At 45.8% G+C, this 57,671-nt stretch carries 46 protein-coding genes and 1 riboswitch (2 of these 47 running past the window's edge); of the genes, 36 read left to right on the top strand and 10 right to left on the bottom strand.

All coding sequences use genetic code 11. The features are described 5' to 3' along the window. The 7 genes from DW159_RS07445 to DW159_RS07415 all read left to right on the top strand — a co-directional run. Positions 1-3,862: the 3' portion of an Ig-like domain-containing protein gene (locus tag DW159_RS07445; RefSeq protein WP_117549793.1), read on the top strand. The gene continues 1,319 nt to the left of window position 1, outside the view; 3,862 of the gene's 5,181 nt are visible here — the last part of the coding sequence; its start codon lies beyond the left edge, outside the window; it ends in the stop codon at positions 3,860-3,862. A gap of 16 nt (positions 3,863-3,878) precedes the next feature. Further along, positions 3,879-4,529, top strand: coding sequence for an HAD family hydrolase (locus tag DW159_RS07440; protein WP_117549792.1), 651 nt, complete (start codon positions 3,879-3,881; stop codon positions 4,527-4,529). 74 nt (positions 4,530-4,603) lie between these two features. Further along, positions 4,604-4,966: a TIGR04086 family membrane protein gene (locus DW159_RS07435; RefSeq protein ID WP_015534335.1), complete on the top strand. Its 363-nt coding sequence runs from the start codon at positions 4,604-4,606 to the stop codon at positions 4,964-4,966. A 72-nt stretch (positions 4,967-5,038) separates the two neighbouring features. Then, on the top strand, positions 5,039-5,188 hold the full coding sequence (gene scfA, locus DW159_RS07430) for a six-cysteine ranthipeptide SCIFF (RefSeq protein ID WP_015534334.1): 150 nt from the start codon (positions 5,039-5,041) through the stop codon (positions 5,186-5,188). 146 nt (positions 5,189-5,334) lie between these two features. Continuing rightward, on the top strand, positions 5,335-6,699 hold the full coding sequence (gene scfB / locus DW159_RS07425; protein ID WP_055146142.1) for a thioether cross-link-forming SCIFF peptide maturase: 1,365 nt from the start codon (positions 5,335-5,337) through the stop codon (positions 6,697-6,699). A 21-nt stretch (positions 6,700-6,720) separates the two neighbouring features. Beyond that, positions 6,721-8,913, top strand: a complete 2,193-nt coding sequence (gene secD / locus DW159_RS07420) for a protein translocase subunit SecD (protein ID WP_117549790.1) — start codon at positions 6,721-6,723, stop codon at positions 8,911-8,913. A gap of 102 nt (positions 8,914-9,015) precedes the next feature. After that, a complete protein-coding gene (locus DW159_RS07415; protein WP_242992639.1) occupies positions 9,016-9,708 on the top strand; it encodes an HAD family hydrolase in 693 nt (230 codons plus the stop codon). 166 nt (positions 9,709-9,874) lie between these two features. Here DW159_RS07415 and fucO read toward each other — a convergent pair whose 3' ends face one another. Beyond that, entirely contained in the window at positions 9,875-11,023 is a 1,149-nt protein-coding gene (gene fucO / locus DW159_RS07410) for a lactaldehyde reductase (RefSeq protein WP_015534330.1), read from the bottom strand. Positions 11,024-11,292: 269 nt separating this feature from the next. On the opposite strand from fucO, the gene recJ reads away from it, so the two are divergent. The 9 genes from recJ (at position 11,293) to DW159_RS07365 (ending at position 23,161) form a co-directional block, all read left to right on the top strand. Beyond that, complete coding sequence (gene recJ, locus DW159_RS07405; RefSeq protein WP_117549786.1) at positions 11,293-13,176, top strand: single-stranded-DNA-specific exonuclease RecJ; 1,884 nt, start codon at positions 11,293-11,295, stop codon at positions 13,174-13,176. Between the two features lie 63 nt (positions 13,177-13,239). After that, positions 13,240-13,764 (top strand): adenine phosphoribosyltransferase, encoded by a 525-nt coding sequence (locus tag DW159_RS07400; protein ID WP_117549784.1) that lies wholly within the window; start codon positions 13,240-13,242, stop codon positions 13,762-13,764. A 35-nt stretch (positions 13,765-13,799) separates the two neighbouring features. Beyond that, entirely contained in the window at positions 13,800-16,244 is a 2,445-nt protein-coding gene (locus tag DW159_RS07395; RefSeq protein WP_117549782.1) for a RelA/SpoT family protein, read from the top strand. Positions 16,245-16,261: 17 nt separating this feature from the next. After that, the gene (locus DW159_RS07390) at positions 16,262-16,903 is read left to right on the top strand and encodes an MBL fold metallo-hydrolase (protein ID WP_242992638.1); all 642 of its coding nucleotides are present in this window, start codon (positions 16,262-16,264) and stop codon (positions 16,901-16,903) included. A 21-nt stretch (positions 16,904-16,924) separates the two neighbouring features. Further along, entirely contained in the window at positions 16,925-18,430 is a 1,506-nt protein-coding gene (gene hemZ / locus DW159_RS07385) for a coproporphyrinogen dehydrogenase HemZ (RefSeq protein ID WP_117549778.1), read from the top strand. Further along, positions 18,421-19,035, top strand: coding sequence for an HD-GYP domain-containing protein (locus tag DW159_RS07380; protein WP_117549776.1), 615 nt, complete (start codon positions 18,421-18,423; stop codon positions 19,033-19,035). The genes hemZ and DW159_RS07380 overlap by 10 nt, the downstream gene beginning before the upstream one ends. A gap of 54 nt (positions 19,036-19,089) precedes the next feature. Next, on the top strand, positions 19,090-20,922 hold the full coding sequence (aspS, locus tag DW159_RS07375) for an aspartate--tRNA ligase (RefSeq protein ID WP_055146156.1): 1,833 nt from the start codon (positions 19,090-19,092) through the stop codon (positions 20,920-20,922). Positions 20,923-21,111: 189 nt separating this feature from the next. Beyond that, positions 21,112-21,561, top strand: coding sequence for a protease complex subunit PrcB family protein (locus tag DW159_RS07370; protein WP_238051193.1), 450 nt, complete (start codon positions 21,112-21,114; stop codon positions 21,559-21,561). A gap of 34 nt (positions 21,562-21,595) precedes the next feature. Next, complete coding sequence (locus tag DW159_RS07365) at positions 21,596-23,161, top strand: DUF3794 and LysM peptidoglycan-binding domain-containing protein (RefSeq protein WP_117549774.1); 1,566 nt, start codon at positions 21,596-21,598, stop codon at positions 23,159-23,161. Here DW159_RS07365 and DW159_RS13875 read toward each other — a convergent pair. Continuing rightward, complete coding sequence (locus tag DW159_RS13875) at positions 23,158-23,475, bottom strand: helix-turn-helix domain-containing protein (RefSeq protein ID WP_308936787.1); 318 nt, start codon at positions 23,473-23,475, stop codon at positions 23,158-23,160. The genes DW159_RS07365 and DW159_RS13875 overlap by 4 nt on opposite strands. 151 nt (positions 23,476-23,626) lie before the next feature. After that, on the bottom strand, positions 23,627-24,202 hold the full coding sequence (locus DW159_RS07355) for a biotin transporter BioY (RefSeq protein ID WP_117549772.1): 576 nt from the start codon (positions 24,200-24,202) through the stop codon (positions 23,627-23,629). 264 nt (positions 24,203-24,466) lie between these two features. Between DW159_RS07355 and DW159_RS07350 the strand changes: the two genes are divergently transcribed. From DW159_RS07350 to metK, 7 genes are all read left to right on the top strand, one after another. Continuing rightward, the gene (locus tag DW159_RS07350; RefSeq protein ID WP_117549770.1) at positions 24,467-25,291 is read left to right on the top strand and encodes a nitrilase-related carbon-nitrogen hydrolase; all 825 of its coding nucleotides are present in this window, start codon (positions 24,467-24,469) and stop codon (positions 25,289-25,291) included. 101 nt (positions 25,292-25,392) lie between these two features. After that, positions 25,393-25,809, top strand: coding sequence for an HIT family protein (locus tag DW159_RS07345; RefSeq protein ID WP_015534318.1), 417 nt, complete (start codon positions 25,393-25,395; stop codon positions 25,807-25,809). 124 nt (positions 25,810-25,933) lie between these two features. Further along, a complete protein-coding gene (locus tag DW159_RS07340) occupies positions 25,934-26,668 on the top strand; it encodes a TraX family protein (protein ID WP_117549768.1) in 735 nt (244 codons plus the stop codon). Further along, positions 26,665-26,898 carry a hypothetical protein gene (locus tag DW159_RS07335; RefSeq protein WP_055271960.1) on the top strand — a complete coding sequence of 78 codons (234 nt, stop codon included), beginning with the start codon at positions 26,665-26,667 and terminating at the stop codon, positions 26,896-26,898. Before DW159_RS07340 ends, DW159_RS07335 begins: the two co-directional genes overlap by 4 nt. Further along, positions 26,895-27,029, top strand: coding sequence for a hypothetical protein (locus DW159_RS14035; RefSeq protein ID WP_278315525.1), 135 nt, complete (start codon positions 26,895-26,897; stop codon positions 27,027-27,029). Before DW159_RS07335 ends, DW159_RS14035 begins: the two co-directional genes overlap by 4 nt. 116 nt (positions 27,030-27,145) lie before the next feature. Next, positions 27,146-28,120, top strand: coding sequence for a hypothetical protein (locus tag DW159_RS07330; RefSeq protein ID WP_117549766.1), 975 nt, complete (start codon positions 27,146-27,148; stop codon positions 28,118-28,120). A gap of 155 nt (positions 28,121-28,275) precedes the next feature. Beyond that, positions 28,276-28,405, top strand: a riboswitch (SAM riboswitch). Positions 28,406-28,475: 70 nt separating this feature from the next. Further along, a complete protein-coding gene (gene metK / locus DW159_RS07325) occupies positions 28,476-29,663 on the top strand; it encodes a methionine adenosyltransferase (protein ID WP_022217499.1) in 1,188 nt (395 codons plus the stop codon). Positions 29,664-29,756: 93 nt separating this feature from the next. On the opposite strand, the gene DW159_RS07320 is transcribed toward metK, so the two are convergent. The 6 genes from DW159_RS07320 to DW159_RS07295 form a co-directional block, all read right to left on the bottom strand. Further along, positions 29,757-31,184 carry a cohesin domain-containing protein gene (locus DW159_RS07320; RefSeq protein ID WP_055222439.1) on the bottom strand — a complete coding sequence of 476 codons (1,428 nt, stop codon included), beginning with the start codon at positions 31,182-31,184 and terminating at the stop codon, positions 29,757-29,759. A gap of 24 nt (positions 31,185-31,208) precedes the next feature. After that, complete coding sequence (locus DW159_RS07315; protein ID WP_242992637.1) at positions 31,209-33,329, bottom strand: cadherin-like beta sandwich domain-containing protein; 2,121 nt, start codon at positions 33,327-33,329, stop codon at positions 31,209-31,211. 207 nt (positions 33,330-33,536) lie between these two features. Then, positions 33,537-34,838: a UDP-N-acetylglucosamine 1-carboxyvinyltransferase gene (locus DW159_RS07310; RefSeq protein ID WP_117549764.1), complete on the bottom strand. Its 1,302-nt coding sequence runs from the start codon at positions 34,836-34,838 to the stop codon at positions 33,537-33,539. A 74-nt stretch (positions 34,839-34,912) separates the two neighbouring features. Further along, positions 34,913-35,326 (bottom strand): aspartate carbamoyltransferase regulatory subunit, encoded by a 414-nt coding sequence (locus DW159_RS07305; RefSeq protein ID WP_015534312.1) that lies wholly within the window; start codon positions 35,324-35,326, stop codon positions 34,913-34,915. Positions 35,327-35,337: 11 nt separating this feature from the next. Next, on the bottom strand, positions 35,338-36,267 hold the full coding sequence (gene pyrB / locus DW159_RS07300) for an aspartate carbamoyltransferase (RefSeq protein ID WP_004852491.1): 930 nt from the start codon (positions 36,265-36,267) through the stop codon (positions 35,338-35,340). A 37-nt stretch (positions 36,268-36,304) separates the two neighbouring features. Next, positions 36,305-37,237 carry an ornithine carbamoyltransferase gene (locus tag DW159_RS07295; RefSeq protein WP_117549762.1) on the bottom strand — a complete coding sequence of 311 codons (933 nt, stop codon included), beginning with the start codon at positions 37,235-37,237 and terminating at the stop codon, positions 36,305-36,307. Positions 37,238-37,579: 342 nt separating this feature from the next. Here DW159_RS07295 and DW159_RS07290 point away from each other — a divergent pair, with 342 nt between their 5' ends. The 8 genes from DW159_RS07290 (at position 37,580) to DW159_RS07255 (ending at position 49,081) form a co-directional block, all read left to right on the top strand. Beyond that, complete coding sequence (locus tag DW159_RS07290; RefSeq protein WP_117549759.1) at positions 37,580-37,921, top strand: DUF4234 domain-containing protein; 342 nt, start codon at positions 37,580-37,582, stop codon at positions 37,919-37,921. Positions 37,922-38,144: 223 nt separating this feature from the next. Beyond that, positions 38,145-38,900, top strand: coding sequence for a DUF4234 domain-containing protein (locus DW159_RS14030; protein ID WP_117549757.1), 756 nt, complete (start codon positions 38,145-38,147; stop codon positions 38,898-38,900). 26 nt (positions 38,901-38,926) lie between these two features. Further along, positions 38,927-39,316: a DUF2752 domain-containing protein gene (locus tag DW159_RS07280; protein WP_015534309.1), complete on the top strand. Its 390-nt coding sequence runs from the start codon at positions 38,927-38,929 to the stop codon at positions 39,314-39,316. A 190-nt stretch (positions 39,317-39,506) separates the two neighbouring features. Continuing rightward, positions 39,507-41,543 (top strand): methionine--tRNA ligase, encoded by a 2,037-nt coding sequence (gene metG / locus DW159_RS07275; protein ID WP_055222442.1) that lies wholly within the window; start codon positions 39,507-39,509, stop codon positions 41,541-41,543. 200 nt (positions 41,544-41,743) lie between these two features. Further along, complete coding sequence (locus tag DW159_RS07270; RefSeq protein WP_117549755.1) at positions 41,744-41,950, top strand: hypothetical protein; 207 nt, start codon at positions 41,744-41,746, stop codon at positions 41,948-41,950. A gap of 64 nt (positions 41,951-42,014) precedes the next feature. Then, positions 42,015-43,838, top strand: coding sequence for a glutamine--fructose-6-phosphate transaminase (isomerizing) (glmS, locus tag DW159_RS07265; protein ID WP_015534307.1), 1,824 nt, complete (start codon positions 42,015-42,017; stop codon positions 43,836-43,838). Between the two features lie 52 nt (positions 43,839-43,890). Then, entirely contained in the window at positions 43,891-44,949 is a 1,059-nt protein-coding gene (locus DW159_RS07260) for a DUF6382 domain-containing protein (protein ID WP_015534306.1), read from the top strand. 151 nt (positions 44,950-45,100) lie between these two features. Further along, the gene (locus tag DW159_RS07255; RefSeq protein ID WP_117549753.1) at positions 45,101-49,081 is read left to right on the top strand and encodes a hypothetical protein; all 3,981 of its coding nucleotides are present in this window, start codon (positions 45,101-45,103) and stop codon (positions 49,079-49,081) included. 111 nt (positions 49,082-49,192) lie between these two features. Here the strand turns inward: DW159_RS07255 and DW159_RS07250 are convergent, their stop codons facing one another. Further along, positions 49,193-49,939, bottom strand: coding sequence for a hypothetical protein (locus tag DW159_RS07250; protein ID WP_117549751.1), 747 nt, complete (start codon positions 49,937-49,939; stop codon positions 49,193-49,195). 161 nt (positions 49,940-50,100) lie between these two features. Here DW159_RS07250 and DW159_RS07245 point away from each other — a divergent pair, with 161 nt between their 5' ends. The 5 genes from DW159_RS07245 to DW159_RS07225 all read left to right on the top strand — a co-directional run. Next, positions 50,101-50,994, top strand: coding sequence for a hypothetical protein (locus DW159_RS07245; RefSeq protein ID WP_117549749.1), 894 nt, complete (start codon positions 50,101-50,103; stop codon positions 50,992-50,994). Positions 50,995-51,139: 145 nt separating this feature from the next. Next, positions 51,140-53,647 carry a PAS domain-containing protein gene (locus DW159_RS07240; protein WP_117549747.1) on the top strand — a complete coding sequence of 836 codons (2,508 nt, stop codon included), beginning with the start codon at positions 51,140-51,142 and terminating at the stop codon, positions 53,645-53,647. A gap of 14 nt (positions 53,648-53,661) precedes the next feature. Then, on the top strand, positions 53,662-54,654 hold the full coding sequence (locus DW159_RS07235; RefSeq protein ID WP_015534302.1) for a rod shape-determining protein: 993 nt from the start codon (positions 53,662-53,664) through the stop codon (positions 54,652-54,654). A 39-nt stretch (positions 54,655-54,693) separates the two neighbouring features. After that, positions 54,694-57,036 carry an SF1B family DNA helicase RecD2 gene (recD2, locus tag DW159_RS07230; protein ID WP_117549745.1) on the top strand — a complete coding sequence of 781 codons (2,343 nt, stop codon included), beginning with the start codon at positions 54,694-54,696 and terminating at the stop codon, positions 57,034-57,036. Beyond that, on the top strand, positions 57,033-57,671 hold the 5' portion of the coding sequence (locus DW159_RS07225) for a ComF family protein (protein WP_117549744.1). The gene runs 93 nt beyond the window's last position; the window shows 639 of its 732 coding nt (coding positions 1-639); it begins with the start codon at positions 57,033-57,035; the stop codon falls past the right edge of the window. Before recD2 ends, DW159_RS07225 begins: the two co-directional genes overlap by 4 nt.

The following is a 57,671-nucleotide window of genomic DNA, read 5'->3' as shown; positions in this document are numbered from 1 at the left end:
CAAGTTCACATACAGCAGCGATGTCCGTGTGAGCGGTGGAGATGTACAGGATTCAACAAAGTCAGACATATATCTGGCTGATGGAGAGCACACCATCACATTTGCGGCAAAGGACTTCGCCGGAATAGAGGGCAGGATCGAGACTGTTGTCAAGGTGGATAACACAGCACCTGTTGTAAAGGTTACGGACAACGCCGGAACAGACAGGACAAACAATGATCAGCAGTATACAGTCACAGACGCAAAGGAAGCTGTTCTTAATATAAAGTACAGCGATGCCACATCAGGTGTTGCATCGGCGGTCGCTTCACTCAAGAAGGCAGATGCAAATGGATCATATACATCGGTCAAGAACTGGTATTCAACATCTACAGGTGACAATGGCCTGCAGAGCGGAAAAGAGATAAGCATAGATGGTTCAGGAAGTTATGTCCTGACAGTTGTGGTAACTGACGAGGCTGGAAATAAGACAGAGACGAACACATATGTGTATGTCAATGTGGATGGCCTTTCAGGAGAGAAGTTATCTGTGAACGGTACAGATGCTGACAACGGCGCTATATTCTGGAGAAATGATGATACTCTGACTGTAGAGGGTGCAGTATCAGGCTTCCAGCTTGCAGCAGATGACGCAAAGCTGGTGATCACCAGAACATCATTTGCAGGAAAGAAGGATAAGGCAGTTGAGGTAAAGGGTACAGTTGCCGCTGCATATGACAAGAATACGGTCAACATATCCTACGAGCTTCCAGATGAGGGTGTGTACGAGATCTCACTCATGGCGAGAATACACGATCCGAACAATGCTGACACGAAGTTCAAAGAAGTACAGAGCATAAAGGTTTACTATGATAAGACTGCACCGGCAAATGTGAAGCTGGAGTGTGTCAACTCAAAGTACGACAAGGGATCAACATTCTATTACAGCTCAAAGAGCGATGTGAAGATCGAGATCACAGGTTCCGATAACGATGACAGCAATGGCAAGGTTACATATACAGTAGGCAGAAGCAGCGCAGCCGGATCACAGGACATTACAGGAAGCATTAATGTATCAGGAAATGATATAGAAAAGACACTGGATGCAAAGGCCCTTGGCATAACAGATGAAAATACAGAGTACACGATGACTGTTAAGCTGAAGGACAGAGCAGGAAACGAGAGCAAGGCCAGTCAGGAGATACACCTGATAGTTGATACCGTCAAGCCATCAGTGTCAATAGATGGAACTGCCGGCGGAAAGCTGATAAATTACTGGAATAACAGCAATGTGACCATAACAGCAAGGGGAACTGACAATTACTTCGTGGAGAAGTTCGTTGTGACAGGAACACGCGATGGCAGGAGCATAAGCAAGTATGAGCTGGATGCGGATTACACTGCAAATGCAGCAAAGTCCACAACATTCAGAGAGCCTGGACTTTATAATATCACGATCGTTGCTGTCGATGAGGTTGGCAATGAGTCGGGTAAGGCAACAACTTCATTTGTAATAGATAAGAAGAGCCCTGAGATATCAGTTGTGTCCGGTGGAAGCAGCAGATTCCTTAACAGGAGCAGAACTATTACATTTGGCATAGAAGACGATTATGGAATGGATACACAGAATGCGACGCTTAAGGTGCACTACAAGACCTACAGTGATTCAAACTGGTCAGAGACCACAGTTCCGTTCCAGACAGCAGATGGCAAGACCACTGCAGCATATAAGATGACAGCCAAGGGCGGCAAGGCAACTGTATATTATTTCACAGTTGAGGGAGCCGATAATTCCGGCAATGCACTGAAGCCGGCAGCAGACGAGGCGTTCGGTGTTCAGGAGGGCACAAGTGCTCTCAAGACAAAGAATTATTACGTCGACACCACAGAGCCACTTGTGTATGTGGACGATGATCCTGAGTACAGACTGGATAATAACAATTACTTCAAGACTTCAATATCATTCAGAGTTGGTGTGGAGGAACAGTTCAAGTCGCTTCAGAACACTATTATCACAGAGAATGATGGAAAAGTAGCAGTGGATGAGAATCCGCAATACTTCTATATAAAGAGTAACGGCGGAACATGGGGCAAGAAGTACACATATGATAAGGAAGGTGAGTATGATCTCACCATGACCGTTACCGACAAGTGTGGAAATGAAGGAACAACAGGAACCCATTTCTACATAGACAAGCACAAGCCTGAGATACAGCTTGGAAATGTCAACACTATAAACAACAGCGATGTGACAGTCCCTGTAACACTTACAGATAACATGAGAGGTGGAAAGTACACCATTCATGTAGTCAGAACAAATGAGGGTGGATCTGTTGTAGAGAACAGAGATATCAGAAAGAATGTTACCTGGGGAACAAAGGGCGATGGAGTCAGCACAGTCAGAGAGGTACTCAGCGGTGTGACATTTGACGCCCAGGGCGATTACACAGTCACCGTGTCCGCAGAGGATAAGGCGGGCAACAAGGCTGTGACCAGAACAGTGAAGTTCAGAATCGATAAGACTGCACCGGTTATATCGATTTCAGGAATGAACGACAGACAGACAACGGCGGTAAATGCAACCATCAGCATAGATGAGGCATTCTCATTTGCATATGAGAACAACAATCTTGCCGCAGATGCATTTAACGTGACAATAACCAGAAAGACGGACGGAACAGCGGCATCGAATATCGCTACGCTGGGAACAAGCAGCTTCTCAGGAAGCAATCCACATACCGCAACTTACAACTTTACAGAGGATGGCGAGTACACGATCACAGCAAATGCAAGAGATCTTGCAGGAAATGTGGCAGCCAGCCAGACCAAGACCTTCAAGGTTGACTCAAAGGCACCTGTTGTAAAGGTGAGCGCAGTGGATAAGGACAACAAGGAAGTAAAGAATTACGACCCAATAGGAAGTATGGATTCTTCCGCACCGAACTATGTTGATATGTCACTGAGCGTTCAGGAGTCATTCTTCTCGACAGATGATGTGAAGATAACCGTGAAGAAGGACAGCAAGGATGTGTCATCATCATACTTTACAAATTACAGCAATTCTTCAGAGCTCAGCACAGGAAGCCAGAGATTCTCTGAGGATGGTGTATACGAGGTGTCAATAACAGCGCAGGATGAACTGGGAAATAAGGCTGATGATTACAGCCTGGTATTCACAGTCGATAACACACCACCTGAGCTCAAGGCTACATCGACACTTGCCGGATTCATGAGCAAGAGCATTGCAAGCGATGACGGAACACTGCTTCTCAATGCATCAGATTTTGCTGATATACGAGACAAGGGCTACGAAGCACTGTGGGATGTAAGTGATACTTCAGACTTCTCGGTTGACGCCAAGATAGACGGAGTAAATCTTATCGATTTCTCAGATATGACAGACGGATATCACAAGATAACACTTACAGTAACTGACAAGGTTGGACACACGGCAACACAGGAATTTGATTATACGTATGATGGTACTGCACCACGAATCATCATAACAGGTGTTGAGGATGGAGAGACTCTCAGAGAGCCATTCAACATGACGATAGGTCTTGAGAATGAGGAAGACGAGATCACATCCATCGTTATAAATGGCAATACCATAGATCCTGCAAGCTATCAGGCAGATAACAAGTATGAGATGCAGGTAGACCAGTATGATACATACACGGTTGAGGTAACAGCCCAGGATAAGGCCGGTAATATAGCGACAACATATGACAGAGAGACCGGAGAGGTATTCACCTTCAAGCTCAGCGAAAAGATGTCACCGGTTGTGCTGATCATAATAATAATCGCAGCGATCCTGCTTCTTGCATTGCTTGCATTCATCATCATAGCTGGCAGAAGAAGAAAGAAAAACGCCGCTGTTTAATGTAGGAGAAAGTGCTATGTACAGGGCAGTTGTATTTGATATGGACGGCGTGTTGGTAGACACGGAGAAGATATACAGGAAGTGCTGGAAGGAAAACGGCATGAGCATAGGGATTCCTGAGGCACAGATGGAAAATGTATGTGACCGGGTGGCTGGAGGCAACAAGACCTCCAACGCCCGGGTATTTAAGGAAATAATGGGCGAAGATTTTGATTATCTTGCGTTCAGACAGAGAACAATGGATCTGTTCGATGAACATGTGGAAAAGTATGGAATAGACATAAAGCCACATGTCGAGGACACGCTGAGATTCTTAAAAGAACACGGCGTGAAGATGGCACTTGCAACCTCCACTGCGAGGACGAGTGCGCAGCAGAGACTTGATAGCGTTGGAATAGCCGGATACTTCGATGAAAAGGTATGCGGAGACGAGATCACCCACGGAAAGCCGGAGCCTGATATATATCTGAAGGCCTGCGGGAAGCTGGGCGTAAACCCAGACGAAGCGGTGGCCGTTGAGGACTCTGTGAATGGTATCATATCTGCCAGCCGGGCAGGGCTATGTACGGTCATGGTGGTGGATCTGATAAACCCAAATGATATCACGCGCGAGCGTGCATACAAAACCTTTTATGATATAGAAGATATATGCAGCCTGTTTAAGTAAACAGGCTGTATTTTTATTAATAAAATGAGGAGGAACATCATAATAATGTAAAGAGTAAAGAATATGGTGGTAGTATGTCTGCAAGTCAGAAATTTATGGGAGTTGTAAAGGGACTGATCCTGTCCTATCTGCTCACGATAATCATGCTGTTTATAACGGCGGTGGTCGTATACAAAGTGGGGATAAGCGATAAGGTGCTCGGTATACTGGTTGTTGTGATATACATAGTGGCCACATTTGCCGGGGGCTTTGTTACGGGCAGAAAAGTCAGGGAGAAGCGTTTCCTGTGGGGGATGGTGTATGGCCTGACTTACATATCGGTCGCATTGACCGTGTCGGTGCTGTTTACAGGTTCAGGCGACAGAGAGGGAATAGCAGTTATAACCAAGTGTATTATGTGCGTTGCAGGCGGGATGCTGGGGGCTATGCTCAGTTAAAAAAAACTTTTACTTTATATATCTTTGTGTTATAATCCCGATATATGACATAAAAAGAGAGGTGTATCCAGAATGAAGAGAATTAAAACACTCACAAACAGGACTATGAAGAATACAATGGTCAAGGGTGGATGTGGCGAGTGCCAGACATCATGCCAGTCAGCTTGTAAGACATCATGCACAGTTGGTAATCAGAGCTGTGAGAATGTTAACAACAAGTAATTTGTAACAGGTTTGTATTTGATCAGCTAAAGGGGACCGTCGTTTATGATGACAGTCCTCTTTAGTGCGTGTATAAGGGTGCCGTGTGTGGCGCCTTGAATTAGAATTTCACGGATAGATCCGATGGAATATATTGAAGGAGAATTATGGTTCATCAGTACAAGAACAATGGTTATAATATAGTGCTTGATGTCTGTAGTGGTTCTGTACATGTCGTAGACGATCTTGTCTATGATATTATTTCTTTATATGAGGAGAATGATAAAGAGCAGATTATAAAGGCACTGTCACAGTATGACAGCGCAGATGTTTCCGAGGCTTATGACGAGGTAGCCCAACTGGTAGAGGACGGAACATTATTTACAGATGACGTATACAAAGATTATATTATAGATTTCAAGAAGAGAAAGACAGTTGTCAAGGCGTTGTGTCTGCATATCGCCCATGACTGTAACCTTGCCTGCAGATACTGCTTTGCCGGTGAGGGAGAATATAAGGGAGACAGGGCGCTTATGTCACTTGAGGTGGCAAAGAAATCCCTGGATTTTCTGGTTGCGAATTCCGGTTTAAGAAGAAATCTCGAGGTGGATTTCTTCGGCGGTGAGCCGCTTATGAACTGGGATGTAGTCAGGAAGACCGTGGAATACGGAAGAAGCCTTGAGGAGAAGTATGACAAGAAGTTCAGATTCACACTTACTACCAACGGAGTGCTTCTGAATGACGAGATCATGGAATTTGCCAACAGAGAGATGGCGAACGTGGTGCTCAGCATAGATGGAAGGAAGGAAGTCCACGACTACATGAGACCTACCAGGAATGGCAAGGGAAGTTATGATGTCATACTATCCAAGTTCCAGGAATTTGCCAAGAAGAGAGCAGGCAAGAGCTACTACGTAAGAGGTACTTACACTCATAACAATCTTGATTTCTCACAGGACGTGCTTCATATGGCGGATCTGGGATTTGACCAGATATCCGTTGAGCCTGTTGTATCACTTCCGGACGAGCCATATGCTATAAAGGAAGAGGATATACCGGTACTGCTTGAGCAGTACGATATCCTGGCTAAGGAGATGATCAAGAGACATAAGGAGGGAAGAGGCTTCAATTTCTTCCACTTCATGATAGATCTTGAGGGTGGACCTTGCGTAGCCAAGAGACTTTCCGGTTGTGGTTCAGGTACAGAGTACATGGCGGTCACTCCTTGGGGAGACCTTTATCCTTGCCATCAGTTTGTTGGTGAGGACGATTTCTGTATAGGAAATGTATTTGATGGAATCAAGAATCAGGATATAGTCAATGAATTCAAGCTGTGCAATGTATATGCCAAGGATAAGTGTAAGGACTGCTTTGCAAGATTCTATTGCAGCGGTGGCTGTGCGGCCAACTCATACAAGTTCCACGGCAATATACTTGATGCATATGACATAGGTTGTGAGCTTCAGAAGAAGCGTATAGAATGTGCAATCATGCTGAAGGCGGCTATGGCCGATGAGGCAGAAGAGGAATAAAAAGGGTAAAAGGAGAAGACGATGAAGAAGACAAAGAGAAACGCTGTGCTCGTCATCATTGCCTTTCTGCTTATACTGGGTGTTGCTATATATACAGCAATATTCGGTGTTGCAGACAGAGGTAAAGTCGAGTACATCAAGCTTGGACTTGACCTTAAGGGTGGTCTGAGTGTAACTTACGAGATTCAGGAGGATGATTACAGCGACAAGGATCTCGAGGATACCAAGTATAAGATTGAGCAGCGTGTAGAGGCCTACACCAATGAGTACTCAGTCTATGAAGATGGAGACAAGAAGATCACAGCAGAGATCCCGGGTGTAACAAATGCAGATGAGATACTTAATGCTCTGAATATAGAGGGAAAGCTTGAGTTTCTTGATCCGGACAATTATACAAAGTGGTCACAGGGACAGGAGTATGAGGCTGCTCTTACAGGAGATGACATCAAGAATGCCACAGCCGGAATTGACTCAGATAACGGCAATGACAATGTGGTACAGCTTGCATTCACCGATGAGGGAGCTCAGAAGTTCGCTGATGTTACCGCGGCAAATGTTGGGAATATAGTATACATTATATATGACAACAAGGTCGTAAGTGCACCAACAGTACAGTCAGCCATAACAGGCGGAAGCGCAGAAATCAACAAGATCGGAAGCTACGAGGAGGCCGAGCAGCTTGCTACTACTATCCGTATCGGTGCACTTCCTCTTACACTTAAGCAGGTTCGTTCCAATATAGTAGGTGCTACACTTGGATCAGATGCCATCAGCACAAGCCTTAAGGCAGGTGCGATCGGTATTGCACTTGTATTTCTTATCATGATCATAGTATTCAGGATCCCAGGTCTTGTGGCATCATTTGCTCTGGCATTCTACACAATACTTGATCTGCTGGTACTCAATCTGTTCAACGTAACACTGACACTTCCTGGTATAGCTGGTGTTATCCTGTCAGTAGGTATGGCGGTCGATGCCAACGTAATCATATTCACGCGTATCAAAGAGGAGCTGGCGGATGGCAAGTCCGTAAAGCAGGCTGTAAAGGGTGGTTTCCACAATGCCCTGTCAGCCATAATAGATGGTAACGTTACAACACTTATAGCAGCTCTTGTACTTGGAATATTCGGAACAGGTACTATCAAGGGATTTGCGATCACACTGGCTATCGGTGTCGTTCTTTCAGTATTTACAGCTCTGGCAGTCAGCCAGTCACTGCTCACAGCGCTTGTAAATCTCGGCGTTACAGATGCCAAGTATTTCGGCGTTGCAAGAGAGCCAAAGAAGACAAACTTCGTGAAGGCAGGTAAGTTCTGTATGCTCGGATCACTCATTGTGATCATCGCATGCTTCTGTATGATGCCTGTTAATAATAAGTCAAAGGGTTCACCACTTAACTTCAGTGTTGAGTTTGCAGGCGGTACAAGCCTTACAGTAGGTTTTGACAAAGAGTACTCACTTAGCGAGGCTGAGAAAGATATAGTTCCTGTCATTGCAGAGGCTGCCGGTATCGGTGAGGCAGGAATATCAGTTCAGACAGTATCCGGAACAAATGAGATCGTGTTCAAGATGCCAGAACTTTCAGATGACGGAACAGATGATTCACAGATGTCCAAGGTGCGCAACGCACTCACAGACAAGCTTGGCGCAGATGTCAAGGAGGCAAATGTAATAAGTGGATCGGTCAGCAGCGAGATGTCTAAGAACGCTATATTCTCAGTTATCCTTGCAGCTATTCTGATGCTTATATACATTGCTATCAGATTCCATGATGTGAAGTTTGGTGCAAGTGCAGTTATCGCACTTCTCCACGATGTTGCGATGGTATTCTGTCTGTATATTATACTGAGACTTACAGTTGGTAACACATGTATCGCATGTCTGCTTACCATAGTGGGTTACTCGATCAATGCGACGATCATCATATTCGACCGTGTAAGAGAGAATATAGGTGTTATGAAGCCTAAGAAGGCCACATACAAGGATATAGTCAACCTGAGTATCAACCAGACCTTCAGCAGAACAATATATACATCACTCACAACATTTGTTACAATATTCGTTCTGTATATCATGGGAGTGGCATCCATCAAGGAGTTCGCTCTCACACTTATGGCTGGTGTAGTTATCGGTGCTTACTCTTCAGTATGTATCACAGGTCCACTCTGGTACTACATGAAGACAAAGCTTGGTAAGACAGAAAAAGATGCTTAATAGAATAAAGTTATCGGACGGATGTCAGATGACAGATGATAACAGGCTTCCATGGCAGAGATGCTGTGGAAGCCTGTTGTATTATTGGGAGATGGAAGAGATATGAATTGTAAAGCAGTGGTGTTTGATATGGATGGAGTCATCCTCGATTCAGAACAATTGGTTGTCAAGAGCTGGCAGAAGACAGCGGACAAATATGGCATAGAGGACATAGAGAGCTTCTGTATGGCTGCCCTTGGACTCAACCGTGAGGCGGCGAAGAAGCTGTTCGTGCAGATGTACAAAGGAAGATGTGATGAAGGACAGGATACATTGGATGAGGAGAGATATGAGAGCCTCAAGGTTGAGATGGCGGCGGAATTCCACCGGGCAGCGGCAGAGGGAGAGCTTGTGCTGAAGCCGGGAGTTACAGACATGCTGAAGATGCTCAGGGATAATGGCATACCATGTGCCCTTGCCACATCCACCAGAAAAGAGGTAGTCACCATGGAGCTCATCAACCTCGGGGTGATAGATTACTTCGACAAGCTTGTATGTGGAGACATGGTAGATCGGAGCAAACCCGCACCGGATATATTCCTGAAGGCCTGTGAAGAACTTGGAGTTGAGTCGGAGAGTGCATGGGCGGTGGAGGACTCATACAACGGAGTCAGAGCAGCATATGCGGCAGGGATGAAGATTGCTATGATCCCGGACCTCGTGCAGCCGGATGATGAGATGAGGGATAAGGCAGATTTTATATTTAAGAATATGAATGAGTTTCAAGAGTATATTCTTGAGTCCATCAGAGCATGACAGATGGATCCGACGAATAAAAAAGAACTCCTGATGCAGAGCGGCAAAGCCTCTGTAACAGGAGTTCTTTTAGTTAGTTTTTAGGGGTTTAAGGGGACTGGTGAGGTCCCATATATAATATGTAAGTCCCGGCAAAGGACTGACATATTTTGATCTAATGGGTCAGTTAGATCAATGACTCGTAGAGCTTGGTGATATCCTCCACGCTAGTCTCCTTTGGATTGCCCGGGCGACATGCGTCATCGTAGGCTGACTGTGCCAGGAATGGAATATCCTCTGGCTTTACAATGTCTTTAAGGTCTGTAGGAATGCCTACATCGATTGACAACTGGCGTACTGCGTCAACTGCAGCTTTTCTGTATTCTTCCTGGGTCATGTCGTCTACGCCCTTGACGCCCATGGCTCTTGCTATCTCACGATACTTTTCTCCTGTTGCTTCTGCATTGTATTCCATTACAGTAGGCAGGATAATCGCGTTGGCAACACCGTGAGGTGTGTCATACAGAGCTCCCAGTGGATGAGCCATGGAATGAACGATTCCAAGACCTACATTTGAGAAGCCCATGCCTGCAACATACTGGCCCAGCGCCATATCAGCACGGCCCTCAGGCGTATTGGCAACAGCCCCTCTGAGTGAACGGCTGATGATCTCGATTGCCTTGAGGTGGAACATGTCTGACAGCTCCCATGCGGCTGCGGTGATGTAACCCTCGATTGCGTGTGTCAGTGCATCCATACCTGTGGCTGCTGTGAGTCCCTTTGGCATGGAGCTCATCATCTCAGGATCGACAAATGCCACAACAGGAATGTCCTTAGGATCAACACATACCATCTTGCGGTTCTTCTCAACATCTGTGATGACGTAGTTGATAGTTACCTCTGCTGCGGTTCCGGCTGTAGTTGGAACTGCAAATATAGGAACTGATTTATTCTTTGTAGGTGCAACACCCTCCAGGCTTCTGATGTCTGCAAAATCAGGGTTGGCAATAACTATGCCGATACCCTTGGCAGTGTCCATGGATGATCCGCCGCCTATGGCGATGATGTAATCTGCCTCAGCAGCCTTAAATGCGGCCACACCCTGCTGCACGTTCTCTATAGTAGGGTTTGGCTTGATGTTGGAATAGATCTCGTATGCAAGTCCTGCACCGTCCAGAACATCGGTGACCTTCTTGGTCACACCGAACTTGATCAGATCAGGATCTGAGCACACAAGAGCCTTGGCGAAGCCTCTGCCGACTGCCTCTGTGGCGATCTCAGCGATGGCACCCGCTCCGTGGTAAGAGGTTTCATTGAGTACGAATCTGTTTGCCATAAAAATATCTCCTCCTTTGCACTGCGCATTTGTGATAGAACTTTCAGATACTGCCATCAAAATGCACAAAAGATATATTCAAAATGTATATTTATTATAACATTTATACAATAAAAAGCAAATAGACATAACAGGTGAAATGTCAACATTTACAGGCAAAATGGCGGCATTTACACTGGTAATACCATAATGCGTCTGCTAAAATATGTGGATGGATACAGCAGGGATGCGGATATGTTCCTGCGATAAAATGATACGGAGAACAGAAGATGACATTGACACCGGAGCAGAAGGATATAATAGATAAATATGTGAAGAAGCCAGAGTGGAGAGTGGCGGGCAAAAGAGCGGACTTTAATGCCATAGGCGAGAGGTTCGGTGTGAGTCCTGTTGTGGCGAGGGTTATCACGAACAGAGGAGTCACCGGGGAGAAAGCCATAGCTATGTACCTTGATGGCGGCTGGGATTCCATGCACGATCCGGCACTGATGAAGGATATGGTGGAAGCCGGTGAGATAATAAAGGAAAAGCTTAGCGATAACAGGAGGATAAGGATAATCTCGGACTACGACGTGGACGGGGTTACCTCCAATTATATATTGCTTCTCGGCCTTCGGAGAACATGGACGGCGCTGCACGGAAGCTGCGCTGATGACTGCACCGTGGTGGATTACGACATTCCACATCGAGTGCATGATGGATACGGAATAAATAAAAGACTTATAGATGCCGCCATAGCGGATGGTGTTGATACTATCATAACCTGCGACAATGGAATAGCGGCGATAGAACAGGTGAGATATGCGAAGGAGCGCGGGCTTACGGTCATCGTCACGGATCACCATCAGATCCCATTTGAGGAGAGTGATGGCGGCGAGCGGGTATATATGCTGCCCCAGGCGGATGCGGTCATAGACAATCAGAGGCAGGACTGTGAATATCCATTCAAGGGGCTGTGCGGGGCCGGCGTTGCGTTCAAGCTCATCCAGTACATGTACAGGATATGCGGGATAGCCGAGAGCGAGGTAAATGAATTCATGGAGATCCTGGGGCTGGCTACCAACTGTGACATGATGGATCTGGTGGATGAGAACAGACTCTATGTAAAATATGCCCTTGAAAGTCTGAAGGACAGCCGCAATCCGGGTCTGAATGCCCTCATGATGCTCAGCGGCAGAAATGAGAAGAAGATATCAACGTATGATCTGGGATTTCTGATAGGGCCGTGCATCAATGCGGCGGGAAGACTGGGGGATGCGAAACAGAGCCTTGAGTTCTTGCTTGAGAGAGATCCAAATGTCGCCGAGGCAAAGGCTAGGGAACTGCTGGCTGTCAACAATGAGAGAAAGAGCATGACGGAGGCCGGAGCCCGGCATATAACAGATATGCTTGAGACAGCCACTGTGAACGGAGAGTTCGGACAGGCGGCTACCCTTGCGGACAAGGTACTTGTGGTGTATATACCGGCTGTACATGAGAGCGTTGTGGGAATAATCGCCAGCAGGCTCAAGGAGGCATACACAAGACCTGTGATGGTGTTCACGGACGCAGAGACGCCGGGGATACTGAAAGGATCGGGAAGATCCATAGACAGCTACAACATGTTCGAGGAGCTGAACCGGTTCCGGGAGATGTTCACTGCATTTGGCGGACATGCCATGGCGGCGGGCTTTTCCATAGAGAAGGAGAGGCTTGACGAGCTGAGGCGGAAGCTCAATGAAGCGGCGGTGCTGACGGATGAAGATATAACACCTAAGCTGATGATAGATGTGGCCATGCCGCTGGCGTACAACAGCATAGAGCTGACGGAACAGATCGAGAGGCTTGAACCATACGGAAAGGGTAACAGGAAACCGCTGTTTGCACAGGCGGCAGTACCGGTGCGAAGGGCGCAGATACTTGGAAGAAACAAAAATCTTCTGAAGCTCCAGCTTGATACCGGGTACGGAAGGTGCGTGGATGCCATAGATTTTGATCCGGATACATTTGTGAATAACATAAAACAGTGGTTTGGAGAGGATGAATGTGTTAAAATGTTAAATGGTCAGCCGAACGCCGTAGTGATAGATGTCGCATACTATCCGACCATCAATGAATATATGGGAAGACGTTCACTCCAGATGAAGATGGAGGCCTATAACAAGGGAATATAAGCTGACTTTGATGAGAATACTATTAAGTACATTTGTAATATATATCATACAGGAGGACGTAAGATGAGTGAGGTAGAAAAGTATATCAAGAGTATTCCTGATTTTCCACAGCCGGGAATCATATTCAGGGATGTGACAAGTGTAACAGAGAATCCTGAGGGCATGAAGCTGGCCATCGATGAGATGGACAAGCTGCTGGAGGGAGTAGATTACGATGTCATCGCCGGAGCAGAGTCCAGAGGATTTATATTTGGAGCACCGCTGGCATACAAGAACGGCAAGGGACTTGTTCTCGTGAGAAAGAAGGGCAAGCTTCCGAGAGAGACCGTGGAGATGTCTTACGATCTTGAGTATGGACAGGCTACTATAGAGATACATAAGGATTCCATCAAGCCGGGTGAGAAGGTCGTGCTGGTGGATGATCTTATTGCAACAGGTGGAACCATAGAGGCTGCGGCTAAGCTTATAGAGAGCCTTGGCGGAATAGTAGTCAAGATGGTATTCCTCATAGAGCTGACAGACCTGAAGGGAAGAGAGAGACTTTCCAAATATGACGTGGCTTCAGTAGTACAGTTTGAGGGCGAATGATCAGGGCAGAATAAAACAGGAAGTGTGGTGAGCATATGGGAGAGACATTGGATAAGACACAGGACAATATAATAGCTCAGGAGACAAAGAGGGCTGCGGAAGCAGGTGTTATCACCTCGGAGCAGGCCACGAAGGATGGAATAGCAGCCATCGAGAAGGCTCTTGCGTCTGGCAAGAATGTTCCTCAGAATGAACTTATAAAGCTGGAGGAGCAGGCGAATAAGCAGATGAAGGCGAAGAGAGAGATAGATCTGTCCACACCGGCAGATTTTACACCGCCGGAGGAATTGTATAAGGAGCTTATCTCAAGGATACTCACATATCACCCATCTGCCGACATCACTATGATAGAGAAGGCATATAAGGTGGCGGACGCTGCCCACAAGGGACAGCTCAGAAAGTCCGGGGAGCCTTATATCATGCACCCTCTGAATGTGGCCATAATCCTGGCAGAGCTTGAGCTCGACAAGGAGACGATAGTGGCAGGGATACTCCACGATGTCGTTGAGGATACAGTCATGACATCTGAGGAGATAGCAGCGGAGTTCTCCGAGGAGGTTGCTTTCCTTGTGGATGGAGTTACGAAGCTGACACAGCTCAAGATGACCACGGACAAGATAGAGGTTCAGGCGGAGAATCTGCGTAAGATGTTCCTCTCCATGGCGAAGGATATCAGAGTCATACTGATAAAGCTGGCGGACAGACTCCACAATCTGAGAACCCTCCAGTATCAGTCACCGGAGAAGCAGATAGAGAAGGCCAGAGAGACCATGGATATATATGCGCCTATCGCACACAGACTTGGTATCAGCAAGATCAAGGTCGAGCTGGATGACCTGTCCATGATGTACCTCATGCCGGATGTGTACAAGGATCTCAAGGCGCAGATAGATGAGAAGCTTACCGAGAGGGATGCTTATATCAAGAGGGTCGTTGCCGATGTCAAGAAGCATATTGATAATGCCGGACTTGAGGCTGAGATAGACGGAAGAGTAAAGCATTTCTTCAGTATATATAAGAAGATGAAGAACCAGAACAAGACTCTGGATCAGATATACGATATATTTGCGGTACGTATCAAGGTGAATACGGTCAGGGACTGTTACTCAGCACTGGGTATCATTCATGAGATGTACAAGCCTATTCCGGGAAGATTCAAGGACTACATAGCCATGCCTAAGTCCAACATGTACCAGTCCCTTCACACCACACTGATCGGACCTGAGGGACAGCCATTTGAGATACAGATAAGAACCTACGAGATGCACAGAACGGCTGAGTATGGTATCGCTGCGCACTGGAAGTACAAGGAGAACATAACCGGTACGGTCATGCAGAAGGAGGAGGAAAAGCTCTCCTGGCTCCGTCAGATCCTTGAGTGGCAGAGGGATACCGATGACAACAAGGAGTTCATGAGCTTTGTCAAGACTGACCTTGATCTCTTTGCTGAACAGGTATACTGCTTTACTCCTGCCGGAGATGTTAAGAACCTTCCTAGCGGATCCACACCTATAGATTTTGCTTATGCCATTCACACGGCGGTGGGCAACAAGATGGTCGGTGCAAGGATCAACGGACGACAGGTTCCTATAGATACCAAGCTCAACAACGGAGATCGTGTGGAGATCATAACCTCACAGAACTCCACAGGACCAAGCCGTGACTGGCTGAATATAGTCAAGAGTACACAGGCGAGGACAAAGATCAACCAGTGGTTTAAGCATCAGCTCAAGGATGAGAATATCAGCCGCGGAAGAGAGCTCATACTGAACTACTGCAAATCAAAGGGAATAGACTACTCCATGTACTCAAAGCCTGAGTATCAGGAGAAGATATACAAGAAGTACAATTTCCAGGATTGGGATTCCATAGTTGCCGCCGTTGGACATGGCGGAATCAAGGAAGGTCAGATAGTAAACCGTCTGATTGATGAGTACAACAAGGAGCACAAGCCACAGACTGCCACGAACGCTGAGGTTCTGGACGAGTATTCGGTGAAGAAGAACCATGGCAACCATACCGGCAAGGGTGGAATAATCGTAAACGGCATAGATGACGTTGCCGTGAGATTCTCCAAGTGCTGTTCACCTGTTCCGGGGGATGAGATCATAGGATTTATCACCAGAGGACGAGGTGTGTCCATACACCGTACTGACTGTGTAAATGTGTTGTGCATGAGCGAGGCGGACAGAGCCAGAGTCATCGAGGCCGAGTGGAAGGATGACGCTGTTGCATCGAACACATACATGACCGAGATAAATATATATGCAGATGACAGAAACGGCATATTATTTGACATAACCAAGATCCTCAGCGAGGCAAATATAAACGTAAACAGTATCAACAGCCGTACAAGCAAGCAGGGCAAGGCTACGATCACGATCTCATTTGCGATCAAGTCGAAGGAACAGTTGAATACGATAATTGCCAAGATAAGGAATATTGATAATATAATTGATATAGAGAGAACTACGGGCTGATGGCCGGAAAGGTTTATATGGCGGAATTAAAAGTTATCAGAAGTGAGCTGGGAGGATTCCAGACGAATTGTTATATAGTGGCAAATGAGCAGACCGGGGAGGCTATAGTCATTGATCCTTCATGGAATGCGAATTATATATACAACACACTGAAGAAGAATGAGTATACCTGCGTTGGCATTTATCTCACTCACGGTCATGTGGATCACATGGCGGCGATGGGAGATCTGAAGAAGCTCACAGGCGCGGATACATATGCTTCGGAGGACGAGAAGGAAGTTCTCGGCAACAGCAGGGTGAACCTGTCGGCGATGATGACCAGTGTATTTGAAAAGGTGATAGAGACTGAGACGGATCACTATCTGAGCGACGGCAGTGTGAAGAAGCTGCTTGGCACTGAGATGAGATGCATCAGTGTGTCGGGACATACCAGAGGCGGAATGTGCTATTACTTCGAGTCAGAGAATATACTGTTCTCAGGGGATACGCTGTTCAAATACAGTGTGGGAAGATCGGATTTCCCTACAGGTGATGAGCATGTGCTGCTCGAGAACATAAGAGAGAAGCTGTTTGTGCTTCCTGATGATACCGTGGTGTACCCTGGACACGGGGAGACAACACTTATAAGAAAAGAGAAGAAGATGAATCCGTTCTTCTGATGGGCGGATCATGGTGGAAATATGATATTACTGATACAGAATATAGAAGATTACAACAATGATCTCCGGGTGAGTCTCCAGGCCTTCTACGGCGGTGAAAGAATAGTGGTTCCGGAGATATTTGACAAAAAGCCGGAGCTTAAGGCGGAGATAGACAAGGCGCTTGTGGCGGATATAGATGACAATAGAATAAATATAGAGCTGTATTCTGTAGCAGACGGAGGAGAGCGGACTTTGGCGTGCAGCACACAGATTCCTGTGGATGGCGACTGCCGGGATAAGAGTGCCGTGAGGAATCCGTTAAAGCTGGCGATATACAACATGCTTTCGGAGTATACAGACCGCAGACTTCCGTGGGGCTCCCTGACGGGTATCAGACCTACGAAGATAGCTGTGTCTTATATGGAAGCCGGTATGACCTCAGAGGATATAATAGGAAACTACCAGGAGATATATGGAACCTCCCGTGAGAAAGCCGAGCTGGCAGTGGCGGTGGCTGACAGGGAGAAGAAAATCATAGACTCTGTGGCGGAGGAGGACGAATACTGTCTGTATATAGGCATACCGTTCTGTCCGACAAGATGTTTGTACTGTTCATTTACCTCATATCCGATCGCGGTATATAAGAATAAGGTGGATGCATATCTGGACGCAGTCGAGAAAGAGATGGCATACGTTGCGGAGGCATATTCCGGAAAACGGCTCATATCAATATATGTGGGAGGCGGAACGCCGTCATCCATATCTGCGGAGCATATGGACAGACTCTGCAGCATGATAGAGAAGTCATTTGACCTGTCACAGGTGAGGGAGTTCACCATAGAAGCGGGCAGACCGGACAGTACCACATTTGACAAGCTTGAGGTCATGAAGCGCCACGGAGTGACGCGTATAAGCATAAATCCACAGACCATGAACGAGGAGACATTAAGGACCATAGGCAGGGCACATACGCCGGAGCAGACGGTCATAGCCATGGAGAATGCCCGGAGAGCGGGCTTTGACAACATCAACATGGATCTGATAGTGGGACTTCCGGGAGAGGACACGGACAGTGTGGAGAACACGCTGAGACAGGTGAAGGAGCTTTCCCCTGAAAGTCTGACGGTTCACACCCTTGCCATCAAGAGGGCGGCGAATCTGAACATAGAGATGGACAAATACCGTGACACCCTGAAGTCGGATATAGACAGCCAGCTTGGTGCTGTTACGAGGGCGGCGGCTGAGATGGGGCTTGATCCATACTATCTGTACAGACAGAAGAACATGACCGGCAATCTGGAGAACGTGGGTTACTCGAAGCCGGGGCTTGAGTGCCTGTACAATATACTCATCATGGAGGAGAGGACTGACATCATCGGTCTCGGTGCCGGAAGCTCATCGAAGCTTGTGGTGAGACCAGGACATGACGGAGTGACAGAGGGGACACGTATAGACAGAATAGAGAATTGTAAGAGTGTAGACGATTATATAGCTCGAATAGATGAGATGATCGAGCGTAAGAAAGCGGGATTTATATGGGATTAGCATTGGAGAAGGATGCAGAAGAATGCTATTCAGTTGATATGAATGATGCGGTGCGCCATGGAATGTGTGTGAGTATACTGGCATCTGAGCTGGCGAGGGAGCTGGGCTGCGATGAGGAATTCATACACAAGGTTGCCGTGGCGGGAATGCTGCACGATGTGGGCAAGCTGCAGGTGAGTCCTTACATATATGGACGGCGGCAGGGTGCGATGAAGATCGAGGAGATGAGATACGTCAGGCTGCATGCCAAGCTTGGCGCGGAGATACTTAAGCGTGAGGGCTACGATCAGGACATAGTGGATATGGTGCACTATCACCATGAGAACTATGACGGCTCGGGATATCCGTACAGGATGCGGGGCGAGGAGATACCACTCGGCGCAAGACTTATCAGAGTGTGCGATGTGTTCAGTGCACTGGTCAGCGACAGACCATACAGGAAGGCATTTGACGCGGATACGGCATTTGGAATGGTGATAGATGAGGTGAGACACTTCGACATGAGGGCGTTCCTGGCGTTCCAGCGGCTGATCAACACCACAGACATCATGAACAGGGTGGATCAGGTGCTTCACGGCGATATACCAGGTCTTGACGAAAAATGAAAAAAGTGTATAGTGACATAAGGAAAGTTTTTAATTTTAGGAGGATAGCGTAAGATGGCAGAATCTATGCAGGGGCTTAAGAGAAGCCACAGATGTACAGAGGTTAGCAGTGCCAACATAGGTGAGAAAGTCACCGTGATGGGCTGGGTTCAGAAGAGCAGAAATAAAGGTGGAATAATCTTTGTAGATCTTCGAGATAGAAGTGGAATATTACAGGTTATATTTGAGGAGTCACAGTGTGGCGCAGAGTGCTTCGAGAAGGCAGGAAAGCTTCGTTCAGAGTTCGTTGCAGCCATTGAGGGAACAGTGTGCAAGCGTGCGGGTGCAGTGAATGAGAACCTTGCAACAGGAGACATCGAAGTCGTTGCAAGCAGCCTCCGTATACTGTCAGAGGCAGAGACACCTCCATTCCCTATAGAGGAGAACAGCAAGACCAAGGAGGAGATAAGGCTCAAGTACAGATATCTCGACCTCAGACGTCCAGACCTCCAGAGAAATCTTATCATGAAGAGTAAGGTAGCCACCATCGCCAGACAGTTCATGGCAGATGAGGGATTCCTTGAGATAGAGACACCTATGCTGACCAAGTCAACACCAGAGGGAGCAAGAGATTACCTTGTGCCAAGCCGTGTACACCCTGGTACATTCTACGCTCTGCCACAGTCACCACAGCTCTTCAAGCAGCTTCTTATGTGCTCTGGTTACGACAGATATTTCCAGATCGCAAGATGCTTCCGTGACGAGGATCTCCGTGCAGACAGACAGCCGGAGTTCACCCAGATGGATATGGAGCTCTCATTTGTTGACGTTGACGATGTAATCGATGTAAATGAGCGTCTTCTTGCAAAGCTCTTCAAGGAGATACTTGATCTCGACATCCAGCTTCCAATTCAGAGAATGACATGGCAGGAGGCGATGGACAGATTTGGTTCAGATAAGCCTGACCTCAGATTTGGACTCGAGCTCAAGGATGTCAGCGATGTTGTCAAGGACTGTGAGTTCGGAGTATTCACAGGTGCCCTTGCAAATGGCGGAACAGTCCGCGGTATCAATGCCGAGGGACAGGGAAGCATGCCTAGAAAGAAGATAGATGCCCTTATCGAGTATGCAAAGACATACGGCGCAAAGGGACTTGCATATATAGTTATCAACGAGGATGGAAGCTACAAGTCATCATTTGCCAAGTTCATGACAGAGGAGCAGATGAACGCCCTTGTGGCAGCCATGGATGGAAAGCCTGGCGACCTGCTTCTGTTCGCAGCGGACAAGACAAAGATCGTATGGACAGTCCTCGGCGCACTGAGATGCCATCTGGCAGAGCTCATGGGACTTGTGGACAAGAATGTATACAGATTCGTGTGGATCACAGAGTTCCCACTTCTTGAGTGGTCAGACGAGGAGAACAGATTCACAGCTATGCACCATCCATTTACCATGCCTATGGAGGAGGATCTTCAGTACATCGATTCTGATCCGGGCAGGGTTCGTGCAAAGGCTTATGATATAGTATTAAACGGAAATGAGATCGGTGGAGGTTCAGTCAGAATCCATCAGGATGACATTCAGGAGAAGATGTTCGAGTGCCTTGGCTTTACAAAGGCCGAGGCTCACGAGAGATTCGGATTCCTTCTGGATGCGTTCAAGTACGGAGTACCACCTCACGCAGGACTTGCCTATGGTCTTGACCGTCTGGTCATGCTCATGGCAAAGCAGGATTCTATCCGTGACGTAATCGCATTCCCTAAGGTAAAGGATGCATCATGTCTCATGACAAATGCGCCTGACTATGTAGACGACAAACAGCTCGCTGAGCTTGGAATCGAGGTCACACCAGAGGCTGAGGCCGAGATCGAGGCTGAGAAGAGCGCACCTGCAGACGCAGAGTAGAATGACAGAATAATATACAGAAGGACGAGCTTCTGATACGGAGGCGGGATATCAAACAGGATATCCCGCCTCTTTTTTGCGTTTACAGACATAAAGAGCAAATGGGGTACATATACTATACCAAAGTGTGTTAAGTGGCTTAAAATGACAGCCAGACACCTTAAAAAGCAAATGGTGGAGGTGATACATGTGGAAAATGAAAAAGAGTTTCTAAGAGGGAGAATGTGGGGCAGACTTACCTTCCTGCTGGTGGTTGCACTGGAGCTCATGATATTCTGCGTTGGATGTGCAAGGTTTGAGGTGTCGGACAGTGGTGAGCCGCTGCTCTATGACGTGTGCGATGAGACCATGCTGCCGGATGAACTGGTTACCATCATAGACAAAAAGAAGGAAAACCCATTTAATCTCGTATATTCAAACAGCACATATACATATATAGTCATCGCTGCGGGCATGCAGGAGAGGGATGACGTTGGGGTGACTCTGGAGGAGATGTACAAGGACGACAATGCCATTTACATCAAGGGAGTTTTAAGACAGGTGGCGACTCCGACGGATGGCGTGAAGGGAGACAATGTATCATTTCCTTATATGGTGGTCAGGATAGTGAAGATGGATCTTCCGGTTGTATTCAAGTAAAACGGTATATCATAAAAAATAAGGTGGGGAAAATATGGAGCTTACTAAGAACAGGATCACAACGACGAATCTTAAGGCGGCAAAATATGTTGAGTTTACCGTGGATGACGATTTCAATGTCCCTGATGTGAAGGGGGATATAGACAGACAGATAGCCAGCAAAGGACAGGTGACGATAGAAAACATAGACGTCATGGAGGGCAAGGCGCGCATCACAGGAACTGTGAGCTACGCCATCCTATACCAGACGGACCGGGAGGGGGATTCATTTGAGAGCCATGACGGAGAGCTGCCATTTGAGGAGACGATAAATGCGGATGAACTGTCGCTGGGAGATAAGGTTTCCGTACAGGGTGTGCTGGAGGATCTGTACGTGACCGTGATAAATTCCAGAAAATACGAGGTGAGAGGGCTTGTGGGCGTGAAGCTCTGGGCGTGCCAGCAGATCACCGCAGATGGCGCCGTGGGCATAGCAAACGGCTCTGGTATAGAGTGCATGACGGAGAAGGTAAGCTTTACAAATCTTGCGGCGTCTTCCAGAGACATAATGAAGATAAAGGAGGACATAGAGATCCCGGCAAATAAGCCGAATATCGGACGTGTGCTGTGGGATCAGGTGAGCTTCTCAGAGATAGAGAGCCGTGCCACGGACGTGGGGGTACATATAAGCGGCAAGATGGACATATTTGTCATATACAAGCCGGATGACGAGGTGGCTCCGGTGCAGTATGTCAGCGCCACGAGGGAGTTCCAGGACACTGTGAACTGCGATGGAATAGACGAGGATATGATACTGGACGATATGATAACCGCATCCCGCGGTTCGGTGTCCGTGCGTGCAAATGACGGCGGTGAGGACAGGATACTCCAGGTGGAGAGCAGCCTCAATGTGGACATCAAGGTGTACGAGGACGTGGAGGCAGACCTTCTCAAGGATATGTTCTCATATTCTGCGCAGGTCGATCCCGTCAGGAGCAGATTCAGCTACGAGAACCTTCTCATGAGAAACAATGCAAAGACGAGGGTCGTGAAGAAGGAGAGGCTCAAGAGCAGCCAGCCGTCCATTCTCCAGATCGTAAATGTGACGGGCAGTGTGGATATAGACGATGTCAGGCCGGCGGATGACGCCGTGGTCGTCGAGGGTGCTGTGAAGGCGGCAGTTCTTTATGTGTCATCGGATGACAGCAGACCTCTGTGTCAGATGGAGGTGGTAGCTCCATTTTCATACAGGGTGGAGACTGTTCCGCTCAGAACTCAGGATTCCATCAGGATTACCCCTGCACTCAATCAGATCACGGCGGCGCTGCCGGGCAATGACGAGGTGGAGATAAAAGCCATAGTGGATATGGGAATGACCATATTTACCCGGAAAGAGATAGAACTTATCGATGACATGACGGTGGCTCCGGTCGATATGAAGAAGAAAGCGGTGGCGCCAGGTATAGTGGGCTATGTTGTGCGTGATGGTGACAGCATATGGTCGATCGCAAAACAGTATTATTCCAGTCTTGATTCCATAAGAAAGCTCAACAGCCTTGAGGGGGATGACGTGAAAGCCGGTGACAGGTTGATAGTGGTCAAACGTGCGGGAAAGAATTAGCTGTTGCCCTTCCAGTGTATATCGTATTTTCCCGGTGATCTGGGATCCTGGTCGGTGACAGCGGCTTCTCTGTAATATTCTTCGTATGGAACAGGGTTGTTGGTGATTCCAAGAATGTAATCGGATGACACGTTATATAACTCGGTGAGATATATAAGGTGATGGATTGGCAGCGCGCTTGCGCCCCTTTCATAACGTGCGTACATGGTCTGTGAGGTGTTCAGATAGCGGGCAACATATTGTTGTGTAAAGTCATGATCTTCCCGCAGTCCCCGGATTCTTTCTATATACTTTTTATCCTTGCTAAATTCCATATACTGCATTCGATCACCCGCAAAAATGATAACATACGGGTTTGTGACCCCTTTAATTTTAGTAAATATGTTTACTAAACGAGATGGTAACAAAAAAGTGCAATCATAGCCGACAGCTATAATTGCACTTAAGTTTGTGTATTTCCATTAATCAGGCTTCTTTTGCCTGTTCATTGGCCTCTTTGTCGTCCTTCTCAGGGAGAAGTCTCTTGAACAGTGGAACGAGCTGTGCGGCGATGACAGCCTTAACGAGGTCGAGTGGAATGAATGCCACGAAACCTGATAAGAATGCAACCTTCCATGTGAGGTTACCGTTGAACTTCCACCAGATCATTCCCACGATATCAATGATCACGACACCTATGATCGCAACGATGGTATACTTAAGTCTCTTGTACTTTTGGCCTTTGATGAGACCGACTACGATTGATGCAATGATGAATGAGAAGGTGTATCCACCGAATACTCCGAACAGATATCCAAGGCCTGCGCCTCCGCCGATGAATACAGGAACGCCGATGGCACCCATGATCATCCAAAGTGCTATTATGATCGTTGAGTCTCTGAGCTCAAATACGAGAGCTATCAGAATTATCATAAAGTTGAGTAATGTGATGTGTGCTGCGTTAGGGAGCGGTGTTGGAATGCTCAGGTAAGCGGATGCACACAGAATTGCAGTGAACATGGCCATCATGACCAGCTCTACAGTGGTAAATGCTTTTTTCATTTGTAATAATCCTCCAATGATTGTAATGCCTGTGTACAGCTTATTCACAACAAATCCAGGTAGTTTCGACGGGCTGATGACGAATACTGCCTGGATTTGTTAACCTATACACAAGGGCTATGGTTGACATTATATATACATATGGGAGGAATGTCAACCATAAATTTTGAACACAGGTTAACATTTGCAAAACACACGTTATTGTGTAAAATACTTAATATAGAATTCGAACGATATACAGAGTGTATACACAGGAGGCGGGATATGATAAAGGTCGGAATCACGGAGATCGATATTGGATACGAGGATAAGGAGTATGCCAGGGAGCACTGTCTTGGGGTTATGCAGGAGGCATATGAGAATGGCGTTGAGCTCTTGGTGTTTCCTGAGATGACGCTGACGGGATTTACCATGATGCCCGCTCGCATGTGGGAGGCGTACAGGGATGGTGAGATACCGGAGAGCGTTTCGTTTTTCATGGAGAACAGCAGGAAATACGATATGGCCATGGCATTTGGTTATATAGAAGCTTTCATGGCTGATGGAAGCGGTGAGTTTGATGAGAGCAGAAGGAAGGTATTTGAAAATAAGCTGGCGATCGTCAGCGGTGATGAGGTGATCATGGATTACGCAAAGATACATCCTTTTTCGTTCAGCGGTGAGGACAGGGTGTACCGGGCAGGCAGCCGTATTTGTCAGGCGAATGTCAAGGATCTGAGGCTGGGCGGATACATATGCTATGATCTCAGATTCCCGGAGATATTTTCGGCGGCGAGGGATTCTTACGATGCCATACTTGTGATAGCCAACTGGCCTGAGGAGAGAGTTGCCCAGTGGGAAGCGCTGCTCAGGGCGAGGGCCATTGAGAATCAGGCATACGTGATAGGCGTGAACAGAGTGGGCATGGGTAAAAGGGAGAGATATGTCCCGAGCTCACATATATATGATGTCTACGGCAATGAGATGGCGGAGAGGGTGAGCGACAGACTGCTCGTTGCGGAGCTGGATCCTGCGGTCATAGCCGGTGCCAGAAAGACATTTCCGCAGGGCAGGGACAGGAAAAATGAATTTTACATGTCAATATTATAGAATTATTTGACTGGTGTATAAAACTGGTGTTCTCTTTGGTGCTTGTAATATTTTGTCAGATGGTTTACAATGGATAGAGGCAATGAGGAGGTAAAACTTATATGAATAAGGACGATTGCATTTTTTGTAAGATAGCCAACGGTGAGATTCCATCAGCGACAGTTTATGAGGATAGTATCTGCAGAGTAATACTTGATGTGAATCCTGCTAACAAGGGCCATGCGCTTATTATCCCGAAAGAACATTTTGACAATATATACAGCATGGATGCTGAGACAGCAGCCAAGATATTTACTATAGCTACAGAGGTGGCAAAGGCACAGAAGGCTGAGCTGAATCCGGACGGACTGAATATCCTTCAGAACAACGGCGAGGCAGCAGGCCAGACTGTATTCCACTTCCATATGCACCTTGTTCCAAGATACATCAAGGACAACGTGACTATGACCTGGATACCGGGTAAGGCTGATACAGAGGAGCTGTCAGCATTGTCTAAGGCTCTCAGAAAGAGAATCTAGACGATTGAAGATAGATATATAAGGTTTTGTGAGAAGAGCAGCACATGATGAACATAAGTCATGTGCTGTTTTTTCTGTTACGGTGTTACTGATAGAAAGAGCAGGCGGTAGGAAAGGACTGTATATGGAGTATAATGAAGAAACTGAGGAAAGAGGGCTGAGGCGGCTGTCGTCAAATGCGCTCAAGCTGACAGCCTGTGTGTGTATGGCCGTAGATCACATAGGCATAGTATTCATGGATAACAACTACATAATGCGCGCTGTGGGGCGTCTGGCATTTCCTGTATTTGCATTCCTGCTTGTACAGGGGCTTCTGCGTACATCCGACGTGAGGAGGTATCTTCTGAGACTTGGAATATTTGCGGTGGTGTCAGAGATACCATTTGATCTGGCAATGCACGATACGATCTGGTATCCGGGGGCTCAGAACATATTATTCACCCTGACAGCCGGACTGTTTGCCATATACGCCATGGATAGCCGGGGGTCAATCGGAAGATGGAAGGTCGAGATCGCACTGGCCGCAGCACTTCTGGCGGAGTTCCTGAGATTCGACTACGGCATGGCGGGAGTGGGAATCATAGTCATGTTCTATCTGATCGAGAAGGAGCGGAGTGGAGCGGATGCTTATACTCTGGCATATTTCAATAAGAAGCAGAACATTGAGATCGTGGTGCTCAGTTCGCTGGTATACATTCTCTGCCTGGGCATGAATCAGCTATACGCTCTGTTGGCGATGATACCTGTGAATATGTACAGCGGAGAGAGAGGAAGGATGAAGCTCAAGTATTTTTTCTACCTGTTCTATCCCCTGCATTTGCTGCTTATATGGTTTATATGGAAAAGAAAGGTCTTTTGAACAGAATAATAGATGGAATATCAGGAATATTTCTTCCTGTTGTGAACGTACTCAGTGCGGCGGGAACACTCAAGGGCATACTGGTGCTTGCCTACTCCTCAGCAAAGAAATTCGGAGCGAACAAATATGTGGCTGTGGTCGTGGCTGGTGTGAGCATGTATCCTGTGCTCAACACAGTCCTGGAGTCGGGGCAGACGGTTCATTTCCTTGGGATCCCGCTTCTGCGGTGAGCTTCGTACTCCCGGGAGCAGCTTCCATGCCGGTATTTCTCGGAGTAGGCTTCGGCATGCTCATGGTGGCAAGTGCCGTGGGTATGGCGGTGGCGTTTGGGTTGACGCTGGTTATGGATAGCGATTTATAAATCCAAATAAAGATTGACTTGCAGCATATAGGCTGAACGGTTATACTATAAAAGTTACAAGGGAGTATTAGATAAGCTAAAACTTAGAAAAATAACTAGTTACTAGGAGGATTATTATGCGCAAAAAGTTAGTGTATGGAGCGATGTGTATTGCACTCTCAGCAATGCTTGTAGGGTGCGGAAAAGATACGGGCGATAATGGAGATGTCCAGAGTACAAAGGAACAGAGCACAAAGGAACAGAGCACTGTTCAGGAATTAGAATCTTCAGAAGAAACTACAAGTGATGGCGGAAGTGTTGTTTCAGATGATAGTATGGGAGCCTGGGTGCTGAGGAATGAGGTTACCGATAAAGCTGTGTTGGACGAACCATCTGGTGCTGCACTGTTTCCAGACAAATTGACATTGCCAATTAATATAGATAGTCTTATGGATTATCAGGTATTGGCTGCCGGAGTAGATCAGGGGACTCTATCATCTATAGTTGATAGTTATACTGACAGTTTTACCAGCCTGGATTTTATGATATTAGATAAAACAGGTACAGTATATGCATATATGCCGGATCTTATATTGGGCAAAGAAGATGATAGTCAGGAGACTAATATTAAGCAGGCTATTTCTGATGGCAATTGGATGTTAGGACCTACGGCTATGTATTATGATGCCCTTGGACTCACGGAGGATGAGTATGACAATATGTGTAATGAAAATCCAGATGAAGATGGTAAATATCTGCTGATGGATAAGCTGTATGATATGCTTGGAACTCCTAACTATATTGGCTGGTTTTGCGATGCAGACAATCAGACAAGACCTGGAGAAACATATGATGCAAAAGAATTCATTGATAATATGAGAAATCCTGAGAATTATGGAAGTGATTCAGTAACAGCGTATAGCACTTATATAGGATGGCAGTTTGCTGATTATGGAATCGTAATATATGTTTCAGAGACAAGCAATTCAAGCTCAGGAACATTGAAAGCTAATATTCATGATGTGAGTATAAGTTATGTGCCAGCAACTTATGGAAAATTGGAGGATGTATTTGGTACAAACGCAGTATCAGATTTTATTGCGGCAAAATAAAGTTGACAGTTACAGTGGCAATGGTATGTTGTATACAGCCCATTGCCATTTGTATATAAAAATATTCATTAAGCATCATTTCCCCCAAAAATATGTTGACTAATAACTCTCAATGATATAGAGTAATGATTGCATTTATAGATATTAGAAAAACGCTCTTATTCAGAATGGTGGAGTCAGAAGGGACGAAGAAGCCATGGCAACCCCGATGTCAGATTCGGAAGGTGCCGACCTGAGCGACGCAGATATGTAGGTGATACAAGATCTGTGCTCGAACAATGAGAGGCTTGACAGACACGATCAAACCGCTCATACGAAGCGGTTTTTCTTATGTACAAAAAGGAAAGGAAGTAGTATGGAAAGAAGATTATTTACATCGGAATCAGTAACAGAAGGACATCCTGACAAAATCTGTGACCAGATATCAGATGCAGTGCTTGACGCGCTGATGGAGCAGGATCCAATGAGCCGTGTGGCATGTGAGACATCCATCACGACAGGTCTTGTGCTTGTCATGGGAGAGATCACAACCAACGCTTATGTGGATATTCAGAAGATCGTTCGTGAGACGATCAGAGAGATCGGATACGACAGAGCAAAGTACGGATTTGACTGCGATACATGCGGCGTTATCACAGCCATAGACGAGCAGTCATCAGATATTGCCATGGGAGTTGACAAGGCACTCGAGGCAAAGGAGCATCTCATGAGCGAGGATGATATCGAGGCGATCGGTGCCGGAGATCAGGGTATGATGTTCGGATTTGCAACAAATGAGACACCTGAGTACATGCCATATCCAATAGCACTTGCCCACAAGCTTGCAAGAAAGCTCACAGAGGTAAGAAAGAACGGAACACTCCCATACTTAAGACCGGACGGTAAGACACAGGTAACAGTTGAGTACGATGAGAATGACAAGCCTGTAAGACTTGATGCAGTCGTTCTCTCAACACAGCACGGAGAGGAAGTCAGCCAGGAGCAGATCCACGCTGACGTTAAGAAGTATATATTCGACGAGGTCCTTCCACAGGAGCTCATCGATGAGAATACCAAGTTCTTCATCAATCCAACAGGAAGATTCGTAATAGGTGGACCAAATGGTGACAGTGGTCTCACAGGACGTAAGATCATCGTTGACACATACGGCGGATATGCCCGTCACGGCGGCGGAGCCTTCTCAGGCAAGGATTGTACCAAGGTAGACCGTTCAGCGGCTTATGCGGCCCGCTACGTGGCTAAAAACATAGTTGCAGCAGGTCTGGCTGACAAGTGTGAGATACAGCTCTCATACGCTATCGGTGTTGCAAGACCTACATCCATCATGGTAGACACATTTGGCACAGGAAAGCTTTCAGATGAGAAGCTTGTCGAGATCATTAGAGAGCACTTTGACTTAAGACCAGCAGGTATCATCAAGATGCTTGACCTCAGAAGACCTATCTACAAGCAGACAGCAGCTTACGGACACTTCGGAAGAACAGATCTTGATCTCCCATGGGAGAAGCTGGACAAGGTGGATGTGCTGAAAGCATACTTATAAGCAGATTAAAAAAATTCAGACAAATATAAAAGCACATGTATCAGATTGAAACTGATACATGTGCTTTTTGTATATCACGTTATTCCGTGAGTATTAATCTTTGTATTTCTTTGCGGATTCAAGTGCCGCATCTATCTCGTCGAGGGATGCCTGGATCTTGCTCTCCGTACTCTCCGTATCCTCTTTGACGTCAAATGCTGAATCTATAGGCTCGCTGTCATCGGCGACATCCTCAAATGCAGTGTCGTCATAGTCGTCAGTGTGGATGACATCGTCCTCATCAGGAGATACCTGATTGTCGTAATCGGAGTCTGCGTAACTCTCGTGGATAACCTCGTCGTCCCCAGGGAAGAGCGCTTTGTTGTTGATGGTGGGCACCTCGCTATTGTCGTGGTGAGGCATTCTGACGTGTTCAGCGGCTTTTGCGGAAGGCTCGGCAGCTTCTGATGTTTCATTTGCTGTGCTTTCCTTCTCCTCGTTGTCCTTCTTCAGCTTGTCTATCTGAGCCTCGTAATCAGCGATGAGACCCTTGAGTGAGACAGCAAGGATGATGATGACAACGACCAGTATCACAAGAACTATGATGGCTATGAGCATTATTACGAACTTGTGCTTGTCTATGAAGCTGGACAGCGAATCAGTCTCCTCGATGAGATCCGTTGCGTCAAGGAAAGTTCCTTCATTTGGATTGAAGAAATACCAGCCCTGGTGTCCGTCGTTTGTTGCTGCGTAGAGGAGAACGGTGTTGGAACTGCTTCCCTTCATATAAGCTCTGATGTCCGTGTCGTTCAGGTTGATCTTCACTGGAAGATATCCGGTTGGCACTGAGACTGAATTAGGCTTTGGAATGATGTTATAAGTGTTGTTGTTTGAGTGAACGCTTACAAGGGTATCTGCAGGTGCGGATGCGTTCTGATCTGCCTCTGTGAGTGTTCCTACCTCATCCTCAGTAACAACAGGCTTGGTCTCGCTGTCGATCAATGCAAGAGGTGTTGCAGGCTCGGCTTCTGAACCGGTATCGCTGACAGTAGATGAAGCTGCTTCGGTGGAAGCGGCGGCTGACTTGTCGCTGATGGTTACCGAGTTGTATGACGGTGTCATGTCTATCGACTCTTCTGTGTCGGAGATGACCTCAACTGCTGATGTCTCTATGCTGGCAGTTCCGCTCGCAATGGCGGTAAATGTAAATGTTGCTGTCATTGCATCTCCAGGCTTTACATTTGCCTGGGAGTAGCTTACGGTGCCCTCAGATTCCACGGTGCCGCCGCTCACAGCCTTGAGCAATGTGGAATCATATGTGATATTGTAGCTGTAGCTTGATAAAGCCTGATCGGCTGCGTTTATACTTACCTTGATCTCCACGGTATCGCCAACAACGACCGTGGTGGATGGAACCTCAACACTAAATGCGACTGTAGCGGCATAAGTGGTATGAAGCATGAAAAGCATCATAGTCAACACACATGCAACTTCTGTCATAAACGTTCTAAAGCTAAATCTTGTAGTCCTCATAATATTCATATACGGTTATCCACCGAGTCCTCCTTATCCTCTGTTAATTATTATGGTGTAAGTACGTGTAGCTTTACTCTGGGATTTACATACTATCTTAAATGTATTCTTTCCTGATTTCAGGGTTTTTGTTCCCGTTCCGCTCACTGTGGAGTAGCTGCTTACAGGTGAAGCGTTTATTGTCGCACTTGATACAGATGAGCGCACATTTACCGTGTACTGTGTAGTGCTGTTTATTGCAAATGTAGGTGACAGCTTCTGGCCGCTTACAGAGAGTGTTTTCAGGTAGTTGTTCTGGTTGCCCGGATTAGCCGCAGGCATCTTCATTGCTGTGCTTGGCATATTCTTGTAAACAGGTATGGCAAATGTTATGGCTTTGTTGAGTGCTCCTGAAGACTTGTAGGCATCATATACCTTCCATGCCTCTGTTGTAGGGGCCTGTACATTTCCCATGTACTGATGCCAGTACAGGCAGTCTGTGTAGGTTACGTTGAACTTCTGAGTATACAGAGTGTTCTGACCCTTGTTGATGTAGGACTCTCCGATATACATCGCACCGCCGATTATTGATTTGGCAGGTGTTGTCCATGGCCTGTTGTACGATGTGCCCGATGAAGCCCATCTCAGACCGTTTGTTATAGCGTTACCCGATGCACTCTCAAATGCACCGATATTGTAGAAGTTATATATGCCGGGATATGTGGCATTCTTACCGTTTGTTCCCGAGGTTATCGAGCCTCCGACCTCCTGCTTGATACGTGAAGCAATGTGGTAAGGGCTGACGCCGGATTTCTGTGCTGCGGTGATTATCATGGACGAATATGTGGTGGTCGAACCGGTTGGGTGCGCATTGTGCATAAACGAACCAGATAATATAGCCTCAACTCCTGACTTTGTCTGTGATGAGTCGTATGACAGCTTTTCAAATGCGAACATGGAGCTTGCGGATGACATATATGTTCTCGGATCGAGGTAATACTTTACAAGATCGTCCGAGGCTGCAAACCATGTTGAACCATCATATGATGAGTAGGAGTCTGTCTTGTAGTTGTATCCAACGGTCTGTGATCTCCAGCCGTAGTTAGGACTGGAAGATGTACAGTTTACAAGGTTGTTGACACGTCCCTGTACGTTGACCTCGTTCTTGACCACGTCGTTCCAGTTAAGGTTGGTGTGTACCGCCTTGAATATCCAGTTTGGATGCTCCGCATGGAGCTTTCTGAGAAGCACCTTGTAGCTCTCAGGGAAGTTCTGGGCGGATAACTGCTTTTCAAATGCTGCATCCGATGTCTGGTTACCGTCAGGTTCCTTGTATGTTCCCATTGTGATGAGCGATGAGGAGATAAATCCTGTATACTTCTTGCTGCTGTATGTGAGGTTGACCTTGTACCATGACTTGTTGGATGTATCAGTCACGGAGAGTGCCTGTCCCTTCATGAGCATGATCGCGCTTCCGTTGTAGGTTATAGGTGTACCCGCTGCCGTCTTGCGGAAGTATACATAGTCTTCATTCACATAACCGCTCTTGGCTGCCTGAGCCGCTGTGGTAGGCTGCTGCGTAGTAGCCTTGGTCGTGGCCTTTGTTGTGGCTGAAGTGGAGTCGATCACGATGAACTTGGAATATACATAACCGGTGTAGCGCTTCTTCTTATATGTAAGCTTGACCTTGTACCATGTCTTGTTGGAAGTGCTCAGTACGGTCATGCTCTGACCGCCCATGAGCATGATCGGCGATCCGTTATACTTCAGCGGCGTGCCGTTTGGCGTTTTTCGGAAATATACATAGTTTTCATTTTTTCGAAGGTGAGCCTTCTTGGAGGTTGTCCTTGTCACCTTGATAAATGCGGAGTACACATAACCGGTGTAGCGCTTCTTCTTATATGTAAGCTTGACCTTGTACCATGTCTTGTTGGAAGTGCTCAGTACGGTCATCTTCTGACCCTTCCTGAGGAGTATGGCCGAGCCGTTATATTTTATAGGCGTGCCGTTTGGTGATTTGCGGAAATACACGTAGTCAGACGTGAGAGTTCCCGTGGTCGCGGCTTCTGCGTGATTGTTTCCCACATACAGTCCGGTCACCGCGATACAGACGACCGCCCAAATAAGCATTACGATAGAAATAGTAGTCCGGGTTCGTTTATTATTGATATCCATAGTAACCTCCATTTTTCATAAAACAAATCTATATATAAAATAGTATTTATGACAAAATTACATCAGTCTAAGTTTACCATAATTATTGCAAATGAGCACCATTTTTGTGAAAAAAGTTATAAAAAAGTAATAAAATTGCAACAAAAAAGCTTTTGCCGGTCAGACAAGTGCTGACCGGCAAAAGCTTTTCGCCTTATGTCGTATATATTAACCTACTTTGAGCTTGAATTTCTGGATCTCTTTGTCCGTCTCTACCTTCTCGATTAGAGCACCAAGTCCGCGAAGCTTTTCGTCGAACTTCTCGTAGCCTCTCTGGATATACTTGATATCACATACAGTAGAGAAGTCGTTGGCCACAAGTGCCGCAATTACAAGTGCTGCGCCTGCTCTCAGGTCAGGTGCTGCAACATTTGCACCGGTGAATGTCTCCACACCATCGAGAATAGCGGTGTTGCCCTCGACTCTGATGTGTGCGCCCATTCTTGAAAGCTCTGCGACATACTTGAATCTGTTCTCAAATATGCTCTCGGTGACGATGCTTGTTCCGTTGGACAGTGCAAGTGTAACCGCCATCTGTGGCTGCATATCTGTCGGGAATCCCGGATATGGCAGAGTCTTGATGTTGGTAGCCTTGAGTCTCTTGTTGCACATTACTCTCACTGAATCATCGTACTCGATGACAGTGGCACCTATATCTGTAAGCTTTGAGGTTATAGCCTCAAGATGCTTAGGAATTACGTTCTTGATGAGGACGTTGCCTCTGGTGGCTGCTGCTGCAACCATGAAGGTTCCTGCCTCGATCTGATCCGGAATGATGGAATATGTAGTTCCGTGAAGTGACTTTACGCCACGGATACGGATGACATCAGTTCCGGCACCCTTGATGTTAGCACCCATACTGTTGAGGAAATTGGCAACATCAACGATATGTGGCTCCTTGGCTGCGTTCTCTATGGTAGTCTTGCCGTTTGCCATTACGGCGGCCATCATGACATTGATGGTGGCACCTACTGAGATCACATCCATGTAAATGTGGCTTCCGATCAGCTCATCAGCCTCAACGGATATCATACCGTTTGCTATATCAACGTGGGCTCCAAGTGCTTCAAAACCTTTTATGTGCAGATCTATCGGACGGGCTCCGATGTCGCATCCGCCTGGAAGAGCGACCTGTGAATGGTTATATTTGCCAAGCAGTGCGCCGAGCAGATAGTAGGATGCTCTGATCTTTCTGATATATTCGTCGTCGACACAGAGATTGGTATTCGGATTGATGGTTCCACCACATATAGCAACCGTGTGCTCGTCTATGTAACGGACCCTTGCGCCGATACCCTGAATGGCCTGAAGAAGGACTCTTGTATCTCTGACGTTCGGTACGTTTTCTATTGTGACTTCCTGGTCGGTCATGACTGCAGCGGCAAGTATTCCAAGTGCGGCATTCTTAGCACCCGCAATGGTAACTTCGCCCTCCAGAGGACGACCTCCCTTGATAACATACTGTTCCATATTTCACCTCTTAGATAATTCTCGGATTATCGCAACTTTATAGATTATAGCACATAAAACTGAAAAGTAAACAGTTACTTGTCTGCTTCACAGTATATACATCTGTAAATTCGCTTTTCTCTGTCTGTGAGTTTGAATATATGGGTTATTCCCTGCTCTGTGGTCGTAATGCATCTTGGATTGGTACATTTCTTTATTCCAACCAGTCTCTCAGGCAGTTCGATCTTACGTTTTTCAACGAGCTTGCCGTCCTTGATGATGTTGACGGATATATCCGGGTCGATATACCCCAGAACATCAAGGTTTATGTCGATATCCTGATCTATCTTAAGAATGTCCTTTCTTCCCATCTTCTCGCTTTTAACATTCTTGATTATAGCAACGGAGCAATCCAGCTTATCAAGATGAAGATCGTTGTATATCTGCAGGGCTTTGCCTGCTGTTATATGGTCAAGTACAATACCATTCTGAATACTGTCAATATTCATGATCATTCCTCCTATGCCTTAAAATCCTTGTCGAGTCCGAGAAGGTCCATGATGAGTGCCATTCGGACATATTTGCCGTTGAGTGCTTGTCGGAAATAACATGCTCTCGGATCGTCATCCACCTCAACAGATATCTCATTTACACGAGGAAGCGGGTGAAGGATCGACAGGTCAGGCCTAGCGAGAGCCAGCTTTGACTTGTCAAGAATATAGGTATCTTTCAGTCTTATGTAGTCCGCCTCGTTGAAGAAACGTTCTTTCTGGACTCTTGTCATATAGAGAACGTCCAGAGATCCGATAGCATCCTCAAGAGAGGAAATCTCCTCATATGGTATATTATTCTTTTCGATGACTTCTGTTCTTATATAATCAGGTAATTTTAATTCATCCGGTGATATGAGAATAAATTTTATGCCTTCGTATCGTGACATGGCCTTTATAAGTGAATGAACCGTACGACCAAACATAAGATCTCCGCAGAAACCTATGGTCATATTGTTTAGTCTGCCCTTCTCTCTCTTTATTGTGAGAAGATCGGCCAATGTCTGCGTAGGGTGATTGTGACCGCCGTCACCAGCATTAATAATAGGAACATCTGATTTCATGGAAGCCAGCATCGGGGCACCCTCTTTATAATGTCTCATAGCTATAATATCGGCATAACAGCTGACGATCTTGACGGTATCGCCCACACTCTCACCTTTTGTTGAAGATGAGGAGCTCGCAGATGAAAATCCGAGAACGTTTCCGCCAAGTTCCATCATGGCAGCCTCGAAGCTAAGTCTTGTGCGTGTGCTTGGTTCAAAGAACAGAGTTGCAAGCTTCTTGCCCTTGCACACCTCGCTGTATTTCTCTTTATTGTCGATGATGTCCTGTGCCAGCACGAGAAGGTGGTCAACCTCCTCAACTGACAGGTCCATTGGGTCTATTAAATGTCTCATTTGACATGATCCTCCTTAGGTTATCAGAATGAATATTTTAAGAATTAAGAAGGGTATACATAACAGCCTTCTCAGCGTGACGTCTGTTCTCAGCCTCATCCAAAATGTGGTTGAGGTTCTTGTCGATAACGCCCTGTGAGATCTCAAATCCCTGGTGCATAGGCATGTCGTGGAATACTATAGCCTTGCTGCCCTCTGTAAATTCCTCGTTGAGCTGGTAAGGCATCATCTTGGCGAGAGTCTCTTCCTTCTGCTGCTTGTATGCAGGGTTGTTGAAGAACTCCATGTCTACCCATGTATCTGTGTAGAGGATATCCATATCCTTTGCGTACTTCTTTGCCTCCTCCATGCTCATGGTAGGATCGAGTTCAACATAGTGGCCTGTAGCCTTTGCTGCTTCAAAGAAGTCATCACCACATACAGTGTTGTTTACAAGTGGTGTGAGTCCATAGATGGTTCCTTTCTTCATCTTTGCGAAGAACTCAACAAGAGAGTTGAATACATTATTCTTGGCACCGATGTACATAAGTTTTACATCGAGACTGCCAAACTTTTCTATAATAGTGAGGGCATCTGCCAGGATCTGGCATGGATGATAAGAACTGTCACATCCGTTGATAAATGGAACAGTAACATTGTCACCGAACAGCTCAACAGTCTCGTTCTTTACAAGACGAGCCATGATGATATCTACATTTCTGCATACATACTTAATCTCTGATACAGGCTCACCGAGTGTAAAGTTGGAATCCTTCCAGAGCTGGTTGTAATATGTACCGCCGAGCTCAGTTATACCTGTTGTAAATGAAAGGAATGTTCTTGTGGAAGTTTTCTCAAAAAGAGTGTAGAGCTTCTTGCCATCAAGAGCATGAGCGTACTTCTCAGGGTTCTTCTTCATATCAAGTGCCAGATTGAGAATATCCATCAGCTCACCAGCTGTGAAATTCTTGAAGTTAAGCATGTTTTTCATAACAAATGTCCTCTTTTCTCTATAATTATAAATTACTTGCAATACGGACAAACATAATCTATGGATCCTGGCAATATATTTAGGATACGGGTGTTGATATATGTCTGCCTGAAATTTTATTATATAGCACATGGTTTCAAAAGTAAAACAGTTTACGACATCACATAAATCATGAATGTAAATATTTGAAGATTTATGCCTGATTATAAAAAAAATATAGATAATAAAGCAAAAAACAGCTTAATTTTTTGATTTTTATTGACAAAGATGTGCATATATGGTTTTATTATTTTATAAAATTTTTATAAAAAATTTATAATTAAATCAAAGGGAGGACATTTTATGATCAAGCAGAGAAACATTGCTTTGTGCATAGTATTTTCAATCATTACATTTGGAATATATGCACTGTATTGGTTCGTTTGCCTTACAAATGATGCTAATCAGGAATCTGGACAGACAGATGCAACAAGCGGTGGGGTAGCATTGTTGCTTACTATCGTTACATGTAATATCTATGGATGGTTCTGGGCATACAAGATGGGCGAGAAGATTGATGCCATAAAGACAAAGAATGGTCAGCCAGCAGGAAACTCAAGCATACTTTTCCTTCTGCTCCAGTTATGCGGACTTGGAATCGTATCATATGCTATTATGCAGGATACCATCAATAAAAATGCGTAATGAATCAAATTGCATACAAATATACATTGAAAAATGTATAGATGCAGTTGCATACAGACAAAATGTATGAGAAAATAGTCCCGTAGGCTGAGTTGTGTCTGCGGGGCTATTCTATTATTTTTATTGCAGTTATGTAGTGGTTATATAGGAACAGTATAATTGCAGTCATACACAAGTCATACATATGTAATTAAGGATCTAAATTTAAGGAGGATTATCAATTATGATCAAACAGAGGAATATTGGAATATGTATTCTGCTTTCAATTGTGACATGCGGAATATATGGATTGTATTGGTTTGTTGTGCTGACAGACGATATCAATCAGGAGTCAGGAGAGACAGATGCAACAAGTGGTGGAATGTCGCTTTTGCTCACTATCGTTACATGTAACATCTATGGATGGTTCTGGGCATATAAGATGGGTGAGAAAGTTGATATCATAAAGAATAAGAACGGTGTACCATCAAGCAACTCAGGCATCTTATACGTCCTTCTTCAGGTATTTGGACTTGGAATTATTGCATATGCGCTTATGCAGGACACTGCAAACAAATATGCAGAGGCTATACCTCAGATGAATACAGGATATGGTCAGCAGACCTACAGTCAGCAGCCATATGGTCAGCAGGGATATGGTCAGAATACATACAACCAGCAGGGATATGGTCAGAATACATACAATCAGCAGGGATATGGTCAGCAGCCATACAGCCAGCAGGGATATGATCAGAACGCATATAACCAGCAGGCATACGGACAGCAGCCATACAGCCAGCAGGGATATGATCAGAACGCATATAATCAGCAGGCATACGGACAGCAGCCATACAGCCAGCAGGGATATGATCAGAATGCATACAATCAGCAGGGATATGGTCAGCAGGCCGGTTTAGACCAGAATACATTTGGCCAGCAGTCAGATCAGAATATTAACACATCAGCAGATGCTTCAGGCAGTGATAACAGCCAGCAGTAGTCGGCGGAGACAAAGAAATACAGAGCATGGATCAGATACAGAAATCAAGAAGAAATGCGATAATTAAAAGGGATGCCATCCTCGTGGGGATAGGCATCCTCTATTATATATTCATAAGAGTGACAGGACTTGCCATACCATGTATATTCAGAAAGATAACCGGATTTTTATGCCCAGGATGCGGGATAACACGGGCTATCCTTGCGGCCGTAAGGCTGGATCTTGCAAAGGCATTTGCTTATAATCAATTTATGTTTATAGCTCTTCCGGCGTTGGCATACATAATTGTAAAAAACGATTATGTATTCGTAAGATATGGAAACAGAAAATTATCGCGATTTGACAATATACTTATATTTATATGTATTGCCGGGGCGGTGATGTTTGCCGTTCTCAGGAATGTGATGCGCTTTTGAGAGAGAGACGATGACAAGTTTATTGGCAGCGTTATAGAATGACCATCGTAACAGACTTATTTAATATCCCATCTTCTTGACAATAAATAATAAAAGGGCATATAATTTACAATTACCGAGGAGTTTTTCGGTAAAGTTGCACAAGCATTTCATTTGTGCTTGTAGTATTTTTTCAGGGAGGGTTTTTGAAATGGCAAAAAAACCGTATTATATTACAACCGCCATTGCATATGCATCAGGTAAACCTCATATAGGCAACACCTACGAGATCGTGTTGGCTGACAGCATTGCAAGGTACAAGAGATTCGCAGGTTATGATGTAAGATTCATGACAGGAACAGATGAGCATGGACAGAAGATCGAGAACAAGGCTTTTGAGAACATGCAGACCCCAAAGGAATTCGTTGATGAGACATCAGGTGAGATCAAGAGAATATGGGATCTCATGAATACTTCATATGACAAGTTTATCCGTACAACAGATGATTACCATGAGAAGCAGGTACAGAAGATATTTAAGAAGCTGTACGATCAGGGTGATATATATAAGGGACATTATGTAGGAAAATACTGTACACCATGTGAGTCGTTCTTTACAGATGGACAGCTCATAGATGGCAAGTGCCCGGACTGTGGAAGACCTGTTCAGGAGGCCAAGGAGGAGGCATACTTCTTCAAGATGAGCAAGTATCAGGACAAGCTCATGAAGCATATAGAGCAGCATCCTGAGTTTATACAGCCTGAGTCAAGACGTAACGAGATGGTCAACAACTTCTTAAAGCCGGGACTTCAGGATCTGTGTGTTTCAAGAACATCATTCAAGTGGGGAATTCCGGTAGACTTTGATCCAAAACATGTTGTATATGTATGGGTTGATGCGCTTTCAAACTACATAACTGGACTTGGATATGACGTAGATGGAAAGAGCGATGAGAAGTTTTATAAATACTGGCCGGCAGATCTTCACTTGATCGGCAAGGATATCCTGAGATTCCATACCATTTACTGGCCTATCATGCTGATGGCACTCGGACTTCCGCTTCCAAAGCAGGTATTTGGACATCCTTGGCTCCTCCAGAGTGATGGCAAGATGAGTAAGTCGAAGGGCAACGTAATGTACGCTGACGATATGGTCAATATATTTGGCGTGGATGCTGTCAGATTCTTTGTTCTTCACGAGATGCCATTTGAGAATGATGGAGTTATCTCATGGGAGCTCATGGTTGAGAGACTCAACTCAGAGCTTGCAAATACACTTGGAAATCTGGTCAATAGAACCATATCGATGTCAAACAAGTATTTCGGTGGCATTGTGACAAATACCAACGTCACAGAGCCTGTCGATGAGGATCTTAAGAAGGTCGTTATGGACTGCAGATACAAGGTTGCAGAGTGCATGGATAAGCTCAAGGTTGCAGATGCGATCACAGAGATATTTGCACTGTTCAAGAGATGCAACAAGTACATAGATGAGACAATGCCTTGGGCACTCGCAAAGGAGGAGGACAAGAAGGACAGACTGAACACAGTTCTGTACAACCTTGTCGAGAGCATCGTTATAGGTGCAACACTCCTTGAGCCATATATGCCTGAGACAACTGAGAAGATCATGGCACAGCTCAATACCGAGAAGAGAAAGGTCACAGAGCTTGGAAAGTTTGGTCTGTACAAGTCAGGAACAAAGGTAACAGAGCAGCCTGAGATCCTATTCGCACGTCTTGACGTGAAGGAAGTTATGGCTAAGGTTGCCGAGTTCGCTCCAGTGGAGAAGGAGTCCATGTACGAGCAGGCCAAGAAGCAGAAGGAAGAGAAGGAGAATTCTGCTGAGACCAAGAAGATCAAGATCGCAGAGGCAAAGGTTCAGGCACTCAAGGCCAATCCTGATGTAGTTGACAAGCAGGAGATAAGCATTGAGGAGTTCCAGAAGATGCAGCTCATGATCGGCGAGATCGTTTCCTGTGAGGAGGTTCCAAACTCCAGAAAGCTTCTCTGTTCACAGGTAAGCTTTGGCAAGAACAATGTGAAGCAGATTGTGTCCGGAATCAAGGGTACATATTCCGCTGAGGATATGGTTGGCAAGAAGGTTGTGGCTATAGTAAACCTCAAGCCATGCAAGCTTGCCGGAGTCGTATCAGAGGGTATGCTTCTGTGCGCAGAGGATCCTGAGGGTAATCTGTCACTCCTGACCACCGAGAAGGACTTCCCAGGTGGATGCTTTATAAGCTGAGATATAAAATAGTGGATATAATGAGGGAAGCATCACAGGCCGGGCACACGGCCGGGATCCGTGGTGTTTCCCTGTTTTTATTTATAAAGCTGAAGTAAATTTTATGTTACAAAGATTATACGCAGAGGCCTTTCTGCATTGATTTATTAGATGTTTCATGATAGAATTTTGTTAGGTGCACGGACAGGAGGAGTGTGCCTTTGGAAAGATTTAGAAATCTTAGCGCCATGACCCCTGGGCTTTGGCTTTCAGGGATAACGAGGTTGAAGGTTATCGAATATTCGGCGGATGCCTTCACGCAGAGTCTGGATGCGCACATGATATCCAAATATGGGGGTAACTCCAAAACAAAGAATCATGACCGGACACCCATAGCTGTTATGTATGGTGGCTTCACCTTTTTTTAGTGCGCCATATTATAATATTATCAGTATACAGCGTGGTTATAAGCCGAAAGGAGATTAATTTAATATGTGTGGAATCATAGGATATGTAGGAAAGAAACCAGCCAAGGACATTCTTATTGACGGACTGGCAAAGCTCGAGTACAGGGGATATGACAGTGCGGGAATAGCACTGCTTAATGATGATGATACACTGACGATCAAGAAGAAAGCCGGCAGAGTGGAAGACCTCAGGGAGATGTGCAGCGACGACAGTCCTGTGTACAGATCAACCTGTGGAATAGGCCATACGAGATGGGCTACTCACGGCGGAGTTACGGATGTGAATGCACATCCACATAAGTGCGGAGATGTGGCACTTATACATAATGGAATTATAGAGAACTATAACGACATTGTGAGAGAATACGGACTGGCCGACAGGCTGGTATCCGAGACGGACACAGAGGTAGTAGCAGCACTTCTGGACACACTGTACGATGGCAATCCCATCGAGACTATCAGAAAGGCTGTTAAGGCTATAGCCGGTTCATTTGCACTCTGCATTATGTTTGCAGACAGACCGGGCAAGATATACGCAGTGAGAAATGTAAGTCCGATGATCGCTTCATACACAGATGAGGGATCGATCATTGCATCAGACCTCACAGCGATAATATCATTTTCAAAGGAATACTTTGTTGTGCCGGAGTATCATATACTGACACTCTCAAGCACAGGCATCAAAGTAGAGGACATGAAGGGGAACATGGTAGAGCCGGAGATGCTCAAGATAACATGGGACATAACGGCAGCTCAGAAGGGTGGATATCCGCACTTTATGCTGAAGGAGATCTATGAGCAGCCAGAGGCACTGAGAAACACGATAACTCCTCGTATAGTGAATGAGCTTCCTGATTTCACTGAGGACGGCATCGATGATGAGGTGTTTAAGAATCTTGAGAACATCACAGTGGTTGCATGCGGAACAGCTATGCACGCCGGAATAGTCGGCAAGGCCATGATTGAGAAGGAGTTAAAGATTCCTGTTAATGTTGAGATAGCATCAGAATTCAGATACAAGGAACCACTCATAAATGAAAAGACTCTCGTAATAGTTACATCACAGTCAGGAGAGACTATTGACACACTCGAGGCACTCAGACTTGCCAAGAGATGTGGATCAAAGGTTCTGTCCATAGTCAATGTAAAGGGATCGACCATCGCCAGAGAGAGCGATTACGTCCTTTATACACATGCCGGTCCTGAGATCGCAGTTGCAAGTACCAAGGCATATTCGGTACAGATGGCTGCAATGTATCTCATTGGATGCAGACTTGGCTATGTCAAGGGTATATACTCTGAGGACAGGGCAAAGAAATTCATCAGACAGCTTCAGGGCGTTATCCCGGTGATAGAGGAGACACTCAAGCAGGCAGATGAAGTAAAGACAGTTGCAAACTATATAAAGATGGCTCCGGATGCATTCTTCATAGGAAGAGGACTGGATTATACACTGTCACTGGAAGGTGCACTGAAGCTGAAAGAGATTTCTTATGTTCACGCTGAGGCTTATGCGGCAGGGGAGTTAAAACATGGAACAATAGCACTCATAACTGAGAACGTTCCGGTCATAGCCTTGGCTACACAGGAATCTGTATACGGAAAGATGATTTCCAATATACGCGAGGTTAAGGCAAGAGGCGCATACGTCATTCTTGTCAGCATGGATGAAGAGTACAATGATAAAGATGTATGTGACAAACACATATCCATACCAAAGCAGGATGGATTGTTCACGGTATTTTCGGCTGCTGTCATCCTGCAGCTTATAGCGTATTACACGTCCGATGCAAAGGGGTTGGACGTAGATAAGCCACGTAATCTGGCAAAGTCAGTTACAGTAGAATAATTGACTCCGGGACTTACATGGATATCGTGCGATAAATATCGGAGGGTTTTATATGAGTGATAAGATGTATTTGTGTGATGAGTACAAATTGTACTTTAAGATTGAAGACGATGTAGAGGTTCTTCACAATGAGGTAGAGCTGTACAATGCTCAGTTTGTGGGCAATAATGCGTTCTGCCATGAGGAATATATAGATGGTCAGAGAGCTCTGACATATTCTATTCCAGCCATGACTACCATGAATCAGTTCCTTGAGAAGAAGATACACAAGGATGAGCTGGTTGATCTGATATTCAGTATTGCAGATCAGCTCATGTATCTCAAGGCGAATGATCTGTCCATTGGAAAGGTTATACTGAATAAGGGATATATGTATATAGACTTCCAGAATATGGCTGTTCAGCTCATATTCCTGCCTATAGATAAGCCTATGGACAGATGTAATATGGAGAAGTTTATAAGGGATCTTATGGGCAATATGAAGTTTGCGAATAAGAAGGCATCCGATGCCGGATATGAGCTTATCAAATACTTTGATCACAATCCTACATTTTATCTGTCAGAATTTTATAAGTTTATAACAGACCTGAAGAATGACAATATAGCACATCCTGAGGATGAGCAGGAGCTTATGAAGTCGGCGGGAGTCAGCCCGGTCAATGTGGCTAAGGTAGAGGTCCCTGAGACTCCTCATGTTACAACTTCTTCATTCAAGCTTGCAAAGGAAGTTAAGGATTTCTCATCAAATGATATTGGATTTGATGACAACGATGACGGTTCGACAACAGTTCTCACAGCCAACAACCGTGGCAAGAGCGGCCCTGTCATCATAAGAACGAGAACAGGCGAGAGGATAAGGATCGACAAGCCGATATTCTGTATCGGTAAGTCTACACAGGGAGTTGACTATCAGGTAACTGACAACAATTCAGTCAGCCGCCGCCATGCTTACATTATCAATGTCAACGGCGTGTACTATCTGAGAGATAACAAGTCGACCAACCACACTTACCTTGGTGGCAAGATCATAAGCAGCGGAACGGATATGATGCTCATAGATGGAATCAGATTCAAGCTTGCGAATGAAGAGTTCACCTTCAAGGAGAAATAAAATAGTATATTATACTGGATAAGGAGACTTGTTTATTATTATAATGAGTCTCCTTATTTTATAATAAATCCCCTGCATAGGTGCGCCGGAGTACATGTGGGTAAAGGGGTAATATAAATAGAATGTGAAAAAAGGGGGAGTATCAAAGATTATGAAAAGAAAAGGAAGCTTATCGGGAAGGACACTGTGTAAAAAAGCAGCAACAGTGGTAATGTGTGCAGTGCTGATGCTGACGGCAGGTATTCAGACGACAGGTATTCAGACTGTTAAGGCCAGTACCCTTGACCAGCAGATAGAAGAGGCTCAGAGTGAGTTGGAACAGGTGAAGAAAGATCAGAGTGAAGTGATGACCGTATATGATCAGGGCTCTATAGGTTTTGTAGACTGGATGCTTGCGAAAAGCAACCTGACAACAAAACAGAAATATGATCTGAATCGGGCCAAGACTGTCCTGCAGGAGGCATGTGAGGAAGATTTCTCCAAGTGGGCGGGAGGAAATAATACAGGTCTTCCGGAATCGAGAAATAACAAGGTTGTTGTTACCGGAGATAAGAAAGACGCCATATCGCTTGAAAACACAAAGGCGACATTTGCGGTATTGAATAAAATTAATTCGTTAAGGGACACAGACGAAAACTATGTCGGGGCAATGAAGAGGAATGCGGCTAAGACTAATTTCTATTTCATGGCGGTGGCACAGTCAGGCGCGGACAGAGGTGCAGGACTCACAAATCATTCACTTCTTCAGGTGTCATGTGAGAATCTGGCGTTTGGATATACTGATCCGGCGGCAGGATGGAACAGTGAGAAGGCATCTTTTAACAAGATAAGGGATGAGCTGGGATATTCATCCATAACTTCGCAGAGTCAGCTTACAGCTGTTGAACAAAAGGCGGATTCGGAGGGAGTCACGGTTGGACATTATACCAATATGTTCTGGGCAGCAGATCAGGTGATGGGAGTCGGATTCACACTCTATGGCAGGTATGGCAATACTTCATGCTTCAATGCAAGCAAGCTTTCAAACTATACTAGCCAATATGAGGTGTACACAATAGCTGAATTTGAGAAGCTGTTTGATGAATATTATGAGACTGTAGATCCGGAGAAGTGGCAGAAAAAGGTGGATGCAGCGCAGGCCAAGCTGGATAAGTTGCTTGGACAGCGGTATGATGCATGCACGGAGCATGTGTATGGTGAAGGTGTGAAAAAAGAGGCCACATGTACAGAGACAGGTGGAACAGTATACACATGCGCTAAATGTGGCTACAAAAAGATAGAGGATAAGGTTCCGGCTCTTGGGCATAGCTTTACAGATGGCGTATGTACGAGATGTAAAGTAACAGGACCAAAGACGATGTACGTGTACTGGAGATTATCGGAAACTGCTTCATCAGCCACATATGATCAGGAGTTCGAAGTAGGAAAGGATATAGAGACATACATATCTTTCTCAACGGCATCAGATAGCAAATCCGATGACAAATTCGTGTTTGATATAGCAGACCCGTCTATTATTTCGTATACCCCTTCGTCTAACTATGCTGGAACATTCCATATGAACAAGATAGGAGAGACAACGGTGACTGTATATCCGGTCGTGAATCCGGATATGAAGAGGGTAATCACTGTGTCGGTAACAGATGTGGGTGGTCATGACTATGTAATAAGTCAGGCAGAACCGGGATCTGGAGAGACAGAAAAAATTTGTTCAAAGTGCGGGACGACAAAAACGGTGACAATCCCGACGGCGATAACACGTACTGTATGGTGGAGTGATAGTAATGGATATTACAAGCCTGCTGATGTGGAAGTAGGTGATGAGATCAATCTGGAAGTAGATTATGCACCAACGAAGGTCGACAACTCTGAGTTTATAGTTACATCATCGGATGAAGGTATTGTAAAAGTGAGTGATCCGGAATCTTCTTATAGAAGATATGATGCTAAGCTTACGGCGGTCGGAACAGGTGATGTAACCATAAGAATAGTTCATAAATATGACAGCTCAATTTGTCAGGAATACACGTTCAATGTGGCAGATCAGGGGGGACATGAGTATGTCATATCAGAGGCAGATGAGGGTGAAAGCCAGACAGTAGAGACGTGTTCAAAGTGCGGATATGAGAAGATCGTGTCACTTCCTACCAGTATCAGATATGTGTATTGGCAGGAGAAGGACAGCGATAACAGGACTACTTCACCAAGTGAGTATGAAATTGGAGCGGAACTGAGTATAAATATAATGGATTGGCCAACGAGAGCGGACATACATGAGTATGCGGTTACATCGTCGGATGAGACTGTTGTAAAGGTGAATGAAGTGTCTAGGACTACGGCATCACTTTCGGCAATCGGCAACGGCGTTGTAACGATTACGATTGCCAGTAAATATAATCCGTGGGTGAAGGCTGAGTATGAACTTGATATAACAGAGATAGGCGGACATTCATACACTGCGGAAATAGTAAATGATGAAACTCTTGCACAGGCTGCGACCTGTACAACTGCTGCGAAATATTATTATTCCTGTGATAACTGTGGAAGAGTGAATCGCAAAAAGACATTTACACACGGGGATAGCCTGGGGCATGATTACGCCCCAAAGTATGAGTGGTCAGCAAATGGCAACACTTGCAAGCTGGTTCTCACCTGTACCAGAGATTCGAGTCATGTGATCAGTGAGCCGATGACTGTAACAAGCAAGATAACGCAGGCATCCTGCGAGAACGATGGTGCAAAGGTGTGTACAGCAAAATGCACGCTGAATGGCAAGAGTTATCAGAGTACCAAGAAGATAGCCATTGGTGCATTGGGACATAGATGGGATTCAGGCGTGGTTAAGAAAAAAGCTTTGTGTGCAGCAGAAGGTCTGATCAGATACACATGTGAGCGATGCCAAAAGACAAAGGATGAGAAGACAGAGCCACTCGGACATACCCAGGGAAAGGCTGTGTATGAGAATGTAAATCTGGCTACATGTCAGGCTGAAGGCAGCCGAGACAAGGTTATATACTGCACCGTGTGCAAGGCAGAACTCAGCAGGACTGCTGAGATTCTTCCAAAGACAGACCATGATAGAACGCTTGTAGGAGAGAAGAAAGCTACCTGTATGGGCGGCGGATATACAGGAGATGTTGTCTGCAGCATGTGTGGTGAGATTTTTGAAACCGGTACAGCAACAGACCCGGTTGATCACAGCTACACAGCAAAGAAAACAACTGAGCAATATCTGAAGAAGGCAGCAGATTATGATTCCCCGGCAGAGTATTACTATGCATGTGTATACTGTGGAGCAAAGGGTGAGACAAGCTATGTGTATGGCTCAAAGCTCACGCGTAAGAGCATATCGTCAGCAAAGGTTACGCTTAACAAAACAGAATATACATATGATGGTAATTCGAAGAATCCGGCTGTAACAGTAAAGCTTGGCAATAAAACGCTGAAAAAGGGTATAGATTATACGGTTTCATACAATAAGAACAAAGCTGCCGGAACAGCAGAGGCTGTAATTACAGGCACTGGCGCATATCAGGGACAGAAGACGATCAATTTTAAGATCAAAAAGGCGCCGAACAGCATAACGCTGAAAAAGCGCAGCTACAGAATAGAGATGTCAACCAGCTCGAAGAGAATATCTATTTCACAGAGCGTGAGCGCACGTGCCGGAAAGCTCAGCTACAGCTCGGATAACAAAGCTGTAAAGGTAGACTCTGCTGGAACAATAACGATCGCAGCCCGGTATATAGGCAAGGCAAACATCACCGTATATGCTGGAGATTCGAATCATGTGAAGGTGAAGAAGATAATACCTGTTACTGTCAGCCCGAAGATACCAGGTATAAGCCAGATAAAGAGCCCATCGGCTGCGTCTGTAAGATTAAAGTGGGGAAAGATAAGCTGCGCAGATGGCTATCAGATCCAGTATTCAACAACATCAAACTTTAAAAAGGGTACATATGCATTCACGGTGTTAAGCGGTGGAAGCAAGACGACTGCGAGTCTTGGAGCAAAGCAGCGGATTAAAGGCGGAAAAACATATTATGTAAGGGTTAGAAGCTTTTCGAACAAGTTTGGCACAAGATGCTACTCAGCATGGAGCAAGACAAAGTCAGTCAGGGTGAGAAAGTAGCCGGAGATAACATATATATAAAGCTCAGCCTGTGTGATGGATTCAGTAGAAATCACACAGGCTGAGCTTTTCTTAATGTATATTCTTAAGACACATTCTTAATGCATATAGTTACTCGGCGGTCTCGCCACCTGAGGAGATATCGCCTTCGTCTGAACTGTCCTCGCTTGAGCTGTCAGAGCCTGAGCTCTGCTGGGAACCCTCTATTGCAAGCATGGATGCATCAACCTGGGACAGCCCCACCGGGTCAGCACAGTAATATTCACCGTCATCGGTTATCTTCACAGAGACCACAACAGGACTGCGGTAATCCATGTCTGCGGCTTTATTCTGAAGGATATCCGACACGCCCTGGGCAAATTCTTTCTCGTAATCTTCCTTTGTGGTGTTGTTGAAATCGCCGGCGCTGATCTTCTTGTTATAGTCGTCGATATATGCGAACACATCGTCAAATGCCTGATTGAGAATGTCCATAGGATACACGGTCACGTCCACATAGTAGTCGCTTCCGCTCTTATAGGCTCTTGACACCTCATATTTGGCCTTGGAGTAGATGACCTTTGCGGTCTCGTCAAATATAGCATCCACCTCGTCTGTCTCTGCGTTGTTCAGTGAGTAATGATTGATGAGCTGGCCGGCCAGATAATCTATGCTGTCGCTGTACATGGCTGAGGCGTCCTCCTCGGAGCCGTCGTTGTCCTTCACGTATCCGTCAAAGCTTCCTTTGTAGTTGACGTCGAGAACGTTCTGCATGTATGCCTGATAGGTGGTCTTCTTGCGGTGAAGACAGCCTGTGAGTGATGTCATCACGAGGGTTGCCGCGAGACCTAATATGACAAGTTTTGAATGGTGTTTCATCTATATGATCCTCCGTAAAATTTAAATTCAATGAGCAGTTACAATATAGCATAAAAAAAGTGGTTTGTAATCATAAAAGGTAAAAATACTTTGCTTACAGAATTATGTGTGCTATAATTACGGAGTATCTACAATAGGATTAGTTTTTCGGAGGTAAGGTCATGGCAAAACAGGTAGAAGATGTTGTAACTGACGATAGAGTAGAATCACTGAAGACAGTGAAGTTTGGTGGATATGATAAGGCATCCGTTGATTACTATATTGATGAACTTAAGGGAAAGCACAATAAAGAAGTAGAGGAGCTTAAGGCGAACGTCAACAAGCTCAGCGAGGCTGTTCTGAGTCTCAAGACCATGAGAGAGGTCAATATGACAGAGTCTTCCAAGACCATAGAGACTCTCAAGAAGACCAATTCAGAGCAGGAGAGCGAGATAGAGTCACTCAAGGAGCAGATCAATGCATACAAGCAGAGAGAGCTTGAGAATGCAGGAAGATACGAGTCAATATCAAGAACACTTCTTGAGGCCCGTGAGAGCGCAGACGCACTGATCGCACAGACTGAGAAGGAGTGCACAGACAAGAAGAATACTATAACTGCAGAGCTCGAGGCATATGAGACAGATGTCAAGGAGAGATGCACAAAGCTCCAGACAGATACAGAGATACAGTGCCAGCAGATGTATGATCAGACCGAGGCAAAGTGCAACAGCATGAAGGATGAGGCATACTCAGAGGCAGAGAAGACAAGAAATAAATCTCACGCAGATGCAGAGGCTCTGTCGGCAAAGACAGATTACGAGTGCAAGGTTATGAGAGAGGAAGCTCAGAAGGATGCTGCCAATACAAGAAATGCAGCCACAGATGATGCAACCAGACTTCGCAACAATGTGAAGAAGGAGTGCGAGAGCGTAAGCAGATATATGTCAGATCTTCTGTCATCACTGGACAATGTTATTTCTGCATGTGCTTCAACAAAGGATGTTGCCGACAAGGCATTTACCGGACTGAAGAGCGAGGCAACTGCTATGGTTAGTGATGCTGAGGATGCACAGTAGTAATATATGATATATGGTAACATGAAACTTTTCTATGTGATGGGACATAGGAAAGTTTTATGTGCATTAAGGGGTAAATAATATACGGGGTGTATAATAATGGGATAAAACTGCACTTGTGCAGTGGATATATGGAGAGATATTTATGGAGATAAACAGACTTAGTGGTTATTCAGATTTTCTGGGAATAGTTGAATATCCTGCGGTTGTGTTCTGCGAGGATGGTGAAGTCATCAGCATAAACAATGCCGCAGTTAAGATCGTGGGTTCGGATGTTGAATCCATTGCCATGGAGCCGGATAAGTTTATGGTCAGCGATGAGTTCTGGCCGACACTTGACGACAAGAAGGCTATCATATGGCACAGACTTGGACTTATAGTTAACGACAAGGACAGATATGTAGTCAGTGGATTTGTCAACCAGTTTGAATATGGTGACAAGAAGGCGTATATGGTATTGTTTGAGCTTCGATCAGACGTTACGATAGGAAGCGTGAGTCTTGAGAGGATCATAAACCATATAGGCGTTATAGCTCTGTATCTGTATAAGCCGGAGGGCGTATGGAGAACGAGATACGTATCTAAGAACATATCTGAGTATGGATATACAGATGGCAATTTCTACAGTGGGCTGGTGGGACTCAGCGACCTGCTCCCTAAGAGTGATTATGACCTTCTGATCGGACAGCTCTACAAGGTTCAGAATACCGGAGTGGATGATTTTGAGATGGAGACTAGGATCGTATCAGCTCACAGAGATATAAATAAGATGAGACTTAAGTGTCACATCGTGAGAACCACAGATGGCGACATGGATGGAATAGAGCTCCTGTTCATAAAGGACAAGGAGACCGGATACAATGAGGATCAGGCGGCGTATATATTATCTGCCATGTCTAAGATCAAGAGCTTTGTCATGGTACAGCAGTACGAGAATGGCAGACCGATCTTCAAGTATATAACCCCGAACGCCAAGCAGATGGGAATAAATGTGGATGCCATCAAGCTTGGTGACAGACTCATAGAGGATTATATCCATCCGAAGGACAGAAGCAGGGTTATGGCGAATGTCAGAAACGCCACGAAGCGCGAGGACAAGGACTACGAGGAAGAGTTCAGGATAGTCAACGACAGAGGCGAGGTTATCTGGGTGAAGTCCCAGAGCTCTGTGACACAGGCGGCTGATAACACATACACGGTTGAGTATTTTATATCTGATATTACGGACAAGAAGGCTCTTGAGAACAGTGTTGAGCGCGCTAAGAAGGAGTTCGATGACAAGCTCTCGTACATTATGAAGACAAATACCCAGTCGGATGAGGAAAGGAATCAGATAGATACCGAGAAGTGGAATCTGATAACGAAGGCGTTCTCTGCACTCACAGGACTTTATACAACTATCATAGATCCTGTGGGCAAGAAGATGGTTGAGCCGGCCGGCCCTCAGAAGCATATGGGTTATTTCTATGATATGTTTGAGAAGCCTCAGTATAAGCAGATATATATGAAGCTCAATGAGGTAGTTCTCAGGAACAATGTTCCGGTTATGATGGAGATGGACGATGACATCACGGGAAGTATGATCTGTGGTGCACCGATCATGATAGATGGCAAGCATGTGGCAACATGGATATGCTGCTCATATGATGACGAGGATGCGAAGAAAATGGAGAGCGTATACAAGGTGCAGTGGCAGCTTGGACGCATTTTCTCCGAATACGCATTCAGCTCTCAGATCCTGGCAAAGGAGGCGATCCGTGCCAAGTCAGAGGAGGTCATAATGGAGAACAAGCTGCAGTGGCAGAAGATTCTGCTTGATGCCCTGAACACTTCAGATAAGAGCTCCCAGCAGGTTATCAATGACGTGATAGCACAGGTGGGCGAGGTCTTAAATGCTGACGTGGCAGCCCTGTATGTGAAGGAAAAGCAGGGAGATCTGGATTGCCAGTATATCTGGTCCAAGAATCAGAGCATGTCTGCGGAGGAGTATGTGACAGAGTGGCAGCGCGCCAACATGAAGTTCAGATCATGGCAGAATGGTCAGGGCTCGGGCAAGCTGGTGGACAAGGGATACCTTGTGATAGATGCAAAGCATATGGATGAAGCAGCTAAGAAGATCATGTCAGCGGGTCCTGTTAAGAGCTTTACCGCAGTTCCTGTGTATGTCAATGGCAATTATGGAGCGGTATTTGTGCTGGCGAATACCTCTATCAACAAATTGTGGACCACAGAAGAGATTGAATTTGTAAAGCAGACAGGTGATGTACTCAGAAGTGCCCTTGAGAAGATAGAGAGCGATGACAGCGTTAAACGCATAAACAGTGTTCTCCTCGATACATATAACTATATGGATGAGGGTATATTTATTAGAGAAGTTGATACTGGAAGAGTGCTGTTCTCGAACAGGACTCTGAACGATATGCTTGGATATGATTTTACAGACAAGGACAGTAAGCTCCTTATAGAGAATCTCAGAGATAAGTACAAGCTCATGGGAGGTCCGGATCAGCATCTGGCTACGGACAGCAAGGAGGTCAACTGGAGAAGCTATATAAGAAGTCTCGACAAGATCATGGATTTGACTGAAGTTAGCATGAAATGGCTTGACGGCAGCAATGCATCTCTTGTAATATTAAGGGACGTGAACGAATAGAAGGGAGACTTGTGATGGCAAGCGCAGATATTGGTATAGATTTAGGTACAGCCAGTATACTGGTGTATGTGAAAGGCAAAGGAGTCGTACTCAAGGAGCCTTCAGTAGTTGCATACGACAGGGATACTAATAAGATAGTGGCTATTGGTGAAGAGGCGAGACTTATGCTTGGAAGAACTCCGGGTAATATAGTGGCCATCAGACCTCTCAGGCAGGGCGTAATCTCTGATTATACGATAACAGAGAAGATGCTCAAGTATTTCATACAGAAGGCTGTCGGAAGGAGTTATTTTGGAAGACGACCTAGGATCAGCGTATGTGTACCTTCTCAGGTTACAGAGGTTGAGAAGAAGGCAGTTGAGGATGCAACCTATGCGGCCGGTGCCAGGGATGTGTCCATAATTGAGGAGCCTGTGGCAGCAGCCATTGGCGCAGGAATAGATATATACAGACCATGTGGTAACATGATAGTTGATATAGGTGGTGGAACTGCCGATATAGCAGTCATCTCTCTCGGAGGTCCTGTTGTCAGTGCATCCATTAAGGTGGCCGGAGATGATTTTGATGAGGCAGTTGTCAGATTCATGAGAAAGAAGCATAACCTTCTCATAGGAGAGAGAACCGCCGAGGAGATCAAGATCAAGATAGGTACATGTTACAGAAGACCTGAGAATATAACGTTGGATATACGAGGCAGAAACCTTGTAACCGGTCTTCCGAAGACTGTTACGGTCACATCGGATGAGACGGAGGAGGCACTTCGTGAGCCTGCGTCCCAGATATGTGAAGCTGTTCATTCAGTTCTGGAGAGAACTCCTCCTGAGCTTGCTGCTGATATTGCAGATCGTGGTATAGTTCTGACCGGTGGTGGTGCGCTGCTCCACGGACTTGAGGAGCTGCTTGAGGAGAAGACAGGAATAACCACCATGACAGCGGAGGATCCACTCAGAGCGGTGGCCATTGGTACAGGAAAGTACATCGAGCTTCTCAGCGAGAAGAACAATTAAGACAGGAGCTGAGGACTCAGTCTTCAGAGGAGAGAAAACTTGGTAAGAGAAGGTTACGTAGAGAAAGTTATATATAAGAATGAAGACAATGGGTACGCCGTCTTCGCCGTTGAGGGCGAGGACGGCGAAGATATTTTTGTGGGGAATCTTCACGGCGTTGCAGAGGGGATCTATGTATCGGCGGAGGGGGATTATGTAGAGCATCCAACTTATGATTTGCAGTTCAAATTCACCTCATGTGAGATCAAGATGCCGGATGATGTGCTCAGTATTGAGAAGTACCTCGGTTCGGGCATCATAAAGGGTGTCGGAGAGGCTCTGGCAAAACGTATAGTGAAGAAGTTCCGCATGGACTCACTCAGGATAATCGAGGAAGAGCCGGAGCGCCTTGCGGAGATACGTGGAATATCAGAGAGGAAGGCCAGAGACATTGCCGTGTCATACAACGAGAAGAAAGAGATGCAGGATGCGCTCATGTTCCTGACCGGTCTCAATATCCCGGTGAACCTCGCTGTAAAGATCTACAATGAATACGGTGACGAAGTGTACGACATAGTGAGGACAAATCCCTATAAGATAGCAGAGGATATAACGGGCGTTGGATTCAGGACAGCGGACGAGATTGCGGACAGACTTGGTATCGGAAGAGATTCGGATTTCAGGGTAAGAGCCGCTATTATGTATGCCCTATCCGGTGCAAATGGACTTGGCCATATGTATATTCCCCAGAAGATGCTGGTAGACAAGACATATTCATTGCTGATGAATGAGTACATGCCATATGATCCGGAGCTTGAGATGTCCATATGCAATCAGATACTTGAGCTCAGCGTTGCCGGCAAGATAATCATAAAGGAGCTGAAGGACGATCCAGATTCAGGGGAGCTTCCAGATGTGAGCCTTGATGATCCGGTGGCTGACATAGACATGGATTTGCTGGATACGGAGTCAGAGTCAAACGTGACAAATGCCGTGTATGCAGCACCTAATTATTATATGGAGCTCAATTCGGCAAGACTTCTGTGTGAGCTCAACATAGATTTCTCAAAGGCAAAGCTCAAGATAGACAAGGTTGTTGAGACGGTAGAAAAGTCAGAGAATATGAAGCTGGCTGATGCCCAGAGACTTGCCATAAGAAATGCCGTGGATCACGGCGTTGCGGTCATAACCGGAGGCCCCGGAACCGGAAAGACAACGATCATAAATGTACTTATCAAGATATACGAGAGCTTCAGGATGAAGATAGTCCTCGCTGCGCCTACAGGACGTGCAGCCAAGAGGATAACCGAGGCCACAGGATACGGAGCACAGACCATACACAGAATGCTCGAGCTTACGGGCGGAGTGGAAGGAGAAGAGACTTCTGCGTATACATTTATGCGGAATGAGAGCAATCCACTTGAGGCCGATGTTATCATAATAGATGAGATGTCCATGGTTGACAGCAGCATTTTCTACAGTCTGCTCAAGGCTGTGGCTCCGGGCACAAGACTTGTGCTTGTGGGTGATTCGGATCAGCTTCCGTCAGTTGGCCCGGGAAATGTGCTCAAGGATATCATAGCGTCCAGTGTGTTCAGCGTGTCGGTGCTGGACAGGATATACAGACAGGGCGAGGACAGCGATATCATAGGCAATGCCCACAGGATAAAGGATGGAGAGCATGTGGAGATCAAGAACAAGAGCAGGGATTTCTTCTTTGTTCCAAGGAATGGCTACAATGAGATCGTGGCAGAGCTCAAGGTGCTTCTGACAAAGCAGCTTCCATCATATTTTGGTGTGGATAAATCGGATATACAGGTGCTGACACCTATGCGTAAGTATGATATGGGTGTTGAGAACCTCAACAAGCAGCTTCAGGATGTCCTCAATCCGGAGGGACACGGAAAGCCCGAGCATGACCGGGGCGATGTGGTGTTCAGACAGGGCGATAAGGTCATGCAGGTCAAGAACAATTACAAGCAGGAGTGGAAGATACTGGATCCGTCGGGCAGATTTGCCAAGGAGGAAGGAGTCGGAGTGTTCAACGGCGATATTGGATTTGTAAAGGCTGTTGACGACTACGAGCAGAGGATCGTGGTGGAATTTGACGATGGAAGACAGACTGAGTATCCATACAACCAGCTTGAGGAGCTTGAGCATGCATTTGCGATAACCATACATAAGTCGCAGGGAAGTGAGTATCCCGTGGTTGTGATCCCGCTTCTCAGATGCCCACCTAAGCTTTTGAACAGAAACCTGCTGTATACGGCGGTGACGAGAGCCAGAAGAAGCGTGGTCATAGTGGGCAATATAGGACTGGTAAATACGATGATAGACAATGAGGATGAACAGAAGAGATACACCTCATTTGCACTGAGACTCAGGGAGATGGAGAGAAGATGAAACGATGCGCAGATAAGTTCGGGTTCGGACGACTGCTCACGGATCTCCTGTATCCCCGCCGGTGTGCGATATGTGACGAGGTGCTTGCGATGGGAGAAGGGCTGATATGCAGAGGGCATAACAGCCTTCCCTATGTGAAGGCTCCGTCATGTATGGTGTGCGGCAAGGAGGTCGACAGTGAAGAGCGGGAGCTCTGTCTGGACTGTGAAAAACATTCAAGAAATTTCGAAAGAGGTTTCCCCGTATTTAATTACGTGGAACCCGTCAAAGCCAGTGTTCTGGCGATAAAATACCATAACAAAAAAGAATATTGTGATTTCTACGGAGCTCAGATGGCGGAGAAGGTGCGCCCGTATGTCAGAAGGTATGGAATAGATGCGGTCACCTGTGTACCTTTGCACAGGAGAAAGCAGAGACAGCGCGGCTACAATCAGGCGGCTGTACTGGCGAAGGTTGTCGCTGATGAACTGGGGCTTCCATTCTGTGAGGATATGCTGGTGAGAAGAAAGTACACCACACCGCAGAAGAAGTTGGACAACCTGGAGAGGGCAAACAACATAAAGACATCCATGGACATAGGCAGAGTGTACCCGGAGTACAGAAATATCCTGCTTGTGGATGACATATATACAACC

The organism is Coprococcus sp. AM14-16 (assembly GCF_003434675.1).
Taxonomy (GTDB): Bacteria; Bacillota; Clostridia; order Lachnospirales; family Lachnospiraceae; genus Coprococcus; species Coprococcus aceti.
Note: the sequence above shows the minus strand (reverse complement) of the source record. Positions and strands in the feature narration are given on the sequence as shown.

Bases quoted from the DNA above. Each gene is read 5' to 3' on its own strand.
- DW159_RS07440 (WP_117549792.1), top strand. From the start codon at position 3,879: ATGTACAGGGCAGTTGTATTTGATATGGACGGCGTGTTGGTAGACACG.
- DW159_RS07435 (WP_015534335.1), top strand. From the start codon at position 4,604: ATGTCTGCAAGTCAGAAATTTATGGGAGTTGTAAAGGGACTGATCCTG.
- scfA (WP_015534334.1), top strand. From the start codon at position 5,039: ATGAAGAGAATTAAAACACTCACAAACAGGACTATGAAGAATACAATG.
- scfB (WP_055146142.1), top strand. From the start codon at position 5,335: ATGGTTCATCAGTACAAGAACAATGGTTATAATATAGTGCTTGATGTC.
- secD (WP_117549790.1), top strand. From the start codon at position 6,721: ATGAAGAAGACAAAGAGAAACGCTGTGCTCGTCATCATTGCCTTTCTG.
- DW159_RS07415 (WP_242992639.1), top strand. From the start codon at position 9,016: ATGAATTGTAAAGCAGTGGTGTTTGATATGGATGGAGTCATCCTCGAT.
- fucO (WP_015534330.1), bottom strand. From the start codon at position 11,023: ATGGCAAACAGATTCGTACTCAATGAAACCTCTTACCACGGAGCGGGT.
- recJ (WP_117549786.1), top strand. From the start codon at position 11,293: ATGACATTGACACCGGAGCAGAAGGATATAATAGATAAATATGTGAAG.
- DW159_RS07400 (WP_117549784.1), top strand. From the start codon at position 13,240: ATGAGTGAGGTAGAAAAGTATATCAAGAGTATTCCTGATTTTCCACAG.
- DW159_RS07395 (WP_117549782.1), top strand. From the start codon at position 13,800: ATGGGAGAGACATTGGATAAGACACAGGACAATATAATAGCTCAGGAG.
- DW159_RS07390 (WP_242992638.1), top strand. From the start codon at position 16,262: ATGGCGGAATTAAAAGTTATCAGAAGTGAGCTGGGAGGATTCCAGACG.
- hemZ (WP_117549778.1), top strand. From the start codon at position 16,925: ATGATATTACTGATACAGAATATAGAAGATTACAACAATGATCTCCGG.
- DW159_RS07380 (WP_117549776.1), top strand. From the start codon at position 18,421: ATGGGATTAGCATTGGAGAAGGATGCAGAAGAATGCTATTCAGTTGAT.
- aspS (WP_055146156.1), top strand. From the start codon at position 19,090: ATGGCAGAATCTATGCAGGGGCTTAAGAGAAGCCACAGATGTACAGAG.
- DW159_RS07365 (WP_117549774.1), top strand. From the start codon at position 21,596: ATGGAGCTTACTAAGAACAGGATCACAACGACGAATCTTAAGGCGGCA.
- DW159_RS13875 (WP_308936787.1), bottom strand. From the start codon at position 23,475: ATGGAATTTAGCAAGGATAAAAAGTATATAGAAAGAATCCGGGGACTG.
- DW159_RS07355 (WP_117549772.1), bottom strand. From the start codon at position 24,202: ATGAAAAAAGCATTTACCACTGTAGAGCTGGTCATGATGGCCATGTTC.
- DW159_RS07350 (WP_117549770.1), top strand. From the start codon at position 24,467: ATGATAAAGGTCGGAATCACGGAGATCGATATTGGATACGAGGATAAG.
- DW159_RS07345 (WP_015534318.1), top strand. From the start codon at position 25,393: ATGAATAAGGACGATTGCATTTTTTGTAAGATAGCCAACGGTGAGATT.
- DW159_RS07340 (WP_117549768.1), top strand. From the start codon at position 25,934: ATGGAGTATAATGAAGAAACTGAGGAAAGAGGGCTGAGGCGGCTGTCG.
- DW159_RS07330 (WP_117549766.1), top strand. From the start codon at position 27,146: ATGCGCAAAAAGTTAGTGTATGGAGCGATGTGTATTGCACTCTCAGCA.
- metK (WP_022217499.1), top strand. From the start codon at position 28,476: ATGGAAAGAAGATTATTTACATCGGAATCAGTAACAGAAGGACATCCT.
- DW159_RS07320 (WP_055222439.1), bottom strand. From the start codon at position 31,184: ATGAATATTATGAGGACTACAAGATTTAGCTTTAGAACGTTTATGACA.
- DW159_RS07315 (WP_242992637.1), bottom strand. From the start codon at position 33,329: ATGGATATCAATAATAAACGAACCCGGACTACTATTTCTATCGTAATG.
- DW159_RS07310 (WP_117549764.1), bottom strand. From the start codon at position 34,838: ATGGAACAGTATGTTATCAAGGGAGGTCGTCCTCTGGAGGGCGAAGTT.
- DW159_RS07305 (WP_015534312.1), bottom strand. From the start codon at position 35,326: ATGAATATTGACAGTATTCAGAATGGTATTGTACTTGACCATATAACA.
- pyrB (WP_004852491.1), bottom strand. From the start codon at position 36,267: ATGAGACATTTAATAGACCCAATGGACCTGTCAGTTGAGGAGGTTGAC.
- DW159_RS07295 (WP_117549762.1), bottom strand. From the start codon at position 37,237: ATGAAAAACATGCTTAACTTCAAGAATTTCACAGCTGGTGAGCTGATG.
- DW159_RS07290 (WP_117549759.1), top strand. From the start codon at position 37,580: ATGATCAAGCAGAGAAACATTGCTTTGTGCATAGTATTTTCAATCATT.
- DW159_RS14030 (WP_117549757.1), top strand. From the start codon at position 38,145: ATGATCAAACAGAGGAATATTGGAATATGTATTCTGCTTTCAATTGTG.
- DW159_RS07280 (WP_015534309.1), top strand. From the start codon at position 38,927: ATGGATCAGATACAGAAATCAAGAAGAAATGCGATAATTAAAAGGGAT.
- metG (WP_055222442.1), top strand. From the start codon at position 39,507: ATGGCAAAAAAACCGTATTATATTACAACCGCCATTGCATATGCATCA.
- glmS (WP_015534307.1), top strand. From the start codon at position 42,015: ATGTGTGGAATCATAGGATATGTAGGAAAGAAACCAGCCAAGGACATT.
- DW159_RS07260 (WP_015534306.1), top strand. From the start codon at position 43,891: ATGAGTGATAAGATGTATTTGTGTGATGAGTACAAATTGTACTTTAAG.
- DW159_RS07255 (WP_117549753.1), top strand. From the start codon at position 45,101: ATGAAAAGAAAAGGAAGCTTATCGGGAAGGACACTGTGTAAAAAAGCA.
- DW159_RS07250 (WP_117549751.1), bottom strand. From the start codon at position 49,939: ATGAAACACCATTCAAAACTTGTCATATTAGGTCTCGCGGCAACCCTC.
- DW159_RS07245 (WP_117549749.1), top strand. From the start codon at position 50,101: ATGGCAAAACAGGTAGAAGATGTTGTAACTGACGATAGAGTAGAATCA.
- DW159_RS07240 (WP_117549747.1), top strand. From the start codon at position 51,140: ATGGAGATAAACAGACTTAGTGGTTATTCAGATTTTCTGGGAATAGTT.
- DW159_RS07235 (WP_015534302.1), top strand. From the start codon at position 53,662: ATGGCAAGCGCAGATATTGGTATAGATTTAGGTACAGCCAGTATACTG.